43 protein-coding genes, 1 other RNA gene and 2 pseudogenes (1 of these 46 running past the window's edge) are annotated in these 57,671 nt (G+C 64.7%); 27 read left to right on the plus strand and 19 right to left on the minus strand.

Going from position 1 to position 57,671, the window contains the following annotated elements; genetic code table 11:
- Together LN450_RS17460 and LN450_RS17465 are read left to right on the plus strand one after the other, a co-directional pair.
- Positions 1-2,336 (plus strand): MMPL family transporter (locus LN450_RS17460; RefSeq protein WP_228892918.1); only part of this gene is annotated, 2,336 nt, incomplete at its 5' end.
- Positions 2,323-2,754 carry a hotdog family protein gene (locus LN450_RS17465; protein ID WP_011348967.1) on the plus strand — a complete coding sequence of 144 codons (432 nt, stop codon included), beginning with the start codon at positions 2,323-2,325 and terminating at the stop codon, positions 2,752-2,754. The genes LN450_RS17460 and LN450_RS17465, both read left to right, overlap by 14 nt.
- A gap of 9 nt (positions 2,755-2,763) precedes the next feature.
- Here LN450_RS17465 and LN450_RS17470 read toward each other — a convergent pair whose 3' ends face one another.
- Positions 2,764-3,303, minus strand: a complete 540-nt coding sequence (locus LN450_RS17470; RefSeq protein WP_039418991.1) for a hypothetical protein — start codon at positions 3,301-3,303, stop codon at positions 2,764-2,766.
- A 182-nt stretch (positions 3,304-3,485) separates the two neighbouring features.
- On the opposite strand from LN450_RS17470, the gene fabG reads away from it, so the two are divergent.
- Both fabG and LN450_RS17480 read left to right on the plus strand, forming a co-directional pair.
- Positions 3,486-4,217, plus strand: coding sequence for a 3-oxoacyl-ACP reductase FabG (gene fabG, locus LN450_RS17475; RefSeq protein ID WP_011348965.1), 732 nt, complete (start codon positions 3,486-3,488; stop codon positions 4,215-4,217).
- A 61-nt stretch (positions 4,218-4,278) separates the two neighbouring features.
- Positions 4,279-4,354, plus strand: a non-coding RNA gene (locus tag LN450_RS17480) — sX9 sRNA.
- Between the two features lie 3 nt (positions 4,355-4,357).
- On the opposite strand, the gene LN450_RS17485 is transcribed toward LN450_RS17480, so the two are convergent.
- From LN450_RS17485 to LN450_RS17505, 5 genes are read right to left on the minus strand one after another with little or no spacing between them, the layout of a single operon-like run.
- Positions 4,358-4,819 (minus strand): hypothetical protein, encoded by a 462-nt coding sequence (locus LN450_RS17485; RefSeq protein WP_039418995.1) that lies wholly within the window; start codon positions 4,817-4,819, stop codon positions 4,358-4,360.
- Positions 4,820-4,843: 24 nt separating this feature from the next.
- A complete protein-coding gene (locus tag LN450_RS17490; protein WP_011348963.1) occupies positions 4,844-6,466 on the minus strand; it encodes an NAD(P)/FAD-dependent oxidoreductase in 1,623 nt (540 codons plus the stop codon).
- On the minus strand, positions 6,463-7,284 hold the full coding sequence (locus LN450_RS17495) for a glycosyltransferase family 2 protein (RefSeq protein ID WP_008571170.1): 822 nt from the start codon (positions 7,282-7,284) through the stop codon (positions 6,463-6,465). The genes LN450_RS17490 and LN450_RS17495 overlap by 4 nt, the downstream gene beginning before the upstream one ends.
- A complete protein-coding gene (locus tag LN450_RS17500) occupies positions 7,281-8,054 on the minus strand; it encodes a beta-ketoacyl synthase chain length factor (RefSeq protein WP_005914799.1) in 774 nt (257 codons plus the stop codon). The genes LN450_RS17495 and LN450_RS17500 overlap by 4 nt, the downstream gene beginning before the upstream one ends.
- Positions 8,054-9,253: a beta-ketoacyl-[acyl-carrier-protein] synthase family protein gene (locus LN450_RS17505; RefSeq protein WP_008571172.1), complete on the minus strand. Its 1,200-nt coding sequence runs from the start codon at positions 9,251-9,253 to the stop codon at positions 8,054-8,056. Before LN450_RS17505 ends, LN450_RS17500 begins: the two co-directional genes overlap by 1 nt.
- Before the next feature lie 219 nt (positions 9,254-9,472).
- Between LN450_RS17505 and LN450_RS17510 the strand changes: the two genes are divergently transcribed.
- The 7 genes and pseudogenes from LN450_RS17510 to LN450_RS17540 all read left to right on the plus strand — a co-directional run bounded on the left by LN450_RS17510 (position 9,473) and on the right by LN450_RS17540 (position 22,603).
- The gene (locus LN450_RS17510) at positions 9,473-9,733 is read left to right on the plus strand and encodes a YcgL domain-containing protein (RefSeq protein WP_005914803.1); all 261 of its coding nucleotides are present in this window, start codon (positions 9,473-9,475) and stop codon (positions 9,731-9,733) included.
- The gene (locus LN450_RS17515) at positions 9,726-13,046 is read left to right on the plus strand and encodes an ankyrin repeat domain-containing protein (protein WP_011348962.1); all 3,321 of its coding nucleotides are present in this window, start codon (positions 9,726-9,728) and stop codon (positions 13,044-13,046) included. The genes LN450_RS17510 and LN450_RS17515 overlap by 8 nt, the downstream gene beginning before the upstream one ends.
- Before the next feature lie 26 nt (positions 13,047-13,072).
- Positions 13,073-13,371 (plus strand): annotated as a pseudogene (locus LN450_RS17520) (phosphotyrosine protein phosphatase).
- Between the two features lie 63 nt (positions 13,372-13,434).
- Positions 13,435-15,234 (plus strand): glycoside hydrolase family 15 protein, encoded by a 1,800-nt coding sequence (locus LN450_RS17525; RefSeq protein WP_011348961.1) that lies wholly within the window; start codon positions 13,435-13,437, stop codon positions 15,232-15,234.
- Complete coding sequence (gene zwf / locus LN450_RS17530) at positions 15,231-17,060, plus strand: glucose-6-phosphate dehydrogenase (protein WP_011348960.1); 1,830 nt, start codon at positions 15,231-15,233, stop codon at positions 17,058-17,060. Before LN450_RS17525 ends, zwf begins: the two co-directional genes overlap by 4 nt.
- Before the next feature lie 402 nt (positions 17,061-17,462).
- A complete protein-coding gene (locus LN450_RS17535; RefSeq protein WP_046934819.1) occupies positions 17,463-22,136 on the plus strand; it encodes an RHS repeat-associated core domain-containing protein in 4,674 nt (1,557 codons plus the stop codon).
- 92 nt (positions 22,137-22,228) lie between these two features.
- Positions 22,229-22,603, plus strand: a complete 375-nt coding sequence (locus tag LN450_RS17540) for a hypothetical protein (protein ID WP_126955133.1) — start codon at positions 22,229-22,231, stop codon at positions 22,601-22,603.
- A gap of 621 nt (positions 22,604-23,224) precedes the next feature.
- Here the strand turns inward: LN450_RS17540 and LN450_RS17545 are convergent.
- Both LN450_RS17545 and LN450_RS17550 read right to left on the minus strand, forming a co-directional pair.
- Complete coding sequence (locus LN450_RS17545; RefSeq protein ID WP_011348958.1) at positions 23,225-25,042, minus strand: monovalent cation:proton antiporter-2 (CPA2) family protein; 1,818 nt, start codon at positions 25,040-25,042, stop codon at positions 23,225-23,227.
- Positions 25,043-25,258: 216 nt separating this feature from the next.
- Positions 25,259-26,086 (minus strand): carbonic anhydrase, encoded by an 828-nt coding sequence (locus LN450_RS17550; protein ID WP_011348957.1) that lies wholly within the window; start codon positions 26,084-26,086, stop codon positions 25,259-25,261.
- A gap of 626 nt (positions 26,087-26,712) precedes the next feature.
- Between LN450_RS17550 and mgtE the strand changes: the two genes are divergently transcribed.
- The 9 genes from mgtE to LN450_RS17595 all read left to right on the plus strand — a co-directional run bounded on the left by mgtE (position 26,713) and on the right by LN450_RS17595 (position 38,660).
- A complete protein-coding gene (gene mgtE, locus LN450_RS17555; protein WP_008575115.1) occupies positions 26,713-28,080 on the plus strand; it encodes a magnesium transporter in 1,368 nt (455 codons plus the stop codon).
- Positions 28,081-28,195: 115 nt separating this feature from the next.
- Positions 28,196-30,904 (plus strand): bifunctional acetate--CoA ligase family protein/GNAT family N-acetyltransferase, encoded by a 2,709-nt coding sequence (locus LN450_RS17560; protein WP_011348956.1) that lies wholly within the window; start codon positions 28,196-28,198, stop codon positions 30,902-30,904.
- Positions 30,905-31,009: 105 nt separating this feature from the next.
- A complete protein-coding gene (locus LN450_RS17565) occupies positions 31,010-32,053 on the plus strand; it encodes a DUF475 domain-containing protein (RefSeq protein WP_008575120.1) in 1,044 nt (347 codons plus the stop codon).
- A 601-nt stretch (positions 32,054-32,654) separates the two neighbouring features.
- A complete protein-coding gene (locus LN450_RS17570) occupies positions 32,655-35,153 on the plus strand; it encodes a ribonucleoside-diphosphate reductase subunit alpha (RefSeq protein WP_008575121.1) in 2,499 nt (832 codons plus the stop codon).
- Between the two features lie 179 nt (positions 35,154-35,332).
- A complete protein-coding gene (locus LN450_RS17575) occupies positions 35,333-36,376 on the plus strand; it encodes a ribonucleotide-diphosphate reductase subunit beta (RefSeq protein ID WP_011348955.1) in 1,044 nt (347 codons plus the stop codon).
- Positions 36,377-36,947: 571 nt separating this feature from the next.
- The gene (locus LN450_RS17580) at positions 36,948-37,400 is read left to right on the plus strand and encodes a flavodoxin (protein ID WP_008575123.1); all 453 of its coding nucleotides are present in this window, start codon (positions 36,948-36,950) and stop codon (positions 37,398-37,400) included.
- Between the two features lie 4 nt (positions 37,401-37,404).
- Positions 37,405-37,731 carry a thioredoxin family protein gene (locus LN450_RS17585; RefSeq protein WP_008575126.1) on the plus strand — a complete coding sequence of 109 codons (327 nt, stop codon included), beginning with the start codon at positions 37,405-37,407 and terminating at the stop codon, positions 37,729-37,731.
- 37 nt (positions 37,732-37,768) lie between these two features.
- A complete protein-coding gene (locus LN450_RS17590) occupies positions 37,769-38,221 on the plus strand; it encodes a DUF3592 domain-containing protein (RefSeq protein ID WP_008575128.1) in 453 nt (150 codons plus the stop codon).
- 37 nt (positions 38,222-38,258) lie between these two features.
- Positions 38,259-38,660, plus strand: coding sequence for an acyl-CoA thioesterase (locus LN450_RS17595; RefSeq protein ID WP_011348953.1), 402 nt, complete (start codon positions 38,259-38,261; stop codon positions 38,658-38,660).
- 147 nt (positions 38,661-38,807) lie between these two features.
- Here LN450_RS17595 and LN450_RS17600 read toward each other — a convergent pair whose 3' ends face one another.
- The 4 genes from LN450_RS17600 to LN450_RS17615 form a co-directional block, all read right to left on the minus strand.
- Positions 38,808-39,323, minus strand: coding sequence for a hypothetical protein (locus LN450_RS17600; RefSeq protein WP_029820668.1), 516 nt, complete (start codon positions 39,321-39,323; stop codon positions 38,808-38,810).
- Positions 39,324-39,628: 305 nt separating this feature from the next.
- Positions 39,629-40,573, minus strand: a complete 945-nt coding sequence (panE, locus tag LN450_RS17605; RefSeq protein ID WP_011348952.1) for a 2-dehydropantoate 2-reductase — start codon at positions 40,571-40,573, stop codon at positions 39,629-39,631.
- A complete protein-coding gene (locus LN450_RS17610) occupies positions 40,573-41,385 on the minus strand; it encodes an ABC transporter permease (protein ID WP_170808563.1) in 813 nt (270 codons plus the stop codon). Before LN450_RS17610 ends, panE begins: the two co-directional genes overlap by 1 nt.
- Positions 41,382-42,377 carry an ABC transporter ATP-binding protein gene (locus tag LN450_RS17615; RefSeq protein ID WP_011348950.1) on the minus strand — a complete coding sequence of 332 codons (996 nt, stop codon included), beginning with the start codon at positions 42,375-42,377 and terminating at the stop codon, positions 41,382-41,384. Before LN450_RS17615 ends, LN450_RS17610 begins: the two co-directional genes overlap by 4 nt.
- Positions 42,378-42,413: 36 nt before the next feature.
- Here LN450_RS17615 and LN450_RS17620 point away from each other — a divergent pair, with 36 nt between their 5' ends.
- Positions 42,414-43,241, plus strand: a complete 828-nt coding sequence (locus LN450_RS17620) for a ferredoxin--NADP reductase (RefSeq protein WP_011348949.1) — start codon at positions 42,414-42,416, stop codon at positions 43,239-43,241.
- Positions 43,242-43,326: 85 nt separating this feature from the next.
- On the opposite strand, the gene dmeF is transcribed toward LN450_RS17620, so the two are convergent.
- Positions 43,327-44,328: a CDF family Co(II)/Ni(II) efflux transporter DmeF gene (dmeF, locus tag LN450_RS17625; RefSeq protein ID WP_011348948.1), complete on the minus strand. Its 1,002-nt coding sequence runs from the start codon at positions 44,326-44,328 to the stop codon at positions 43,327-43,329.
- A gap of 64 nt (positions 44,329-44,392) precedes the next feature.
- Between dmeF and LN450_RS17630 the strand changes: the two genes are divergently transcribed.
- A complete protein-coding gene (locus tag LN450_RS17630) occupies positions 44,393-44,665 on the plus strand; it encodes a metal/formaldehyde-sensitive transcriptional repressor (RefSeq protein ID WP_008575145.1) in 273 nt (90 codons plus the stop codon).
- A gap of 118 nt (positions 44,666-44,783) precedes the next feature.
- Here LN450_RS17630 and LN450_RS17635 read toward each other — a convergent pair.
- Positions 44,784-45,239 (minus strand): annotated as a pseudogene (locus LN450_RS17635) (GH39 family glycosyl hydrolase); the annotation flags it as partial.
- 429 nt (positions 45,240-45,668) lie between these two features.
- On the opposite strand from LN450_RS17635, the gene LN450_RS17640 reads away from it, so the two are divergent.
- Genes LN450_RS17640 through LN450_RS17660 form a run of 5 tightly spaced genes read left to right on the plus strand, consistent with a single transcriptional unit; the run spans position 45,669 to position 50,077 of the window.
- Positions 45,669-46,256 carry a hypothetical protein gene (locus LN450_RS17640; RefSeq protein ID WP_011348946.1) on the plus strand — a complete coding sequence of 196 codons (588 nt, stop codon included), beginning with the start codon at positions 45,669-45,671 and terminating at the stop codon, positions 46,254-46,256.
- Positions 46,253-46,453, plus strand: a complete 201-nt coding sequence (locus LN450_RS17645; protein WP_008575151.1) for a helix-turn-helix transcriptional regulator — start codon at positions 46,253-46,255, stop codon at positions 46,451-46,453. Before LN450_RS17640 ends, LN450_RS17645 begins: the two co-directional genes overlap by 4 nt.
- 54 nt (positions 46,454-46,507) lie before the next feature.
- Positions 46,508-48,109 carry an alpha/beta hydrolase gene (locus tag LN450_RS17650; protein ID WP_011348945.1) on the plus strand — a complete coding sequence of 534 codons (1,602 nt, stop codon included), beginning with the start codon at positions 46,508-46,510 and terminating at the stop codon, positions 48,107-48,109.
- Positions 48,110-48,140: 31 nt separating this feature from the next.
- The gene (locus LN450_RS17655) at positions 48,141-48,887 is read left to right on the plus strand and encodes an ABC transporter ATP-binding protein (protein ID WP_011348944.1); all 747 of its coding nucleotides are present in this window, start codon (positions 48,141-48,143) and stop codon (positions 48,885-48,887) included.
- On the plus strand, positions 48,884-50,077 hold the full coding sequence (locus LN450_RS17660; RefSeq protein WP_008571232.1) for an ABC transporter permease: 1,194 nt from the start codon (positions 48,884-48,886) through the stop codon (positions 50,075-50,077). Before LN450_RS17655 ends, LN450_RS17660 begins: the two co-directional genes overlap by 4 nt.
- 150 nt (positions 50,078-50,227) lie before the next feature.
- On the opposite strand, the gene LN450_RS17665 is transcribed toward LN450_RS17660, so the two are convergent.
- The 5 genes from LN450_RS17665 to LN450_RS17685 form a co-directional block, all read right to left on the minus strand.
- Complete coding sequence (locus tag LN450_RS17665) at positions 50,228-51,238, minus strand: energy transducer TonB (RefSeq protein ID WP_011348943.1); 1,011 nt, start codon at positions 51,236-51,238, stop codon at positions 50,228-50,230.
- Between the two features lie 139 nt (positions 51,239-51,377).
- Positions 51,378-52,943 carry a tryptophan halogenase family protein gene (locus LN450_RS17670; RefSeq protein ID WP_011348942.1) on the minus strand — a complete coding sequence of 522 codons (1,566 nt, stop codon included), beginning with the start codon at positions 52,941-52,943 and terminating at the stop codon, positions 51,378-51,380.
- Between the two features lie 10 nt (positions 52,944-52,953).
- On the minus strand, positions 52,954-53,967 hold the full coding sequence (locus LN450_RS17675) for a cupin-like domain-containing protein (protein WP_011348941.1): 1,014 nt from the start codon (positions 53,965-53,967) through the stop codon (positions 52,954-52,956).
- Complete coding sequence (locus LN450_RS17680) at positions 53,957-54,658, minus strand: SapC family protein (RefSeq protein ID WP_008576490.1); 702 nt, start codon at positions 54,656-54,658, stop codon at positions 53,957-53,959. The genes LN450_RS17675 and LN450_RS17680 overlap by 11 nt, the downstream gene beginning before the upstream one ends.
- A gap of 188 nt (positions 54,659-54,846) precedes the next feature.
- Positions 54,847-57,671: the 3' portion of a TonB-dependent receptor gene (locus tag LN450_RS17685; RefSeq protein ID WP_011348939.1), read on the minus strand. The gene runs 190 nt beyond the window's last position; 2,825 of the gene's 3,015 nt are visible here — the last part of the coding sequence; its start codon lies beyond the right edge, outside the window; it ends in the stop codon at positions 54,847-54,849.

The following is a 57,671-nucleotide window of genomic DNA, read 5'->3' on the forward strand; positions in this document are numbered from 1 at the left end:
TCGGCCTGGCGCTGTTTTGGCTGGCCTTGCTGGCAGTGGCTGGCTTCTGGTTGAGCGAGACGCTCAAGGTCACTGGGGACTTGCGCAAGTTCATGCCCGCCCCGCGCACGCCGGCGCAAAAACTGCTGATCGAAGAACTCGGCGAAGGCCCTGGATCGCGGTTGCTGCTGATGGCGTTGTCCAACAACGATCCGGTCACCTTGGCCGAGCAGTCGCAGCAACTGCACCAGGCGCTGTCCGCGCAGCCGGCGTTGTTCGAACTGGTCAGCAATGGCGGCAATGCCGGATTGGAGGCGATTCCCAAGCGCTTGCTGCCGTACCGCTATCTGCTCAGCGACAGCTTCGACAAGACCCCGCTCGACGCGCCGACGCTGGAAGCGGCGTTGCAGGCGCGCGTGCAGGATCTGGGCTCGCCGGCAGCGGCCATGGTGGAGCCGTTGTTGCCGCGCGACCCCACGATGGAAATCGTGCATCTGGCCGAAACCCTGCAGCCGGCAGCGATGCCGCGCACGCGCAATGACGTGTGGTTCGATCGCGCCGGCACTTCGGCGCTGTTGATCGTGCAGACCCGCGCGGCCGGCTTCGACCCCACCGGCCAGCAACTGGCCTATGACGCCGTGCAGGCGGCGTTCGCGAAGGTCAGCAAGGGCACTGCCACCCGGCTGACGCTGACCGGGCCGGGCGCATTCGCGGTGGAAATCACCGCGCGCACGCAGGGCGAGGCGCAGTGGATCGGCACGCTGGATACGGTAGGCCTGGTGTTGCTGCTGCTGGTGGCCTACCGCAGCTGGAAGATTCCGGTGCTTGGCGTGTTGCCGCTGGCCAGCGCCGGTCTGGCCGGCCTGGGTGCGGTGGCGCTGCTGTTCGACGGCGTGCATGGCATCACCGTGGCATTCGGCTTCACGCTGATCGGCGTGGTGCAGGATTACCCGATCCACCTGTTCAGTCATCAGCGCCCTGGTCTGGATCCGCGCGAGAACGCACGGCACCTGTGGCCAACACTGGCCACCGGCGTGGTCTCTACCTGCATTGCCTATGTGACCTTCCTGTTTTCCGGCGTGGACGGCCTGCGGCAGTTGGCGGTGTTCACCATCGCCGGCCTTGCCACCGCCGCGGTCACCACGCGCTGGCTGTTGCCGGCCTTGATCGATCCGGCCCCGCGCGACTACGCGGACTCGCGCCTGCTGGCGGTGCTGTGGCGTGGCATTGCGCGCCTGCCGCGGCCACGCATCAGCCTGGCGGTGATGGCCGTGATCGGCATTGCGGTGATCGTGTTCGCGCCCGGGCAATTCTGGCAGAACGATCTGTCGAAGCTGACCCCGGTGCCACCCAAGGCCTTGGCGCAGGACACCCATCTGCGTCAGGAGCTGGGCGCGCCGGATGTGCGTTACGTGCTGGCGCTGCCGGCAGCCAGCGATGAAGCGGCGTTGCAGGCCAGCGAGCAGTTGCGCCCGCGTCTGGATGCGCTGGTGCGCGATGGTGCGTTGCTCGGTTACGACATGGCGGCACGCTATCTGCCCAGTGCCAAGACCCAGCGTGCGCGACAGGCCGCGTTGCCCGATGCTGCCCAGGCGCGCGCGCTGACCGAGCGCGCCGTGGCCACCACGCCATTCCGCAGCGATGCGTTTGCGCCGTTCCTGCAGGATCTGGACGCCGCCAAGCGCGCTGCACCGCTGCTGCCGAAGGATCTGAGCGGCTCGCCGCTGGCCACGTCGGTCGGTGGCCTGCTGCTCGGCCGTGGCGATCGCAGCACCGCATTGGTGTCGTTGACCGGCCTGCGCGATCCGGCGGTGTTGGCGGCCGCCGTGCAGGGCAGCGGCGCGCAATTGCTGGATCTCAAGGACGCCTCCGAATCGCTGGTGGCCGCCTACCGCGGACGCGTGCTCGGTGCGCTGGTCCTTGCCGCATTGCTGCTGGCGGTGACCGTGGCGATTGCACTGCGCAGCCCGCGCCGCATCGTGCGGGTGCTGCTACCGATGGCGCTGACCACGGTGCTGATCCTGGCGATCCTGCGCGGCACCGGGGTGGAGCTCAATCTGTTCCATCTGATCGCGCTGATCCTGGCCGCCGGTCTGGGCCTGGATTACGCGCTGTTCTTCGATCATGCCGGCGACGATCACGCCGACCAGCTGCGTACGCTGCACGCGTTGATCGTCTGCAGCCTGATGACACTGCTGGTGTTTGCGCTGTTGGCCGCTTCCAGTATCCCGGTCTTGCGTGCCATCGGCAGCACGGTGGCGCTGGGCGTGTTGTTCAATTTCATTCTGGCCTTGCTGGTGTCGCGCGAACCGGCGCTGGAACGCACCGCGAACGGAGAGCCGCATGCAGGGACGTGACGCAATCGCTGCGCTGATTCCGCACCAGGGCAGCATGTGCCTGTGGGAAGAAGTGATTGAGTGGGATGCACAGCGCATTGTGCTGCGCAGTCACGCACACCGCAGCGATACGCATCCGCTGCGGTGCAACGGGCGTTTGCGCGCGCTGCATCTGTGCGAGTACGGCGCGCAGGCCATGGCCGTGCATGGCGGATTGCTGGGTCGCCAATCCGGCATGCCGGTACGCCCGGGCATGCTGGTCGCGCTGCGTAGCGTGGAATTGCACCTCGCCTATCTGGACGACCTGCCCGATGCCATCGATTGCGAGGCGCAGGTGCTGATGCAGGGCGAGGACAGCCAGCAATACGGCTTCCGCCTGACCCATCGCGGGGAACTGCTCGCCGAAGGCCGCGCCACGGTCATGCTGGGCGCCGCCTGAGGCCTGCGCTCAGGGATTGACGGGTGTCTTCGCCGCGATGAGCGCGCTCAGATTGCCGACGCCGGGCAGGCGGTGCGCATACAGCCGCGCGATGTCACTGCCGCTGTGCAGATGCTCGAAATGCTCCAGACCGATCGACAGGAATTCCGCACTGCCATCGTGCGGCGTCTTGATCTCGCCGACTTCGAGTGCCTTCAAGGCGCTGATCCAATGGAAGGACTGGCCAGCGTCTTCGCGATTGAAATACGCGTACCAGACCGGAATGCGGAACAGCCGCTCAAACGCCACCGCGCGTCTGAGTTCATCCTCATAGGGCAGGCTGTAACAGGTTTTCTTGTACCTGTTGCGGTTCTTGACGTCGATGGCGATCAAGCCGATCGACTCCAGCAGCAGCAGGAAATCCGGCCGTTTGACCGCTGTGCCGAACAACGGCGCGAAGGTGTCCGGCGCTTGGCAAATGGCCACATAGCTGAAGCCATGCAGCTGCAGCCATGCATTCATCGCGTCCTCGCCTTGGTTGCCAAGGCCCGCCAAGTTCACTGCATTCATCTCGTTTCGTTCATCGCCGCCCGTGTTCGAAAGCTACCAGCCGGATTCGAAAGCGCTCAAGCGGCAGCGATCGGATTTGCGGCATGGTCAGGCAAATACGCGAGAAGTACCAAGAGTCCGTCCTTCAACGGGCAGCTTGATCTACGATAACGCTCCTTCTCTGCTCATATGGTTCGTGGCTTATGAACTCAGCTGCAAGACGCGCACTCGTTACCGGCGGCAGCGGCGATCTTGGCGGTGCGATCTGCCGCCACCTGGCTGCGCAGGGCCTGCATGTCATCGTGCACGCCAATCGCAATCTGGCGCGTGCGGACGAGGTGGTTGCCGCGATCGTGGCCGATGGCGGCAGCGCACAGGCAGTGGCCTTCGATGTGGCCGACGCGCAGGCAAGTTCGGCGGCGCTGGAGAGCTTGCTGGACGCTGGCCCGATCCAGATCGTGGTCAACAACGCGGGCATCCATGACGACGCGCCGATGGCAGGCATGAATGCCGAGCAGTGGCACCGCGTCATCGACGTGTCGCTGCACGGTTTTTTCAATGTCACCCAGCCGTTGCTGCTGCCGATGGCGCGCACGCGTTGGGGCCGCATCGTCAGCGTGTCGTCGGTGGCGGCCGTGCTGGGTAACCGCGGGCAGACCAACTACGCCGCCGCCAAGGCGGCGTTGCACGGCGCCAGCAAGTCGCTCTCGCGCGAAATGGCCAGCCGCGGTATCGCAGTGAATGTGGTCGCGCCGGGCGTGATCGATAGCGACATGGTCGGCGACAGTTTCGCGCCGGAGGTGATCAAGCAATTGGTGCCGGCCGGCCGCGTCGGCAAGCCCGATGAAGTGGCCGCGCTGGTCGCCTTTTTGTGCTCGGACGCGGCCGGTTACATCAATGGCCAGGTGATCGGCGTCAATGGTGGGATGGGCTGAGGGCGACTACCAAAACTACTGCGCAGCCGCCAGGCGGGCGCGGCCGGTGCTCGGAATCCTCATGTACAACTCGTACACTCCGGTTCCTGTGCGCCGTCCACGCCCACCTGGCGACTGCTCGCTACGTTTTGGTAGCCGCCCTAAATTGCATCGAAGTTGATGTAGCGACATTCCCCGTGCATCACGGATGCCTTGGTAATGAGGACCTCATCACCAGCACGACTAAGCGTGTGGATGTATTCCAGCTTTCCTGAGGATGTCTTGAGAAAGGTGTAAACCTCGGCCGTCTTCCCTGGATAAACAACCAGAACGGATAACGAACTGATGCCTCGGCTCAGAAGCATTATCCGTGCTCCTTCCTCACGAGCTGACACTATCTCCTGGCGAACATCTACATAAATCAGATCGTAATCGTCCCCCTGCTTTGAGAGCTTGGTCAGACCGCCTGTGATCCTTTCATCGTTCCAGCCGCTGTCTTTTGCCGTGATGATGCCTGTTTCGGCGTAGTAGCCTTTTCCTGCGGGATTTGAGCATGAGGCAATCTCCGCAGCATAAGTCGGTGTGCTAAGCGCAATCGATATAGCGAAACAGGTAAGTTTCATGGCGCACACCTAATTCTGTAGGCCTCACGCCGCGTCGGCGTACCAGGTTGCGGTAAGAATCGCTTCGCCGTTGGCATCGGCAGTCAACGCCTCCAGACCGTAGTCCGGCAGGTCGGGGTAGCGTTGGCGTGCCTGTTGCAGGATCTCGCGGGCCAGGACCGCCATCTGCGCGACATTGCCGTGGATGCGTGCGACAAACGCATCATCGTCGAGTGTGTCGTTCAAGGCGCCATTGAGTTCGTTGAACCAGCCGATCAGGTATTGGTCCAGCAGCCGTCCGCTGCCGGCGGCGATGCCCTGGGCGGTATTGCGCACGCCCCATGCATGCAGCACCTGCTGCATTGCCAGGTTCATGTCGCGCGCGAACAAAAAGTCGTTCTTCATGCGCGAGAGCAGGCTGAGATGGGCGATGCGACCGCTGCAGAACAGCGGTGCCAGCAACGACCAGTAATAGGTGTAATCCCAGATCACTTTGACCGGCATCACCTGCTCGTCGCCGAACAGCGCGTACTGATCCTGATACAGCGTCAGCGTGTTTTCGTAGAACGAGAAATACAGCTGCTGGTACAGCTCCACGTACGGGCTGAGCGACTTGCCGGCGCGGTCGCGGCCGATCAATTCGCAGATGTAGGTGTTGGAGATGGCGATGAAGTCGCTGCCCGGCGAATAGAACGGGTCCAGGAATACGCCCGCTTCGCCGGTCAGTGCCCAGCGCTGCGACGAGAACACCTGCTTGCAGCCATACGAGAAGTTGCGCAGGAACAGAAAGTCCTGCAGCCGGTAATCGGCCTGGTCGAGCGTGGCGGCCACCTGCGGCTGATGCGTGCGCAGCCAGTTCATCGCCTTCTCGTGGGTGTTCATGCTCTCCAGCGGATGCAGGTCTGCATCGCAGACGATGCCCAGCGAATGCGCACCCGACGACAGTGGGATCAGCCAGAACCAGTAGCCGGGCCCGCACATGTGATTGGTCGAACGCCAGCGGTCCGGCGGCGTGCAGCGTTGCAGCCAGCTGCTGTCCTGCGACCAGCCGTTGGGGTCGATCAGGCCTTCCACGCGCCACCACACTGCATTGGCGTTGTGCGCGTTGTCCTGCGCCAGGCCGAGCTTGCGCTTGAGCAGGCCGGCACGTCCGCTGGCATCCACCACCCAGCGCGCACCCAGCGTGCCTAGCGTGCCGTCGCGTTCGAAGCGCACGGCGTGGTCGCTGTCGTCTTCGGACAGGTCCACGCCCTTGACGCTGCAGCTGTCGATGAAGGCAATGCCCTGTGCACGCGCGCGTTCGCCCAGAAAATTTTCGAAGCGGCCGCGGTCGATCTGCCACGACGGCGTGGGCAGGATTTTGCTCACGCCCAGTTCGGTGCAGCGGTCGATGTCGTGGCGTTGGTCGGAGAAGAAGAACCGGAAACCGAACTTGCGGATCTGCTCGGTCTCCAGATGCTCGCGCAGGCCCAGTACGTCGGCAAAATAATGCGCGCCGATTTCCACCGTGGATTCGCCGACCTTGAACGCGGCCTCGCGGACCGGATGCGCGCGCCGTTCCAGCACGGTGATGGCAAGCTGCGGATCGCGCTGCTTCAGTTGCAGGGCCAGGCTCAGGCCAGCCAGGCCGCCCCCGGTGATCACGACATCGGCGCGCTGTGCATTCATGAGGAGTGATTGCTCTTGGTGACCGCGGGGACAGTAGCAAATTCGCCATCGGGATCGTCAACGATCACCGGGTTGGCGCGCACGCGGCGATATTCGCGCCACACATGGCCGTATGCCCACACCTGTTTGACCACGTGCGAGGTGATATTCCACAGGTCGCGCACCAGCCGGAAATGGCTCTTGCGGAAGGTGCCAGGCGAGGTACCGGCGTAGCGGGTCTCGATCGGCACGGCGACCACGCGCGCGCCAGCCTGGCGCGCGGCCGAAATCAGCAGCTGCGCTTCGAACACGAAGCCCTCGCCGGGCACGTTGGGCAGGGTGAACACCGAGGCCGGATACAAGCGTTGGCCGCTTTGGCTGTCGATCAGGCCGAAGCCGCACCCCCAGGCAATGCCCCAGTCGCCGAAATCATTGCCGATGCGGCGGATGGTGGGCTGGGTGGCGCGCTTGCGCATGCGCGCACCGATGATCACGCAGCCTGGGTGGCGGTTGGCGGCGGCCAGCAGGCGCGGGAAATCGGCCGCCTTGTGCTGGCCATCGCCGTCCATGGTCATCACCGCGCGCATGCCAAGCCGCTGTGCTTCGGCAAAGCCACTGCGCAGTGCCGCGCCCTTGCCCATGCGCTGCGGGTGACGGATCAGCGTGACCGGCATGCCGGCGATGCACTCGGCGGTGCCGTCGTCGGAGCCGTCGTCGATCACGATGACGTGCGCGCAATAGGTCAGCGCGTCGGTGACCACTTCGCGGATGCGCAGCGCCTCGTTCAAGGCCGGCACCAGGATGGCGGTGTCCTCGCGGCTCAGCGGTTGCCGGCTCATTGCCGGACCTCCACGCGCAGCACCCGGCCCGGCGTGGCATACAGCGCCACGCTGCCGCCATTGCCGGCCAACAGGTCCAGCAGCGGCAGCATCGGCGCCATTGCATTGCCGGCGATGTGGCGCGCCAGCGCGCCATCGCCGGGCGAGGGAGCGCCGTCGTCCAGATATGCGTGCAGCTGCGGCTTGCCGGCCTGGCCGGGGGCACCCAGCACCAGCGCGCTACCCAGCAGCCCCTGGCTGGGGGCAACGCGCCCGAGCGGCCCGACCGAGCGGGCGTCGTAGCTGGCCAGCAGCACGGCCTGGGCGCCGGCAGCGCGTTGCACCAGCGCTTCCAGCAGGCCCTGCGCAAAGCTGCCCAGGCTGGCGCTCATCGCCGTGGCCGGGGTCATCGCACCGGCGCCGATGGTCCAGTAGCCGGCGGCGGCGTTGTGCACCGAGTTGTGGAACTTGGTTGGCGAAATCGCCAACGGATCGCTGGCCAGCGTGGTGCACATGTAGTCGGAGATGGCCAGGTCGCCGTAGGTCGAGGTAAAGATCGACGGCAGGCTGGCCGGGTCGCGGCCTGCGGCGTTACAGGCGGCCAGCGCGGCTTCCAGCGACACGGCCACCGTATCCGGCGCACGCCGGCGTTCGTTGGCGGCCAGCAGCTGCGGCGCCGGGCGGGCGGGGGTTTCCTGCAGGGCGCCGCCGCGCGCGAAGGCGCTGGCAGCGTCCCAGTTGGGCAGACCCTGGGTCCAGAAGCCGATCCCTTCGATGGTCGCGGTCAGCATCAGCGGGCCCGCCCGAACAGCAGCGAACAGTTGTTGCCGCCAAAGCCGAAGGAGTTGTTCATGGCGTAATCGATGCGGGCATGGGCGTTGTCGAAGCGGATTTGCGGGCCACAGGCCGGGTCGGGGATGTCGCTGTTGAGCGTGCCGGGCAGCACCTCGTCGCGCAGCGCGAGCAGTGCGATCACCGATTCGACGATGCCGGCCGCGCCCAGGGTGTGGCCGGTCCAGGCCTTGGTCGAACTGGCGTGCAAGGTGCCGGGGAAGATCGCTGCCACTGCGGCGGCTTCCACGCTGTCGTTGGCCGGCGTGGCGGTGCCGTGCAGGTTCAGATAGCCCACTGCGGCCGGCTCCAGACCGGCGCGGTCGAGCGCACCGCGCATCGCCAGCTGCGCGCCCAGCCCTTGCGGATGCGGCGCCGACATATGGTGCGCGTCGCTGGATTCGCCGTAGCCGTACAGCCACAGCGCGGCATCCGGTGCGGCGGCCGGGCGTTCGAGCAGCGCAAAGCCGCCGGCCTCGCCCAGGCTCAGGCCGACCCGGCGCGCGTCGAACGGCTGGCACATCTCCGGCGCCACCACCTGCAGCGAGTTGAAGCCGAACAGCACGCTGCCGCACAAGGTGTCCACGCCGCCGACCAGCGCCGCGTCGATCACATCGGCCTCCATCAGCCGCGCCGCCTGGGCGAACACCTTGGCGCTGGACGAACAGGCCGTGGCCACGGTCACGCACGGGCCACGCAGGCCGGTGGCGTGCTGCACGAAGTCGCCCAGCGAATGCGGGGTGTGCACGATCGGGCGATTCAGATCCTCGGGGAAGCGCGCGCCGTCGGCGTCGTCGACCAGCCGCGTATACGCTTCTTCGCTGGCGCCGATGCTGGAGGTGGAGGTGCCGATGATCACCGCTACCCGCTCAGCGCCGTAGCGCTGCGCGGCGGCCTGCACGGCCTGCGCCATCCCGTCCTGCTGCAGTGCCAGCCAGGCCAGGCGGTTGTTGCGGCAATCCCACGCGTGCAGAGAATCGGGCAGCACAACCTCTTCAACGCCATCGACGCGCCCGACCCAGCAGGGCAGCAGCGGTTGCGGCCCGAAATCGTTGCGACGCAGGCCGCTGCGTCGGGCGGTCAACGCGGCGGCCTGGGCGGCAAGCCCGGCACCGAGTGCGGTGGTGGAAGTGAACGCGGTGACGGCAACCGGGGCCATCTGGGACGAATGCTGCGCTTGGCTCACGATGGTCTGGCTGGCAAAAAGTGCGGTCAGTATATCGATGGCGCGCGTGGGTCCCGTGGACGGCGCAACTGAACGTCACCGTCATGTCGCTGACGCGGCTGGGATTTTTCGCACAGGCCGCGCTTTCGCCGTCGCCGCAATTGCGACACAATCGGCGCGACACATCTCTCTTCCGAGCGCGACCACGCGCGCATGCACGCCTACGTCTATAAAAGCCAACGCAAGCAGGACACCTTCGTCTATCTCGCCACACGTGACGATTTCTCCGGTCTTCCTGCCGCCGTGCAGGCGCAGCTGGCGCCGTTGACGTTCGTGCTGGATGTGGCGTTGACGCCGGAGCGCCGGCTGGCGCAGGCCGACGCGGCCACGGTGCGCGAGGCGCTGGGCAAGCACGGCTTCTATCTGCAATTGCCCAAGACCATCGTGCTCGCAGGCGAGTGCGACCATGACTGAGCCTGTGCGTGGCGCACGGATGCGCGCCGCAACGCTGGCCGGTGCGGCTGGCGTGGTGCTCTGCCTGCTCGGTGGCATTGGCGGCGTGGTTGCCGCGCTGAGCCTGTGGCTGGCGCAGCCGGCGTTCGCGCTGGCGGTGTCGTGGGCACGTGGGACGCGCGCAGTGCCGGGCCAGCCGCGCGCGGTCGCGCAGGCGCTGCCGCCGTTGCTGGCCATCTGGGGCGTGGGCCTGCTGGCACTGGCTGCGCTGATCAGCTGGCCGCTGACCGCCCTGCGCGACAGCGGCAGCCTGGCGGCCGCGCTGGCGCTGAGCGTCGCAGTCAGCGCTGCCTTACTGGGGCTGTGGCGGACCTGGCCGTTGTGGGGCGAGGTGGAACGCGACGGCGGCGCGCTGGCGCCACGCTGGCAGGCATTGGCCGCGCAGGAACTGCATGCCTGGCGCGGCCTGCTGACGGCTGCACTGGTGCTGGCAGTGTGCACCCTGGCCGTGGTGCTGGCCTGGCCGGGCTGGTTGTCCGGCGGCCTGCGCTGGGGCTTGGCGGTGGCTGCCGGTGTGCTGCTGCCGGTGGCCCATCTGCTGCTGCAACGCACCGCCGCACCCATGCGCAGCGATGCGCCGCACACGCGCCAGGCCGCCGATTTCTTCTCCGAAGCCGCCGCCGAACCGCGCCCGCTGGAACCGGTGGCCCGGCATCAGCTGGTGCCCGAACTCTTCGAGGCCGCGCGCAGTGGCCGGGTGGACCGCGCGCTGCAATTGCTCGAGGCCGGTGCCGACCCGCAGGCGTTGCCGCTGCCGGAATGGCGCGATCAACGCAGCCTGCCGGCGCTGGCGGCCGTACTGCCGGATCTGCGCCTGCTGCGTGAGTTGATCGTGCGCCGCGTCGACGTCAATCAACCGCATCGCGGCATGACCCCCTTGCTGGCCGCCACCCGCGACAGCTGGCACGGCCGCCCGGATGCGGTGATGACCTTGCTGGCCAATGGCGCCGACCCGCGCGCCAGCGACAACGACGGCAATACCCCCTTGCATCACGCCGTGCGCAGTTCCGACCCGGGCGTGGCCGCGCTGTTGCGCGATGCCGCCGCCGAGCTCGACGCGCTCAACAACGAAGGCCATTCGCCGTTGGCGATGGCCTGCCAGGTCGGCAACTGGCGGCTGGCCAAATTCCTGCTGGAGCGCGGCGCGCAGTCCGAACCGGAGGGCGGCGCCCCGGTGCTGCTGGCGGCAGCCGGTACCGAAGAAGACGACCCGGCCGGCGTGCAGTTGCTGCTCAAGCACAAGGCGCGTGTGGATGCGCGCGATCGCCAGCGTCGCAGTGCGCTGCACGAAGCCGCGCTGGCCGGCCACGGCGACATCGTCGAGGCGCTGTTGTCGGCCGGAGCAAACCTGGAAGCGCGTGATCTGCTGGGCCGCACGCCGTGGCTGGATGCCGCGCGCCAGGCACGCAGCGCCGTGCTCGAACGCCTGGTCGCGCGCAAGGCCGATGTGCTGGCCATCGATGGCGACGGCCGCAACGCGTTGATGCTGGCCTGCGCCGCCGACAATGTGTCGCCGGCGCTGATCCGCCGCCTGCTGGACCTGCAGGTACCTGCCGACAGCGTGGATGCGCACGGTCGCCGCGCGGTGGATGTGGCCGCCGAGGCCGGACGTTGGGCGATCGTGCAGCTGCTCGATCCCGCTTACCCGTTGCCGGCCGCGGTCAGCGACGCGCAGGGCGAGGCGCCTGGCGTTGCCGTGCTGCCCGATCGCCCGCCGCTGGTGCTGCTGCGCGAGGGCCTGCAGCTCGGGCAGCGCGACGGTCTGGTCGCGCTGGCGCGGCTATGCGCCCCGGAAGAACTAGGCGGCCTGCTGCACGATGCGCATCTGGCCTTGAACGCCGAGGCGGTCGACTGGCTGCTGCGCCATGGCGCCGATGCCGAAGTGCGCGACGCCTGCGGCGATGTCCCGATGTTTGCGCTGCTCTCGCGCGGCGTGGAGGCGGTACCGGCGCTGCAGGCGTTGCTGCGGCATGGCGTCTCGCCGGCAGGCGCCGGTGGCCTGACCCGGCTGCTGAGTGCCTGCGTGCAGCACGATGCGGCATCGCGCGGGCTGGAACAGTTCGCGCTGGAACTGCTCGAACGTGGCGCCGACCCCTTCGCTCCGTCGGCTGCCGGCGATCCGCCGTTGTCGCTGGCGGTGCGGCTGGGCTGGCTGCGCCTGCAGCAGTGGTTGCTGGAACATGGCGTGGACCGCGAAGCGCGCGACAGCCACGGCATGACCGCGCTGCATCTGGCCACCGCGCTGGGCCGCGATGCCTCGCTGAAACTGCTGGTCAAGCAGGGCGCCTCGCCGGAAGCGCGCGCTGCCGACGGGCAGACCCCGCTGGGCGTGGCGCTGTCGATCGGCCGCCGCGATCTGGCCGACTGGCTGGACTGGCGCATCTGGTCGCTGCCGCGCCGCACGCTGCGCGAAGCGGATGTGCCGGCCGCCGCGATGACCGGCGATACCGATGCGGTGCGTCGCCTGATCGATCTCGGCCTCGCCGTCGACGCCGTCGACGCGCAAGGCTGCACCGCGCTGCTGCGTGCCGCCGGTGGTGGCCATCTTGGCGTGGTGACGCATCTGCTCGGCCGCGGCGCCGATCCGCAGCGCGCGGCCAACAGCGGCGCCACGCCGTTGTCGGCGGCCGTGAGCATGCGCCAGACCGAGATCGTGGCCGCCTTGCTGCAGGCCGGTGCGCAGATCGAACACCGCCTGCCGGGCGGGGTGACCGTGCTGATGCTGGCCTGCGCATTGGGCCTGCCGGACATCGTGGCGCGCCTGCTCACCGCCGCGGCCGACGTGCACGCCACCGACAATCAGGGGCTGGCGCCGCTGCATTGCGCGGCGTTGTACGGCTTCACCGCGCGCGACAAGAACCGCCTGTTGGCCCTGCTGGACACCTTGCTGCTGGCCGGTGCCGACCCGGACTACCTGGCCGGTGGCCGGGTCAGCCCGTTGCTGCTGTTGCTGGGCGCGCGTGCCGAACCGGGTACCTCCTGCGACGAGCAGGTGGTGCTGGCCGGCGTCGAACGCCTGCTCGACGAAGATGTCTCGCTGGATGTGGCCGACCAGCGCGGCTTCGGCCCGCTGCATCTGGCTGCACTGCACGGCCTGCCGCTGCTGGTGCAGCGCCTGCTGCGGGCCGGTGCCGATGCCGACCGCCGCGATGCGCTCAACCGTACCCCGCGCGAAATCGCCATCATGCGCGGCTTCATCGACGTGGCCGGCCAGTTCGAACCGGCGCTGCCGGGCGTCTCTTCGATGGCGCGCTTCCTGCGCGAAGGCCGCTGAACCAGCGCGTCGGGTAACCGCTGCGGGTGCCGTTCGTGTGCAGCCGCACCCGCCTGCGCAGCCTCACCGCCGAGCGCGTCTTCGCCGCTGGCCCGGCGTGCGGGCGCAATCGGCCGGCTGGCGGCCGATGCGCAAGTGCAGGTCACCCCAGGGCTATTACAGGAGGCAGAGGTGGTGCTGGTCATGGAGCGTCGCCGCGCACCTACGCCACCGCCGGGTGATCTGCCTGCAGCGTCCCGACGAGGATGCGTCTATGCACCCGGCACTGGTACGCCGCCTGGAACACACGGTGCCACCGCTGCTGGGTTTACCGGCGCAGTCGTAACCTGATCCCGACACGGCCCATGCAAGACTGCGCGTTCTTTCGCCGGAAGGAAGCGCCCAACCAATGAGCGTGCGTATCGAGGACCACGCAATGCTGGGCAACTGCCACAGCGCGGCCCTGGTCGACCATCGCGGCACCATCGACTGGCTGTGCCTGCCACGCTTCGATTCCGATGCGGTGTTCGCTGCGTTGCTGGGTGAGGAACAACACGGGCAATGGGCGTTGTCGCCGGCTGCCGACTTCCGCAGCGAGCGCGCCTACCAGGACGATAGCCTGGTGCTGTGCACGCGCATGATCACCGACAACGGCACGGTGGAACTGATCGACTTCATGGTCGCCAGCGAAAACGGCGAAGTCCATCAGCATCTGGTGCGTATCGTGCGCTGCGTGCAGGGTAGCGTGCCGATGCACATGCGCCTGACCTTCCGCTTCAACTACGGCCGCACGGTGCCATGGGTGACGCGCATCGTCGATGGCATCCGCGCCATCGCCGGCCCCGATCAGCTTGCATTGCGTTCGCCGCAAACACTGCGCGGCCAGGACATGGGCACCGAAACCGACTTCACCCTGCGTGAGGGCGAAAGCACCTGGTTTCTGCTCAGCCACGGCGCCTCGCATCAAGCCACGCCGCCCTTGATCGACGCCGAACAGGCGCTGCAACGCACCACCGCGTTCTGGCACGGCTGGGCGCGCCGCTGTACCGATGTCGGGCCGTGGACCGAGCAGGTGCGCCGCTCGCTGGTGGTGTTGAAGGGGCTGAGTTATCTGCCCACCGGCGGCATTGTCGCCGCGCCCACTGCCTCGTTGCCGGAGCATCTGGGCGGCATGCGCAACTGGGATTACCGTTACTGCTGGCTGCGCGATTCGGTGTTCACGCTGATCGCGTTGTTGCAGGCCGGGTACCGCGACGAAGCGGCAGCCTTCCGCGATTGGGTCCAACGCACCATTGCCGGTTCGCCGGATCAATTGCAGGCGCTGTACGGCATTGCCGGTGAGCGCCGCTTGCAGGAATGGGAAGCGCACTGGCTGCCCGGCTATGAACATTCCGGCCCGGTGCGCATCGGCAACGGCGCGGTGGATCAGTTCCAGCTCGATGTGTATGGCGAGTTGATCGGCGCGTTCCATTACGCCCGCGAAAAGGGCGTGGGCCTGCCGTCCGACGACGACGGATCGTCTGCGTCGCTGCTGGAAAAGATTCTGGAAACGCTGGAAACCCTGTGGCGCGAACCCGATGAGGGCATCTGGGAAATCCGCGACGAGCGCCGCCACTTCGTGCATTCCAAGGTGATGGCCTGGCTGGCCTTCGACTGCGGCGCGCGCGATGGCATCACCAATGCAGACGCAGAAAAACGCGCGCACTGGGGCCGCATTGCCGAAGAGATTCGAGCCGACGTCCTGGAAAAAGGCGTGCATCCGGAAGGTCACTTCGTGCAGAGCTATGGCTCGGACCGGCTGGACGCTTCGCTGCTGCTGATCCCCATCGTGGGTTTTCTGCCGCCGGATGATCCGCGCATCGCCGCCACCGCCGATGCGATCGCACGCGATCTGACCATCGACGGGTTGGTCGAGCGCTATCGCGCCGACGACAGCGCCGACGGTTTGCCGGCCGGCGAGGGCACCTTCCTGGCCTGCAGTTTCTGGCTGGTGGAAAACTATGCATTGCTCGGCCGCACCGACCAGGCGCGTGCGCTGCTCGAACGTCTGCTCGGGCTCTGCAACGACGTCGGTCTGCTCGCCGAAGAATACGACCCGCGCAGCAAACGCATGCTCGGCAACTTCCCGCAAGGGTATTCCCACGTGGCCCTGGTCAATGCGGCATTGCGCCTGCATGGACGCATGGGCGAAAAGGAAACGCATCCATGAGTGAGCAAGCAACCACACCGCCGTGCATCATCGTGGTGTTCGGCGCACGCGGCGATCTGACCAAGCGCCTGGTCATGCCGGCGCTGTACAACCTGCGCCGTTCCGGTGCGCTGGGCGATGAGTTCGCCATTGTCGGCATGGACCATGGCGACATCAGCGAACGCGCGTGGCGGACCAACATGGGGCAGTCGATGACGCAGCTGCTCAGCAGTCGCGATGCCGAATTCCAGACCGACGAATTCGACACCGCCACCTGGGACTGGTTGCGCGAGCGCATGCATTACCTGCGCGGCGACTTCACCGATCAGGGAGCCTACCGATCGCTGGGCGGCGTGCTGGACAAGCTGCACAAGCGCTATGGCACGCAGGGCAACGTGCTGTTCTATCTGGCCACCGCCGCGCGCTTCTTCGAGCCGGTATTGCTTAACCTGGGCGAGGCTGGCCTGGTCAGGCAACGCGAAGGCGAAGGCTGGCGCCGGGTAATCGTGGAAAAACCCTTCGGCCACGATCTGCCCAGCGCCCAGCATCTCAATGCCACGGTCGCCAAGGTGCTGCACGAAGATCAGGTGTTCCGCATCGATCATTTCCTGGGCAAGGAAACCGTGCAGAACATTCTCGCGTTCCGCTTCGCCAATGGCTTGTTCGAGCCGGTGTGGAATCGCGATCGCATCGACCATGTGCAGATCACCGCGGCCGAAACCATCGGCGTGGAAGGGCGCGGGCGGTTCTACGACCCTACCGGCTGCCTGCGCGACATGGTGCCGAACCATCTGTTCCAGTTGCTGGCGATGATTGCGATGGAACCGCCGGCGGCGTTCACTACCGAGGCGATGCATCGCCGTCGCGCCGAAGTGATCGAGGCGGTGCGCCCGATCAGGCCCGAAGATGTGGTGCGCGGGCAATATGCCTCCGGCGCGGTCAATCGCAATGCGGTGCCGGGCTATCGCGAAGAAGACACCGTGCCCGAGGATTCGGACACCGAAACCTATGTGGCGATGAAGCTGCAGGTCGACACCTGGCGCTGGGCCGGCGTGCCGTTCTACCTGCGCACCGGCAAGCGCCTGCGCGAACGCACCACCGAGATCGCGATCCGTTTCAAGCCCGCACCGCTGGCCCCGTTCCGCAGCACCGAAGTGGGCGGCTATGGCCCCGACTGGCTGGTGCTGCATATCCAGCCCGACGAGGGCATCTCGCTGCAGTTCGACGTCAAGCGCCCCGGCGCGCAGGTCGCACTGGCGCCGGTACGCATGGATTTCCGCTATCGCGACTGGTTTCCCAAGGAATACACCGTGGGCTACGAACGCCTGCTGCAGGACTGCATGAACGGCGAAGCCGGCCTGTTCCAGGACGCGGCCATGGTGGAAGGCGCATGGCGCATCGTGCAACCGATCCTGGATGCATGGAAACAACCGCCCAGCGACTTCCCTAACTACGCCGCAGGCAGCGCCGGCCCCTCGGCCGCCGACGCCTTGCTGGCCATGAACGGCGGACACGCCTGGCGCGCCCTCACTCCCGGCCGCAAACCCCCACCACGCCGTCCCCCAGAAGCGCGTGCTGGTGCTGCGACGCCGGTGAAGAAAGCCACCAAGAAGATCGCGAAGAAAGCGAGCAAGGCGACATCCAAGCGTGCCGGTAAACCTGCTGCAAAATCCGCTGAAACCGGAGCCGATTCATCTAGCAAGCCTACGAAAAAATCGGGCGTCAAACGTGCAACGAAGGAGGTCGCAAAAAAGACTGCGAAGACCGTAAGGAAAACCGCGGCCGGCAAAGTTGTCGCGACGAAGTTGGTTAGCAAGAGTGTAGCTGCGCGTAAAGCGCGCCGCTGATTTTGCAAGCGCCGACCATAGCGTGGCGACTGGCGCTTGATTGGAGCAAGCGATGCAGCTTTTGACTTGCGTCATGATGCTCGTTACTCAGCTACAGGCAGGCCATGTCGTGACCAAAAGCGCTCGTGATCATCGGCATGCGTGAATCTTGACGTCAACTTGCGCGACGCAGTAACCGGGCGAGGTTGATAGCTCAGAAAGAAATTGCGGATGTGGCGAGTTGTTGAGGTCGCTGGCTTGGAAGGGGCTATGCGCTGTCATCACCAAGTAAGCCAGCATCAGTTGCACTGATGCTTGACTGGAGCGATTTCGGCAGGTGATAGTGACGCACCTCGCGGCCACGTTGTCCTCGATTGCGTCTATAGCGCTGTCGCGCAGTCAAAAAATAGAGAGAGATAGGACATGGAAGTTCTTGGGCCCTTGCGGCTGCGTTTTTATGTGTTCGTGTTGTTGCTGGCCGTTGTCTGCGGAGTTTCCGCGCAAGAGGCCAAGCCAGAGTGGACGCTTTCTGCCAAGCATCCAGAAATGCCAACGACAACTGTTGGCGTCTTTGGCAATCAGCATCGTGCAATTGAGGCCATGGCGCAGATCGCTGGTCCTAGCGATGCAGAGTATGCGTATCGTTTAGCTACGCACGTAAAAGAAACAAAAACGAACGACGACCAGACGGTTACGCTCACATACTGGCTTGGTAACGATCAACCTTCCGATCCCGAATGGACTTACTCTGCACTAGGTAGCTCTTACGCAACTGAGGTCGAGATGGTTGCAGGTATTGAATCCTTCTATACTCAATTTAACGAATGTGGCAAGATTTTGCTGAAACCAGCAACGGAATGGATGCCATATTCGGCGGAATACGAGGGTCGTATTGATTCAAAACGGTTTGATGTTATATCGAACGTGCTTTATTACGATGGAACGTGCTTACCCGTAGAGCATACTGGGATCGGTGGTCGCCAGCGCAGGCTATTTTGTCCTTTATATACGACCTGGAACGATGATTATCAAGCCTGTGTAAATCTGGAAATATTTGCTTACTTGACCGGGCCTTCTTTAGAGGATACGTGTTCGGTTGGCAATCCGCGCGATGTAAAGACCGGGGAAAAATCACAACCTGAACAGGATTTCGATCTTGGATGGATACGTCTCGTTCGAACGTTCCGGTCCTCGCAGGTTGGACGGCGATCAAACCTTGGGGCGGGCTGGTTTAACTCACATGAAATCAGTGTTTCTTCAAGCGGCTCTCACGCAATACTTGCTGAAGGAAACGGGCTTCAACGTAATTTCAAATCGGTCGGAAATTCTTTTATTGCTTCTGATGGCTCTGGGGATCGGCTTGAGAAAATAGCCAACGGGTGGAGGCTTTTTAGGTCGGAAACGGTTTCGGAATTTGATGCTACAGGCGCGTTGGGCTTGGTGTCGAAAGACGACGGTACTTATCTTCGATACGCGTACGATCGATCCTCGAGGTTGGAATCGATCACGCACTCGACCGGACGCAAGTTGGTTTTTAACTACGCTGATGGCTCCCGTTATGCCCAGCTTATTCGAGTTGCGCTGGACGGAGTTGCGTTGGCTACTTACGCTTACTCTGACACTTTCCCGGACAGCGCGGTGCTGGAGAGCGTGACCTATGCGGACGGTCGGGTCAGGTCGTATCTGTATGAAGACGAAGATTTTTACCGCTTCCTGACCGGTGTGGTCGCGGAGGATGGAATGCGCTACAGCACATTCGCCTACAGCGCTACGGGGCGTGTTGTGTCGAGCCAGCATCACGACGGCGCAGACGGTGTGACGCTTGATTACACCGATGACGCCACCGTTGTAACCGACGCGTTGGGAAAACAGACGACATATACGCTGAGCCAGCGTTCCGCAGGTCCTAGAAAAATAGATGACGTCACCGACAGCGCAGGTACCCTCAGCAGCGACTATCTGGACGCAAGTGTTGATTTTCGTCGGCGCTTGAGAGCATCTACCGATCGTGCCGGGGTGATCACGCAACACGCCTATGCCGAACTTGCGGATGCTGGCGTGCCAATCGATGTGCATACGGTCACCGAGGCGGCTGGTTTACCCAGTCAGCGAATCACAAGTACGCGCACCGCTGTCGACAGCAATCGATTGATGTCAGTTCAATCAAGTGACAAAAAAGTAGGCTATGTCCGAAATGCGCGACTGCAGCCGCAGCAAGTCATCACGACCGACGTCGCAAGTGGTCAGACCAGAGTTCTCAGTATGAACTACTGCGAGGCAGCCGATGTGGCTGCTGGTGGCGACTGTCCCGTGCTTGGCCTCCTGAAGTCCATCGATGGCCCGCGCACGGATATCGACGACCGTACGATCTACAACTATTACCCCATCGATGCTGCCGGGTGCGAGACTGGCACCGGAGCGTGCCTGTATCGCAAGGGTGACCTCAGGCGGACCATCAACGCCCGCGGTCAGATCCGCGAGAATCTGAGCTATGACGCAGCAGGCCGCGTTCTTTCTGCCGTTGACGAAAACGGGGTGCTGACCGATTACAGCTACCACCCGCGTGGTTGGTTGGCATCGACCACGGTGCATGGCGCGACTGCTGCGCAGAACCGCGTCACCACGTTCGAGTACTGGCCCACCGGCTTGGTCAAGCGCATCAACCAGCCCGATGGCAGCTACGCGACGTTTGTCTACGATCAGGCCCAACGCCTCACCGATGTCACCGATACGCTGGGCAACACCCTCCATTACGTGCTTGATAAGGCTGGCAATCGTTTGGAGGAGCAGACCAACGATGCACAAGGTACGCTCAAGCGCAGCTTGAGCCGTATTTACAATCAATTGGGCCAACTGGAAACGCAGGCGGATGCGGCCGCAAATCCTACCGACTACGCCTACGATGCAAATGGCAACCTACGCTTGATCACAGATGCGTTCGGCCGCAGCACCCTGCAAGAGCACGACCCACTTGGCCGGCTTGCGCGTACGTTGCAGGATGTCGATGGCATCAAGGCCGAAACCAACGTGGGTTACGACACGCAGGATCGCCCGTTGCAGATCAAGGACCCCAAACGTCTGGACACGCGCTACACGTACAACGGCTTCGGCGATACCCTGAAGCTAACCAGCCCGGACACCGGCGTCACTAGCTATAGCTACGATAGCGCAGGCAACCGCGCCACGCAGACCGATGCACGCGGCATCACGTCCACCTTTGGCTACGACGCGCTCAACCGTGTCCTGAGCGTCAGCTACCCAACCGCCGCCTTCAGTGTCAGCTATACCTATGACGTTACGCAGAGCGTGTGCGCCAGCGGTGAGACGTTCACCGTCGGGCGGCTGGCCAAGCTCCAGGATGGCAGCGGTACCACCCAGTACTGCTACAACCGTTTCGGCGAAGTGGTGCGCAAGGTGCAGACGGTCAATGGCAAGGTGTTGGTGTTGCGCTACGACTACACACCTGGCGGCCGGCTGCGGTCGATGGTCTACCCGGACGGCACCACGGTCGATTATGTCCGCAACGCGCAAGGCCAGACGACCGAGGTTGGGGTGACTGCACAAGGCGGCAGCCGCCAACGTCTGCTAAGCGGAGCGACCTACCACCCGTTTGGGCCATCCTCCGGCTGGACCTATGGCAACGGCCGCAAGCTGGTGCGCATGTACGATCTTGACTACCGCCCCCGCAGCATCCAAGACACCCGCGCAGGCGGCTTGGAAATCGGCTTCGGCTTCGATGCCGTTGGCGACCTCACTGCTCTGACGCCGGCCGGCAACCCGACACCAGAGCTACGACTGGATTACGACGCCCTCGGTCGGCTTACAGCGCTGAAAGACGGCGCCGCCAATACCGCGATCGATGGCTACAGCTACGATGCCACCGGCAATCGCCTGAGTGCCAAGGTCGGCGGCGCCACCCAAGCCTACACCTATCCAACCACCAACCATCGCCTGAGCGCAGTCGCAGGCGTGGCACGCACCTACGACAAGATGGGCAACACCCTCACCATCGGCGGCAAGGCACGCGAATACCTGTACGACACCACCGGCCGCATGACCCAGGTCAAGCGCGCAGGCGTTGCAGTCATGAACTACCGCTACAACGCTCGCGGCGAGCAGGTACGCCGTTATCTGGGCACTGCCAACACCTATACGCTCTACGACGAGGCCGGCCATTGGCTCGGCGACTACGACACCAACGGTGCACCCAAGCAGCAAGCGATCTGGCTGGACGACCTGCCGGTGGGCCTGCTAGCCAACGGCGCTCAACTGCACTACATCGAACCCGACCACCTCGGCAGCCCGCGTGTGGTCGTCGATGCCGCCCGCGATGTCGCCGTGTGGAACTGGAGTCCGAAGGGCGAAGCCTTCGGTAACACCGCGCCGAACCAGGATCCGGATGGGGATGGCATTGCGATGGTGTTCGACATGCGGTTCCCTGGGCAGCGCTTTGATGCAGCGAGCGAATTCAATCAGAACTACTTTCGTGACTATGATGCTGCTACTGGTCGGTATGGGCAGAGTGATCCCCTGGGCCTAACTGCGGGCTTGGCAACCTATGGATATGCTGCATCCAATCCGTTGAACGCGATGGATTTATATGGCTTACTGGAACTCAACGATCCTGCAACCTGGCCTAACATTCCTCAGCCTATCGTCGACTTTTCTGCCGGAATGGGAGATACCGTAAGCTTCGGTGCGACAAATGTAATCAGGGACTGGGCTGGGACCAACGACCAAGTGGACAAGTGTTCTTCGAGCTACGGTATTGGTGAAGTAGCCGGAGTAGCTAATTCAATAGTCTTGGGTGGAGCTGCTGGATGGCGTTCTGCGGGGAAAAAGGCAGGAACGGAATTTTCGCATTGGATACCAAACAGAATGGGTGGTCCACGATCTCTTTGGAACGGAAATTATGTGCCAACGCGAGTGCATGCGCTCTCCGATCCATATCGTTATAAGTTTATGCCAAGGATTTGGAAAGCAGAAAATCCGATGCCGGGAAGAGTGACGCAGCAATGGATTAGACTGCCTGACGTCTACAAAGGGCTCCTTTCAGGTGCGACATATGGTTCCGCAAGTGAAAGTCTGCGCGACTAGTAATTTTTTGGTAGGAGTTTATGCGAGCGTTCTTACATGAAATTTTGAAAATTTTTAAGAGAAATTCAAGTCTTTCGCGGCTTGAACGATTGGTGCTTGATTCGATAGCGGGAAGATTACCTGTTTCTGAAAGGGAATTATGGAGTTTGCAAGTTTCAAAAATAAATAAAGTTCAACGACTGCCGCAGGGAGTGGAGGTAAACTTTTACCGAATTTCAAGGGGTAGGCCAACCTTTGATGATGAAATTGCATTCAAAAATAGAACCCAGGAGCTCATGGTTGCAAGTTTAGTTATTAAAGCTTGTAATCAAGAGTTGGCAGCTAAAGTGTGGTGTGTCAGGGGATTTATTTTCTCGATTGAGTATGAGGGTGCTCCCGCGTTTTTCGATGAGATTTTATATTCTGACGAAGTAATAACTGATGTCAGGATAAGCCTTCATGAAAATCTAAGCGCATCGATAATTTAAGTGCCGGCTGTCTGTGAGTAAAGCATCCCAGATGCGTCAGATTACGCATTTACATGGGGGATGAATAATGTGACTAAGTTAGGCCATGCTGACGATCTGCAATAATCCAAGTGCCAAGGTTCGCGGCGCCATGCAAAACTACACATATCCAACCACCAACCATTGTCTGAACGCGTTTGCTTGCGTGACGGGTACCTACGAGCGCGCAGCAGGTACTAGCAGTTCTGTTGTATCGCGCAGGCGGCTTATGGTGTGAGTCCACAAAGTTCTGCAAGGCGCTATTGTGCTGGCTATTGTCTGTTGCGCTGTCTTGCTGGGTGCAGGAATCAGCGGTGTGTTGGCTGCCTATGGTGTCAGCGACTTTGCAAATGACCGACGCGGTGAGTGGGCACCAATGACCGCTCCGATTTGCGTAGGCGCGGGCCTTCTGCTGTGCGGGTTCGACGCACAGCGCCTGATTGGCTCTCACGGGTATACGCGTTGGAAGCTCGGCCTTGCCACCGTGATTGTGGTCTGCGTGTCGTGTGTCTGGTGCACTTGGCGATTCAGCGATAGGGTTTGATTGTCACTCGGTCAAACGCGCTCGCAGTGCACATCTGGTTGTGAGTTTGCCACGCGCATTCACGCATCCCGCGTCGCTGCCACCGTCTCTTCATCCCCATCCACATCCGCCTTGACGTCGGCTTCGAACAGGTTCATCAGGTCGGCACGTGCATCGCGCGAGGTCTGGATGACCTTGGCTTCGTCGTCGTAGACCAGGTGCTGGCGGCGTAGCAGGTCTTCGTCGTGCTGGCGGAAGCGTTTGACGTGATCGTGTGCGAGGGCTTCGCCCAGGCCGAGCGAGGTGAGGACGCGTTCGCTCAGCTCCAGGCTGGAGGCGAAGACCTCGCGGAACGGTTCTGCGCCCAGGTCCATCAATTTCCAGGCATGTTGGCGGTTGCGTGCACGCGCCAGCACGGTGGCTTGCGGGTACAGGCGACAGATCAGCCGCACCGTCTTGATGTTGGTGTCCGGGTCGTCCACCGCGATCACGAACACCTTGATGCGCTCGGCACCGGCAGCGCGCAGCAGCTCGGGGCGGGTAGGGTCGCCGTAATACAGCTGGCTGCCGAATCGACGCAGGTCTTCCACCGTGTCCGGGTTGTGTTCCAGTGCCACGAACGGCACATGCCGTGCGGTGAGCAGGCGCGCGACCACCTGGCCGAAGCGGCCCATGCCGGCGACCAGCACCTTGGGGGTCTGTGCATCGATGGTGTCGTACGGGCGATCGGTCTTGGGCGCACGCACGCGCAGCGGCCCGTTGAGGATGCGCTGCATGCCGAGCAGCAACAGCGGGGTCAGTGCCATCGACACGCCGACGATGGCCACCAGCCGGTCGTGATTGGCCGGTTCCAGCAGGCCCACGCGGTCGGCTTCGTTGAACACCACGAAGGCGAATTCGCCGCCCAGCCACAGCACGCTGCCCAGCATCAGGCTGCTGCGCAGCGGCAGCTTGGCCACGCTGCCGATACCCACCAGCAGCGAGAACTTCACCACCAGCAACATCGCCACGCCCGCTGCGATCAACCACGGCTCGGCCGCCACGCGGTGGAGATCGATCCCCATGCCCACCGAGATGAAGAACAGGCCCAGCAGCAAGCCTTCGAACGGTTCGATCTGCGATTCCAGTTCGTGGCGGAATTCCGAATCGGCCAGCAACACGCCGGCGATGAAGGCGCCCAGGCTGGCGCTCAATCCGGCCTCCTGCATGATCCAGGCGGTGCCCAGCACCACCAGCAAGGCGCTGGCGGTGAACACCTCCGGCATGCGCGTGCGCGCCACCACGTTGAACAGGTGACGCAACACAAAGCGCCCGCACACGATCACCAGCGCCAGGGCCACCATCGCCTTGGCCACGTCCTGCCATTGAAGCGTTGCATTCTTGCTGCCGCCGAGCAGCGGGATGGCCGCCAGCAACGGGATCGCAATCAGATCCTGGAACAGCAAAATGGCAAACGCCAGCCGCCCGTAGTCGCTGCTCAGCGCCTTGCGTTCGGCCAGCAATTGCAGCCCCACCGCGGTGGAGGAGAGCGCCAGCGCCACGCCGACGATCAACGCGCTCTTCCAGCCCAGCTGGGCTGCCATCAACAAACCGCCCAGGATCACCGCCGTCACCAGCACCTGGGTGGCGCCAGCGCCGAACACCGAATGGCGCATCACCTTCAGGCGCGCCGGCGACAGTTCCAGCCCGATCACGAACAGCAGCATCACCACGCCGATCTCGGCCGCGCCGCTGATGCGTTCGGCATCCTGCACCACGCCCACGCCATCGGGCCCGAGCACCACGCCGGCGACCAGGTAGGCCAACACCGCACCCAGGCCGAAGCGCTTGAACACCGGCACTGCCACGATGGCGGCCAGCATCAGCACCAAGGCCAGTTCCAGACCACCGCTATGCATGCTTACTCTCCATTGAGGCACGCATTATGACGCGCAGTTCCGTTGGCCTGCGCGCACGCGTGTGCCATCTGCACGGCGACGACGCGCGGCTGCGCGATGCGGCCCGGCACCTATCTGCGGATGCGCGCGCGGATCAGTCCGGCACCGCCTGCGCCTGCACGGTCAGTGCGCATGCAGCGCATGGCACCGCACACGGTCGACACTCCGTGCGAGCAATCAGCGGCTTTTAAGCAGAAAACGCCGATCCAGCGGCTGCAGCGGGCGCGCATTGAACGGGTACACGCGTTCGAACGCGTTGATCTGTGCCTCCGACACCTGCACCGGCTGGCTGAGCACCACCCAGTCCACCGTTTCGCTGCACGGCGGCGTGGTCAGCGAGCCTTCGTAGCGATAGAAGCTGCGTTGATTGCTCGGCGGAAGAAACGCCTCGGCACTCACCGTTGTGTTGGCGACCTGCCGGGTCTGGTCCTTGTCCTTGGGCATGGCGTCGAGCACCCGCTGGAACGCCGGGTTGGCCTTGCCGGTTTCGAAGAAGATCGCCAGCACGCCCAGCGTGCCGTCCGGGCCCTGGTGCACCAGATGCGCCTCCATCGGGAAACGCCGGCCGTTCAACAGGTGCTCGCTGGGGTGATGGAAGTGCAGTTGCAACGCTTGATACTGCTTGCCGCCGGTCGCCATGGTGCCGCCGTCGTGCAGATCCAGCTGGATGGAATGGCCGGTGTTGCGCACGACCAGCGGCACCGCGCTGTAGCTCAACAGCAGCGTGCCCAGGTTGGCGTCGATGGCGCCTTTCAGATCGATCGGGCTGTTCTGCTGGCCATTGCCGCACAGCGCATTTTCCTTGGCCAGCTCGGCCCAATGCTCGGCACCTTCCGGGCCGGTATAGCCCCATTCGTGCCCGCTGTGCGGCGCGGTCTCGTGCGCCTGCACCGGCGTGCTCTCGGGCAGTGCGGTTTGCGCCATGCCCACCGCGCCCCATCCGGCGGCGATGCACAGGCACAGCGGGCTGATGCGACGTAACAGAAGCGACCTTGAAACGGGCATGCACAAACTCCGGAAGGAAAACGCACTGCGTGGATGCGGTGGCCGATGCCATCGCTTAAAAGCAACGCATCGGGCGCTGCGGGAAGCGGACTGTAGCAATGAACTGTGACGTTCAGCACGGCGCGGCGACAGGCGGTTGCGCGGCGCCATCTCGGCGGTGCATCGGCACCTGGCAACCCGCCTGCCCGGCACGCATTGGCGTATCGCCGCGCGAGCGTCCCCAGTCTTTCCGCACCGCTGCGCAACCCCCGTGCGCCGGCACGCCACAGGGCGCTTCCCGGAGGGTTGGCCGCCAGCGGTGCGGAGCGGGTACTACGTGGCCGGCTTGACTGGCGCCAAGGCAAGCCGCGCGGCGCCCGCTCCGTGCCGCTGGCGGCCAACGCATCTCGTCTTAACGTGCATAACGCGCTTTAAGCGGCCTGCGCGCAGGGCATTGACCAAGCCGACTCAGGCGCGCAGACTGCGCCGCGCCATCGCCCGGATCACCGGTCGGTACGCACCTTTGGAGCCCTTACCCATGTCCAGCGACAGTCACCCTAGACCCGGGTCGATGACCCAGCTGGCGCGCGCCTGAGGCCCAGGTTCGCCGGCTGTCATCGACGACGGTCGTCACCAGGCGAACCACCATGTACGATCAAACCCTGCGCCTTGCCGAAGGCGTCGATGCACTGACCGCACCCCTGGCCGAACTCAACACGGCCGACGCGGTGGAATATCTCAACACCCTCGACCGCGACGACGCGGCGCAGGTGCTGGCCGCATTGCCTTTGCTGCGCGCGGTGAAATTGCTCGAACAGCCGGAGTTGCGCGATGCCAGCATGCTGGTGGCGTCGCTGCCGGCCGAGCAGGCCGCCACGCTGCTTGGCCAGATGGCCGACGACCGCGCCACCGATATCTTCCATGGCCTGGATGCCGAGCAGCGCCAGCCGCTGCTGTGGCTGCTCAGTGCCGAGGCGCGGTTGTCGATTCAGGCGCTGATGCGCTACCCGCCCAACACCGCCGGCGCGCTGATGACCACCGAGTTCGTGGCCGTGCCGTCGGACTGGACGGTGGGCCGCACCCTGCAGCACATCCGCGAAGTGGAGCGCAGCCGCGAGACCGTCTACGCGATTTATCTGCTCGACCCGCACACCCGCGTGCTGCAGCAGGTGGTGACCATGCGCCGCCTGATCACCGGCGCGTCGGAGGCGCCGATCCTGGACGTGGCGCAGGTCAATCCCCCGGTCACCGTGGACCCCGCACTGGACCAGGAAGAAGTGGCACGGCTGATCCGTCGCCACGACCTGCTGGCGATCCCGGTGGTGGATGCGCGCGGCCACGTGCTCGGCATCGTCACCGTGGACGATGTGCTCGATGCGCTCATCGCCGAATCCACCGAAGACGTGCACAAGTTCGGCGGCATGGAAGCGCTGGACAAGCCGTACATGCAGATTGGCTTCGGCCAGATGATCAAGAAGCGCGCCGGCTGGCTGAGCGTGCTGTTTCTGGGCGAAATGCTCACCGCCAGCGCGATGCAGCACTTCGAGGACGAGCTGTCCAAGGCGGTGGTGCTGACCTTGTTCATCCCGCTGATCATGAGCTCGGGCGGCAATTCCGGCTCGCAGGCCACCTCGCTGCTGATCCGCTCGCTGGCGCTGCGCGAAATCCGCCTGCGCGACTGGTGGAAAGTGGCGCTGCGCGAACTGCCCACCGGCCTGACCCTGGGCGCGATCCTGGGCGTGCTGGCGATCGTGCGCATCACCATCTGGCAGACCGCCGGCCTGTACGACTACGGCCCGCACTGGCAGATGGTGGCGCTGACCATCGGCGCGGCGCTGATCGGCATCGTCACCTTCGGTTCGCTGTCCGGCTCGATGCTGCCGTTCGTGCTGCAACGCTTCGGCTTCGACCCGGCCAGCGCCTCGGCGCCCTTCGTCGCCACGCTGGTGGATGTCACAGGCCTGGTGATCTATTTCAGCATCGCCGCGCTGATCTTGAGCGGCACGCTGTTGTAGAGGCCTCGCGCTCGGGTAATCACGGATGCATGCACGTGCGCATGCATCCGTCACCCCATGCCCTGAAACGCCAGTGCGTGTACCGTAGCGCGATGGCATTCGCGTCCCCCGTCCGATGAGTACGTACCACCTGCAGCAGGTCTTTCGTCCCAGCACCGTCGCGGTGGTGGGCGGCAGCCCGCGCGAGCGCTCGGCCGGGCGAGCGGTGGTGCGCAACCTGCGCGCGGCCGGGTTTCCCGGCCGGATCGGTTGGGTGAGCCCGCGCTATAGCGAGATCGATGGCGTGCGCACGGTGGCGCGGTTGACCGATCTGCCGTGGGTACCGGACCTGGTGGTGATCACTGCGCCGGCGCGCATCGTGCCGCGCATCGTCTCCATCGCCGCGCGGCGTGGTGTGGCGGCCGCCATCATCCTCACCGCCGGCCTGGGCAGCGGCCCCGGCTCGCCGGCCGCGCGCATGGAGTCGGCCGCGCGCGCCAAGGGCATGCGCATCCTCGGCCCACACTGCCTGGGCGTGATCGCCCCGCATGCGCGGCTCAATGCCAGCATCGCCGCGCATTGCCCGCAGGCCGGCGACCTGGCGTTGATTTCCGAATCCAGCGCCATTGCCGCCGCGCTGGTGGAGTGGGGTGTGGCGCGTTCGGTCGGGTTTTCGGCGGTGGTGTCGCTGGGCGATACGCTGGACGTGGATTTCAGCGATCTGCTCGACTACTTCGCCACCGACTACCGTACTCGCGCGATCCTGCTGTACGTCGAACGCATCGGCGATGCGCGCAAGTTCATGTCGGCCGCACGTGCCGCCGCGCGCGCCAAGCCCGTCGTGGTGGTCAAATCCGGCCGCCAGTACCGCATCAATCCCAATGCCGACACCCACGCGCAGGCGCTGGCCGGTTCGGACGCGGTGTACGGCGCGGCGTTCGCACGCGCCGGGTTGTTGCGGGTGGGCGCGCTGGACGAGCTGTTCGCCGCCGCCGAAACGCTGGGCCGGCTCGGCAGTTTCCCGGGCCGGCGCCTGGCCATTTTGAGCAACGGCGGCGGGGTGGGGCAGCTGGCGGTGGACCAGCTGGTGCTGCGCGGCGGCACCCTGGCCGAGTTGTCGCCCAAGACGCTGGAAAAACTCGATCAATCGCTGCCGGAAGGCTGGTCGCGCAGCAACCCGGTCGACATCATTGTCGACGCCGACGGCGCGCGCTATGCCGCAGCGATCGAAGCGCTGCTGGACGATCCGGAAAACGACGCGCTGCTGGTGGTCAATGTGCCCACCGCGTTCACCTCCTCGGCCGATGCGGCCAAGGCGTTGACCCGCGCGCTGGACCAGCGCAACCGCTACCAGCGCGACAAACCGGTGTTTGCGGTGTGGCTGGGCCAGGACGATGCGGCGATCGCCGCGCTCAACGCCGCACGCGTGCCCACCTATGCCACCGAATCGGATGCGGTGCGTGGCTTCACCCACCTGGTGCGCTACCGCGAGGCGCAGGCGGCGCTGATGGAAACCCCGCCCAGCCTGCCGGAAGACTTCGTCGTGGATGCCGGCATCGCGCGCACGCTGGTGGAAGAGGCGCTGGCGGCCGGCCGGCGCTGGCTGGATCCGGTCGCCACCAACCGCCTGCTGGCCGCCTACGGCATCCCGGTCGTACCGCTGCAGGTGGCCGCCAGCGCCAACGAGGCCGCATTGCTGGCCGACCCGTTGCTGGCCGTCGGCCGCACCGTGACATTGAAAGTGTTGTCCAGCGAGATCGCGCATAAGTCCGACGTGGATGGCGTGCGCCTGAACCTGTCCAGTGTGGCGGCGGTGCGCGAAGCGGCCACCGGCATCCTGGCGCGTGCGCGCGCCGCGCATCCCCATGCAGTGATCGAAGGGGTGATCGTGCAGCCCACGGTGCTGCGGCCCAAGGCGCGCGAACTGATCGCCGGCATCGCCGACGACCCGGTGTTCGGCCCGGCGATCGTGTTCGGGCGCGGCGGCACCGCAGTGGAAGTCATCAACGACCGCGAGCTGGCCCTGCCGCCGCTGGATCTGCGCCTGGCCCACGAACTGATCGGCCGCACCCGCGTCTCGCGCATCCTCAAGGCCTACCGCGACGTGCCGGCCGCCGACGAGCGTGCGGTGGCGCTGGTGCTGGTCAAGCTGGCGCAGCTGGCCGCCGACATCCCCGAAATCACCGAGCTGGACATCAACCCGCTGCTGGCCGACCGCGATGGGGTGATTGCGCTGGACGCCCGCGTGGCGGTGGCGCCGGCGCGCAAGCTGCACAAGGGCCGCGGCCATCCGCGCTTTGCGATCTTCCCGTACCCCAAGGAATGGGAGCGCCAGATCGGCCTGGGCGATGGCACCCATGCGCTGGTGCGCCCGGTGCGCCCGGAAGACGACGCGCTGTTCCGCGCCTTCTTCGCCCGCGTCACCGACGAAGACCTGCGCCTGCGCTTCTTCCAGTCGGTCAAGCATTTCAGCCATGAATTCATTGCCCGGCTGACCCAGCTTGATTACGCCCGCTCCATCGCGCTGGTGGCCATCGACCCCAAGACCGGCGACATGCTCGGCGCGGTGCGCCTGCACGCCGATGCCGATTACCAGCGCGGCGAGTACGGCATCCTGATCCGCTCGGACCTCAAGGGCCACGGCATCGGCTGGCAGCTGATGCGCATCATGATCGAGTACGCGCGCTGGCTGGGCCTCAAACAGATCGAAGGCCAGGTGCTGCGCGAGAACCGCACCATGCTGGCGATGTGCCAGAGCCTGGGCTTTGGCGTGCGCCCGGATCCGGACGATGCGACCCTGATGGCGGTGACACTCCCTATAATGGGCGAGCCGCGCCCGGCCTGACGTTGCGTCACGCCGCGGTCCCCCATCCTCCACTGCACGCCGGGCTGCCAGGCCTCGATCTGGCCCATTGCTCCGGCTGTCGTCTCGGCCCGCCTGGGAGTGTCAATGTTTCGCGATTTCAGAATGTCGTTCGTGGTCACCGCCATCTGCCTGGGCCTGGCTGCGTGGTGGGGCCATACCTCATCGATGGGGATCTGGCAGGCGCTGTGGCTGTGCCTGGTGCTGAGCGTGCTGGAAGTGTCGTTGTCGTTCGACAACGCGGTGGTCAACGCCGGCGTGCTCAAGCACATGAACGCGTTCTGGCAGAAATTGTTTCTGACCGTGGGCATCCTGATCGCCGTGTTCGGCATGCGCCTGGTGTTCCCGATCGTGATCGTGTCGGTGGCCACCGGCATGGGCTTGGTGCCGGTGATGCAGATGGCATTGAAGGAGCCGGACCGCTACAGCCAGGTGCTGACCGATAACTACCCCTCCATCGCCGCCTTCGGTGGCATGTTCCTGCTGCTGGTGTTCCTGAATTTCCTGTTCGACCAGGAGCGCAAGCTGCACTGGCTGGGCCCGGTGGAGCGGCTGGTCGGCAAGCTGGGCAAGGCCGATGCGATGTCGGTGATCGTGGCGGTGTCGGTGCTGCTGGGCACCAAGCTGTTCCTGCCGGAGGCCATCTTCCAGAGCGTGCTGTTCGCAGGCCTGGGCGGCATCCTGCTGTATCTGCTGGTCGGCAGCGTGGATGCGTTGTTCGAGGCCGAAGAGAGCGAAGACGGCAGCATGGGCCCGGCCAAGCGTTCGGGCATCGCCGCGTTCCTGTATCTGGAAGTGCTGGATGCCTCGTTCTCGTTCGACGGCGTGATCGGCGCCTTCGCCATCACCCGCGACGTGGTGATCATCATGCTGGGCCTGGCGATCGGCGCGATGTTCGTGCGCTCGATGACCGTCTACCTGGTGCACAAGGGCACCCTGGACGAGTTCGTGTTCCTGGAGCATGGCGCCCATTACGCCATCGGCGTGCTGGCGATCATCATGCTGGTGGGCACCGTCTACCACGTGCCGGAGGTGCTGACCGGCCTGATCGGCGTGGCCTTCATCGCCGCCTCGGTGTGGTCGTCGATCCGCTACCGCAAGCGCCACCATCTCGGGCCGACCGAGATCTGAGCGATCACCGGCGAGCTTGCGCGGTCGCTGATCGGCTGGCGGGCACGTGGTCGCCCGGCGGGTAAAAAACGCGACCGATAGCACGCCTGGTGTCGACGGCGGGTGAGTGCGGCGAGCGAATCAGGACCCTCCCGACTTGACCTGCGCAGTCGGATTCGTCCTCCCGCCGCGCGAGGCGACCACTCGTCAGCGCAGCCCGTTGTGCCGCAAGGCTCGGCGCAATTTGGGCACATTTGGTGTTGACCCCCTGGGGGTACCCCACTATCTTGGGGTTCGGTGGTGACCGCCCCCAAGTGGCACCGATCAGACGAAGGCGATGCGCAAGTGCGACATTGCCTGCGGCTCCCATCTCAGCGACCTGTACGCGCCCCGGCATTGCCGCGGTCGCTTCCGGCCCGATGACGGCAGCGCGTTGCCACCGAACACCATCATGCGACAGCACACCGCGTGATGGCGGCCGTGGGAGTTCAGGGAAATTGGTGGGTGATGCCGCCGCAGGCCATGGCCTGCGCGCTGTGCGTCCTGTGTCGCCAACGCACCCTGGACGCCGCTCGGTCGTTGCCTGCTCCGGCAGGTTCGTGTGCCTACGCATGGAGGACGCATGACCACCAACGACACCCTTTCCGCGATCGCCGCCGGTACCGCAACACCCACCAGCGTTCCCGCCAGCGTTGCCGCGCCCGCCTGCGGCGCGCCGGAATTGACCGACCCGTCGGACATCGTGCCGCCTCCCCGCCAAGCCATTGCAATGCACGCACAGACCATCGAAGAACAAAACGTCTCCACCTGGATCACGAAAGAAGCGGGCAATCGCAAGATTCCGTTCGAGCCGGAGCGCCTGAATCGCGCCATCGACCAGATCCATGCCGAGTTCCCGCAGCTGGACGTGGCCGATTACAAGCGCTCGGTGTTCGGGTTTGTCGAGCGCAAGGACAGCGTCAACGCCGACGACCTGGTCGACCACCTGATCCGTGAGGCCGAAGCGCGCGTCGACCTGACCACCCCGGAGTGGGAGCACTTCGCTGCGCGTCTGTATTTGCGCCGCCTGTACAAGCGCGCCAGCCGCAACCGTTTCTACGACGCCAGCCAGAAGTACGGCTCGTTCGTCGGCCTGCAGGAGAGCCTGGCCGACCGCAATGTCTATTCCAACGACATCCTGCGCCGCTATTCCAAGGACGAGCTGATCGAAGCCGGCAAGATGATCGAGCCCGAGCGCGACAAGCTGTTCGCCTACAACGGCCTGTACCTGCTGGCCACGCGTTACCTGGCCACCGATAGCTCGCGCGGTGTGTTCGAACTGCCGCAGGAGCGTTGGCTGACGATCGCGCTGTACCTGATGCAGGACGAGATCGGCACCGGCAAGGGCAGCCGCGAGCGCCGCATGCAGCTGGTGGGCGAGGCCTACTGGGCGCTGTCCAACCTGTACATGACGGTGGCCACGCCGACGCTGGCCAATGCCGGCAAGGTCGGCGGCCAGCTGTCGAGCTGCTTCATCGACACCGTCGACGACAGCCTGCAGGGCATCTACGACTCCAATACCGACGTGGCGCGCGTGTCCAAGCACGGCGGCGGCGTGGGCGCCTACCTGGGCTATGTGCGTTCGTCGGGTTCGGCGATCCGCGGCGTGTCCAACTCGTCCGGCGGCGTGGTGCCGTGGATCAAGCAGCTCAACAACACCGCCGTGTCGGTGGACCAGCTGGGCCAGCGCAAGGGCGCCATCGCGGTCTACCTGGACATCTTCCACCGCGACATCGAAGCGTTCCTGGACCTGCGCCTGAACAACGGCGACCAGCGCCTGCGCGCGCACGACGTGTTCACCTCGGTGTGCATCCCCGACCTGTTCATGGAAGCGGTCGAGCGCCGCGGCGACTGGTACCTGTTCGACCCGCACGAAGTGAAGCGGATCAAGGGTTGGTACCTGCAGGACTTCTATGACGAGAAGAAGGGCGACGCCAACGGCAGCTTCCGTCGCAAGTACGAAGAAGTCGTCGCCGACGAGCGCATCACGCGCAAGACCGTCAAGGCGATCGAGATCTTCAAGCGCATCATGGTCAGCCAGCTGGAAACCGGCAACCCGTTCATGTTCTATCGCGATGAAGTCAATCGCAAGAACCCGAACAAGCACGAGGGCATGGTCTATTCGTCCAACCTGTGCACCGAGATCCTGCAGAACATGAGCCCGACGCGGATGATGCAGGAGATCATCAGCGGCAATCAGATCGTCACCACCAAGAAGGCGGGCGATTTCGTCGTGTGTAACCTGTCCTCGATCAACCTGGGCCGCGCGATCACCGTGCAGGCCGACCAGGCCGATCTGCTGGGCGCCGACGTGCTGGAGCGCCTGATCCCGATCCAGGTGCGCATGCTCGACAACGTGATCGATCTGAACCAGTTGCCGGTGCCGCAGGCCACCATCACCAACCAGAAGTACCGCGCGATCGGTCTTGGCACCTTCGGTTGGCATCATCTGCTGGCGCAGAAGTCCATCCACTGGAATGCCAAGGAAGCCGAGGACTACAGCGACGAGCTGTACGAGCGCATCAACTACCTGACCATCCAGGCGAGCATGGAGCTGGCCAAGGAAAAGGGCACCTACAGCGTGTTCCGCGGCAGCGACTGGCACAACGGCGAGTACTTCCGTGCACGCGACTACAATAGCCCGCAGTGGCTGGAGCTGTCGGCGCAGGTGGCGGTCAATGGTGTGCGCAATGCGTGGATGCTGGCGGTGGCGCCGAACATGAGCACCGCGCAGATCGCCGGTTCCACCGCCTCGATCGACCCGATCTACAGCGCGTTCTACTACGAAGAAAAGAAGGACTTCCGTCGCCCGGTTGCCGCGCCCGGCCTGTCGCTGGAGACCTGGCCGTACTACGAAAAGGGCGCCTACAAGGTCGATCAGTTCGCCAGCGTGCGCCAGAACGCGCGCCGCCAGCGGCATGTGGACCAGTCGATCAGCTTCAACTTCTACGTGCCCAGCACCATTCGTGCGAGCACGCTGCTGGACCTGCACATGACCGCCTGGCGCGAAGGGTTGAAGACCACGTATTACGTGCGTTCCAACGATATCGACATCAGTGAGTGCGAGTGGTGTTCGAGCTAAAGCGCAATCGCGCTTTAGCTCCCCACGGTTCGCCTTGCGAACCGTGGGCCCCGGCTCATTAGCTCCCACACCCCGCGCCTTCGGCGCGCCCCCTGACTCAGGGGGCTTTCCTCCAGATTGATTTGTTGCGCCGCCGTTTTTGTTTGTACGCGCGGCGCCTGAAACACGAGTAGAAACCCATGTCCGCAACACCGCTCGACCGCATCAAGATCCTTGAGCCGCGCAACCCGAACCGTTCGACCGGCATCATCAACGGCCAGACCTCGGGCATCCTCAACTGGAACGATATTCCGTACCCGTCCTTCTATCGGGCCTACAAGGAACTGTCGACCAACTTCTGGATCCCCGACGAGGTGGACATGAAGGGCGATGCGCGCCAGTACAACGAGCTGTCGGCGCGCGAAAAGAATGCCTACGATTCGATCATCGGCTTGCTGGCCACGCTGGATTCGCCGCAGACGCGCTTCATCTACAACGTGGCCGAATACATCACCGACCCGGCCGCGCATGCCAATGCGGCGATCATCGGCCAGCAGGAAGTGATTCATAACGAGAGCTACAGCTACGTGCTGGCTTCGATCACCGGCCTGGCCGACCAGAACCGCGTATTCGAAATCGCGCGCACGCACCCGACCATCATCAAGCGCAACGCGCCGATCATGGGCGCCTACGAAGACTTCATGCGCGAGAAGACGGCCGAAACGCTGATCCGTTCGCTGATCCAGTCCTCGATCCTGGAAGGCATCAACTTCTATTCCGGCTTTGCGTATTTCTACAATCTGGTCCGCCAGAACCGCATGACCGGCACCGGCAAGATCATCAGCTTCATCAACCGCGACGAACTGGCGCATACGAAGTTCATCAGCGAATTGATTCGCGCCATCATCGGCGAGAACCAGGCGCTGCAGGGCGACGAGCTCACCGACTACGTGCACAAGGCCTTCGAGCACGCGATCGACCTGGAAACCCAGTGGACCGCCGAAGTGCTGGACGGCATCGACGGCATCGACGTGGATGAGATGATCCGCTACGTGAAGTACCGCGCCAACAAGATGGCCGGCATGCTCGGCATCGAGAAGCTGTACGAAGGCGCCAACGACAACGTGATGCCGTGGATCAAGGCCTACGCCGACAACTTCACCGAGACCAAGACCGACTTCTTCGAGATGCGCAATGCCTCGTACAAGAAGACCAATTCGGATAACGGCTTCGACGACTTGTAAAGCGCTGCAAAAAAGAACCCGCCACTGTGGGCGGGTTCTAGATTGATCTTTTACAACTTAGTTGATTCAGATCAAACGAGTGGCTACTGTGCGCGCTAACGCACAGTAGCCACTCGATGCCCGGGATAGACGGATGCTAGAGGCGATCCGCACTACACCAGATTTGGAGCTTCGTCAACAATTGCACTCGCTGACAACGAGCATCCTACAGAGAGTTGGCCGCTAGGCCTAGTGCCGCCGGTCGCATTCCGTAGGATAGCCAGATCCATTTCCACCGGTTCATTGCGCCTCTTTTGATCAAGAGGTCAACATGAAAACTCTCTTCAAGAGTGTGTTCGTGCATTCGTACACCAGGTTCCGAAATGGACGCCTGGAGAATGTGTGTCAACACTTTCGTTCACTGCCTAGCCATTAATTTGCAGGCGTGATCTCTGGGGAAATGGGAAGGGCGCCGGTGTGCCGGCGCCCTAACTGAGTGAAATGTTGGCATGGAACTAAGATGCTACTTATAGATATCAATCAGGGCTCTGCGACGTTCAAGACGCGAGCTGCAATCTCATGAATACGTCACATGAAAATCCTTCTTGCGGTTGCATCGCTTAGCGGCAACACGCGCGATGTTGCGCGGATGATTCGTGCTCGCTGTGTAGAGCATGGCTTGTCATTGGATTGGATTGAAACCGATATGCAGACTCTGGCGAACGCATCGCTGACGCTAGATCAGTATGACTTGTTCATGCTTGGCACTTGGACGGCCAACGGAGGGCGTACGCCTGCCGAAATGAAACGTTTCATCGTCGATTTGGTGGAGATGATCGGGAAGCCACCACGCGTAGCCGTGTTCGGCACCGGCGAAACACAGTGGGGTGAGGAGTACTATTGCGGTGCCGTACACCGCATCGCACAGTTCTTCTCCAGTCCCTTTGCGCGCTTGACCATCGAGCAGATGCCCCACGGTGCAACGGATGCGCAGATCATCTCTACCTGGACCGATCAAGTCCTGGCCCAATGCCAACACAATTGACACGATGCAGACCATTACAGTCACCTCGCCTGAACACTACATTGCCGCGCTGGCCGAGCACCCGCGCGCGCTCGTGGATTTTTATAAGGACGACTGTCCTGGATGTCGGATGCTCGATATGTCTCTGGAGAGGTTCGCGAAGAGCGATGCCGCAGGCGGCTTAGCGTTGTTAAAGGTCAAGCTTGAAGTATTAGGGCATGATTTTTTCCGCGAGCTGGGCCTGCGCCAGACGCCGACCCTGGCGCTCTACCGCGACGGCAGTGAAGTGGCGCGTCTGCCCGGCTTCCAGTCGCCGGCGCAGGTGGAAGCGGCGGTCCGCAGCGGCCTGTGATGGCGACGGGCGCCCGGTCGATGCGAGGCGCCCTGCAATGAACACCACGGTCACCATCGTCGCCTGGAGCTTCCTGTTGGCGGGGTTGGGCTTGTTGACCGGTGTGGCGCTGCTGCCGGATCAGGCGCGCTGGATCTTGTTGCTGCTGGGCGTGACGTTCGGCGGCGTGGGTGGTGGCATCCTCGGTTATCGCGTCTGGCATGCGCGCCGTGCTGCGTGGTTGCGCCGGCATGGCACGGTGGTGGAGGCGCGTTTTGTGTGCGTTGAACGCAATGCGTCTTTGCAGGTTAACGGCGTGCACCCGTTCCGTATCCTGGCCCATCGCCACGACCGCACGCACGACACCTTGACCGAGTATCGCAGCGATAATCTGTGGACCGATCCGCAGCCGTTCCTGCGCGAGGGGCAGTCGCTGCGGGTGTTCGTCGATCCGCAGCGGCCAGTGCGCTACCACCTGGACCTGAGCTTCCTGCCGCCGCTGCGCAGATGATCGGGCTGGCTATCCTTCCTTCTTACGGCACTTCTTCATGACCAGTTCCACGCCCGTTGCACCGACCGAAGCCCGCATGGCCGAGATCGTGTTTCCCAATCACACCAACCATCTGGGCACGCTGTTCGGTGGGCAGGCGCTGGCGTGGATGGACAAGGCCGCGTTCCTGGCCGCCTCGCGCTATGCGCGCCGCACCGTGGTGACGGCGCGTTCGGATCAGGTGGATTTCAAGCTGCCGATCCGCCAGGGCCAGATGGTGGAAACCATCGCCCGCGTGGTGTTGGTGGGGCGTAGCTCGATCACGGTGGAAGTGGAACTGATCGCCGAAGACCTGCTCAGCGGCGCACGCGAGCTGTGCACGCGCGGGCAGTTCGTGATGATTGCGCTCGATGCCGATGGCAAGCCGACGGCGGTGCCGCCGCTGCCGGCAGCCGGCTAAGAGCAGCGAATAAGACGACTGCGCTGCCGCCATGTGAGCGCAGCCAGTGCTCGGTGCGGTATGTATCACGTGCACTGCGGTTGCTGCGCTTCATCCACACCCGCCTGACGACCGCTCGCGACGTGGTGCTCGCCGCCGTGAGCGCGCTTACTCCTGCACTTCGCGGTCTTCGCGCTTGGTTTCTTCCATCGCCTCCGGTTCCAGCTCTTCGGCGCTGCGATTGAGTTTGACGAACACACCCCAGGCGATCAGCAGCAGTGCCGCGCAGGAGCCGACGGCAGCCGCGTAAGGCAGCTTGGCCGGGTCGGCATGCATCAGTTCGAAGATCGACACCAGCGTTTCGATCGCCAGCGCGATCACAATGACCACGAAAAAGCGCGACAGATACCGCCGCACGCGCGTCGGGCCGCTGACCTTGACGTCGCGCAGGATCTCTTCTTCGAAGATGGTCTGGCCCAATTCGAGCGTGACCAGCGCCACCGTCAGCAGGCCGATGGCTTCGAGCACGACGTTGAAACGGTCGCGTACCACCATGTCGCCGCCGGGTGTGAAGCCGTGCCACAGCTCCAGCCCGGCCATCGTCACCAGGCCCGCCGCGCACAGCACGAAGAACGCCAGGATCACGAAATGACCGGCACGGAATAGGTGGCTGAGCGCTTTCATCAGGGGCGAGGCGGACGATGGGAAGCAGAGCATCGTGTGCACTGCGTCGTTGCAGCGCGAAGGCTGCGCCAACCCGGCGCGCTCTCATCCGGCGCGTTGCGCCACCTTCTCCCGCGAGCAGGAGAAGTGACGTCCCAGAGCAACGCGGTGGAATGGATATGCAGGCCTTTGGCCCATTGCCGTGTAGCGACCCGCATCCTTTGTCCCGCGCTCTTCCCCGCCTGCGGGGAAGGTGCCCGAAGAGCGAATGGCGGAGACGGCTCACACGGCTCACACGCGCAGGCGGCCCTAGTTGCCCGCCATGATCAACTATGCCGCAACACCTGATACGCCTGCAGATGCACATTGGCCGCCATCAGCAGAGGCGCGTTGCGCCCGGTTTCGCGCACGCGCGCCAGCATGTCGCCGACGATCTGCGCCGCTTCCACGTCCTGGCCGGCTTCCAGGTCGCGCAGCATCGAGGCCTTGAGTGGCGAATCCACCTGTAGCAGCGTTTGCAACGCTTTGGCGCGTGCCGGCTCGGGAATCGATTGCCCGGCCGCATCGGCAGCCCACAGGCATTCGTTGTACAGACCGTTGATCAACGCGCGGCCGTCGTCGGTGGCCACGATCGCGCCGACCGGCGCACGCATCAGGCACGTGGCCGCGGCCAGTGCGGTGAGGAAGCTGTACTTGTTCCACTGCTCCTGGGCGATCTGGGTGCTGGCCACGTGGTCGATGCCGGCCTGCGTGCAGGCCGCGGCGAAGGCCTGCACCCGCGCAGACGCCGCACTGCCATCCCGCTCGCCGAAGGTGATTGCCGCCGGCTTGCCAAGGTGCAGAATCTCGCCGTGCTCGCCCTTGGTCGCGCTGATGAAGCACAGCCCGCCCAACACACGCGCGGCACCGAAGCGCTCGTCCAGGGCCGCGTAATGGCGCAGCCCGTTGAGGATGGGCAACACCGTGGTGTGCTCGCCCACCGCCGGCGCAATCGCCTCGATCGCGCTGTCCAGGTCGTAGGCCTTGCAGCTCAAGATCACCAGATCGAACGGCCGCTGCGCTACCAATGCCGGCAAGTCCTGCGCGGTGACATGCGCCACCTGCAGATCGGCATCGCCCAGTGGGCTGCGGATGCGCAAGCCGTCGGCCTGCAGCTGCGCCGCACGCGCTTCGCGCACCAGGAAGGTGGCATCCACGCCGGCCTGCGCCAGACGTCCGCCAAAATACCCGCCGGTGCCGCCGGCGCCCAGGATCAGGATGCGCATGGCCATCAGCTCCGCAGCCCCACACCCCGCCGCAGCAACCACAGCGCCAACGCGCTGAGCACGGCGACAAAGCTCAGCATCAATGCGTAGGCGACCCAGATCGGCACGTCCGAGCTACCGAGCAGGCCGTAGCGGAACGCGTTGACCATGTAGAAGATCGGGTTGGCGTGGGTGGCCGCTTCGGCCCAGCCGGGCAGCAGTTTCACCGAGTAGAACACGCCACCCAGGTAGGTCAGCGGGGTCAGGATGAAGGTGGGCACGATCGCCACGTCGTCGAACTTCTTGGCGTAGACCGCATTGACGAAGCCGGCCAGCGAGAAGATGGTCGCGCCCAGCAGCACCGTGGTCAGCGTGACCAATGGATGCGGGATCCGCACCGGGGTGAAGAACATCGCGATGATCAGCACGATCGCCCCGACCATCACCCCGCGCAGCACCGCGCCGGACACGTAGCCCCACAGGATCACCCAATTGGGCATCGGGCTGACCAGCAGTTCTTCGACATGGCGGCCGAACTTGGCGCCGAAGAAACTCGAAGAGATGTTGCCGTAGCTGTTCTGGATCACGCTCATCATCACCAGGCCCGGCACGATGAATTGCATGTAGCTGTAGCCGCCCATCTCGCCCACGCGCGAGCCGATCAGCCCGCCGAAGATCAAAAAGTACAGCGTCATGGTGATGGCCGGCGGCACCAGGGTCTGACCCCAGATGCGCAGGATGCGCTGCACTTCGCGGCGCACGATGGTGCCCAGCGCAATCCAGTTGCGTTGGCGGGGTGTGGCGGGCGTGGCGGACATCGACGGCTCCGAAGGACTCATGGGTGGCCTGCCGGGCGCACGGGCGCCGTTGCGGCAGGAGCCGGGGCGGCGACGGTCTCGCCAGGCCCGGTCAGACGAACGAACAATTCTTCCAGCCGGTTGCTCTTGGTACGCATCGAGCGCACGCGGATACCGGCGTCGCCCAGCGCGGCGAACACGCGGTTGAGGTCCATCGCGCGCGGCATGTCCAGATCCAACGTGTGGCCGTCGATGGCGGTGAGCGTGGTGCCTTCGATCACCGGCAACTGCGTGGGCAGCTCACCGTCGATATCGAACAGGAAGCCTTCCACGTCGAGCTTGGCCAGCAGTTCGCGCATCGGCCCCTGGGTGACGATCTGGCCGTGATTGATGATGGCCAGGTTGCGGCACAGGTGCTCGGCCTCTTCCAGGTAATGCGTGGTCAGGATGATCGTGGTGCCGGCGGCGTTGATGTCCTTGAGCACGCGCCACATGTCGCGGCGGATTTCGATATCCACACCGGCGGTGGGTTCATCCAGGATCAGCAGGCGCGGCTGGGTCATCATGGCGCGGGCAATCATCAGCCGGCGCTTCATGCCGCCGGAGAGCGTGCGGCTCATCACCTGGGCCTTCTCCCACAGGTGGGCGCGGCGTAGTTCCACTTCGGCCAGTGCTTGCGCCTGGCTGCGCGGCATGCCGTAAAAGCCGGCGTAATTGACCAGGATGTCGAACGGCTTTTCGAACAGGTTGAAGTTGATTTCCTGCGGCACCAGGCCGATCAGGCGCATCGCATCGCTGCGGTGGGCGACCAGGTCGGTGCCGAACACTTCCACCTGGCCGCCGGACAGGTTCACCAGCGAGCTGATGATGCCGATCAAGGTGGACTTGCCCGCTCCGTTGGGGCCGAGCAGGGCGAAGAAATCGCCTGGCGCCACGTCCAGCGAGACGCCCTTGAGCGCCTGGGTGCCGTTGTCGTAGGTCTTGCGCAGATCGCACACGCGCAGGGCGGGCGCACGGGGAGATGGGGAATTCAAGCCGGGTCCTTCGCGCCAGGGTGACGGCGCAGCGAGTTGCAGCCCGTTATTATAGAAGCCCGTTGGGGCTTGCCCCGATCACAGACTGTCCCAAATACGTTCGTGCCCGTTCAATTCCCCCTCAAGCTTGTCGACCGGCGCATGATTGCGCCCACCGTGGCCCACTGCCAGTTCGTCCGTGACGACGGCCAGCCGCTGGATTTCCAGCCCGGCCAGTTCATCCAGATCCATTTCGACTATGCCGATGGCACGCCGACCAAGCGCAGCTATTCGCTGGCGACCATCCACGATCATGCGCTGGGACCGGGCGAGGCAGTGGAGATTGCGGTGAGCTTCGTGCCCGGCGGCTCGGCCACGGCCTTGTTCGAAGGCCTGGAGATTGGCGACCAGTTGCAGGCAAGCGGCCCCTACGGGCGCTTTTGCCTGCAGCCGGGCGATCACAACCAGCGTTACGTGCTGATCGCCACCGGCACTGGCGTCACCCCGTACCGCTCGATGCTGCCGCTGCTGGCCGAGGCAATCGCCACCCGCGGTGTGCAGGTGGTGTTGCTGCAGGGCGCACGCACCCCGACCGAGCTGCTGTACGGCGACGACTTCCGCGCGTTTGCCGATGCGCACCCGCAGTTCCGCTACGTGCCGTGCTTCTCGCGCGAAGTGCCCGAGCAGCCGCATGCCGATGTGCGGCACGGCTACGTGCAGCAGCACCTGGCCGAGTTCGCGCCCGATGCCGCGCACGACATCGCCTACCTGTGCGGCAACCCGGACATGGTGGACACCTGCCTGGACGCGCTCAAAGCCGCCGGCCTGCCGAGTGCGCAGATTCGCCGCGAGAAGTACGTCAGCTCCACGCCGCCCAAGGTCTGAGGTGGCATGCAGGCGGCGCGTCGATGCCGCCTGTGTCTGCAGGCGTGCTGTGGCCTGCAGCGTGTGACGCCAAGTTGCTGCGGTTTTAGCCGGCAGCGTCCAGAAGCGCCGGGCGCTGCAGCTCCACCGTGACATGCACCAGTTCTTCATGGATCTGCAGTGCGCGGCGCACCAGCTCCGCATCGATATCGGCTGCAGTGACCAGGCTGACGACGCAGGCATAACGCTCGCTGCCGACCCGCCAGACATGCAGGTCGGCGATGTCGATCGCATGCCCAAGCTCGGCGATGACCTGTTTCACTTCGGCCACCACCGGCGCGTCCATCTCCGCATCCAGCAACACGCTGCCGGTGCTGCGCAGCAGCCCCCAGGCCCAGGCGGTGACCAGCACCGCGCCGACGATGCCCATGAGCGGGTCCAGCCAGGTCACGCCCCAGTGCATGCCGGCCACCAGTGCGACGATGGCGAGCACCGAGGTCGCGGCATCGGCCACCACGTGCAGATACGCCGCGCGCAGATTCAGATCGCTGTGCGCCTCCTGGCCATGACCATGACCCTCGTGCGTGTGCGCATGTCCGTGACTGTCATGCGCGTGCACGTGACCATGGTGGTGACCGCGCGCATGCCCATGCGAGTCGCGCAACCACCATGCGCAGATCAGATTGACCAGCAGGCCGATCAGCGCAATCACGGTGGCCTCCTGATACTGGATGGGCTTGGGCGTGAACAAGCGTTCCACCGACTGGAATGCCATCAGCGCGGCAACCCCCAGCAACAGGACCGCGCTGGTGTAACCGCCCAGCACCTCCACCTTCCAGGTGCCGAAGGTGAAGCGCACATCGCCGGCATGCTGCCGCGCAAAGCGGTAGGCGAACAACGCCAGTCCCAGCGCCAACGCGTGCGAGCTCATGTGCCAGCCGTCGGCGAGCAGGGCCATGGAATTGAGCGTCCAACCGCCTACGATCTCCACCGCCATCATGAGCACGGTCAGGATCACCGCCTTGCGGGTGCTGCGCTCGGCGAGCGGGTTGGCGCTGGCAAAGGTATGCGACTGCGCGCAATGCGGCGCAGCGTGCGTGGTCGACATCGGCGGTAGCTCTGGCTAAGGTACCCCCAGAGGGTATCCTAAATACCCCCAGGGGGTATATGGCGTGGCACATCTCAATCAGGACAAATCGAAACTGCTCGCGCGCGTGCGCAGGATCCGCGGGCAGGTGGAAGGGCTGGAAAAAGCCCTGGCGCAAGACGTGGACTGCACCGCGTTGCTGACCCAGGTGGCCGCATTTCGCGGCGCGGCGCAGGGCTTGATGGTCGAGTTGCTCAGCGAGCACCTGAAGCATCACGTGGCCGCGCCGGATGCATTGGGTGAGCGTGAGCTGGCAGTGGATGACATCACGGCCATCCTCAAGACCTATCTGAAGTAAGCGCGGCCGATACACCATTGCGCTCACTCTCGGCCGGTTATGGTCCAGGCGCGCGGGACGGCCTGCATGGGCGTGTCGCGCCGCGTCGTCCTGATGCGCGGCACCCTGGCGCTTGCAGTCAGTGCGCCGCCGGCTCCAGCGTCAGCAGCACCACATCGTTGCTGCGCATCGGTACCGCGATGGCAACCACGCCATCGGCGCCCACACGCACACGACGGTCCTGTTCGGGCGCATCGCGCGTGGCCTGTTGCAACTGCGTCAACTGACGCGGCGCAAGCGCCTTGGGCATGCCCATGTCGATATACAGCGATAAGGGGTCGTTGCGCCGATAGCCGGTCCTGCGCACCTGCAACTGGTAGGTGCCGGCAGGCACGTGGGTCATGCGCATCTGCAACGGTGCGCTATCGGTGGCGGGCACCTGTTTGGTGTAGAACGGCGTATTGCTCACCGCCTGCACGGGCTGCTGCCAATCCCACACCAGCGCGGCGACACGCGTGCCGTCCACTGCGGCGAGGGAGTGTGCGTCGCTCAGCGGCACATCGCGGCCCTTGAGTGCATTCAAATATTTGTAGGCGCAGACCACTGCCGACATGCGGAGTGATGTCGCGGGGCCAACAGCATCGCTAGGCAGCGGCCATGCGAACGCGGCCGCGGCCGCGGCTTGGCATCGGACGTGCCGTGCGTACGCTGCGGCGGCTGTGTGTCGTCTGTCTTACCTGCCGACATCCCGCGACGGGTGTTCGCCGCTTGGACCAGGCAATGACGGCGGACGCAAAAAAAAACCGCATTCGAATGTGTAAAGGGTGCTTGACAGCAAGCGCCAGTGGGCGCATCTTGCCTGTCAAGCGTACTTGACAGGCGACTGAGATGCGGCGGCAGCATAGGCACATGGAATGCAGGCATCACCGCGCAACGCGATGCGCTGTGCGCACGGTCGCCGGGCGTGCGCGCAGCGATCGGGCAGCGATCGGGCAGCGCGTCATGGCTTCGCCGAGGCCGTGCGATGACTAGCTGCAAGCGCAAGGCGCTGCTGGTGTTCTGCGTGGGGCTGGTCTTCCTCGGCATTGGGCTGCTGGGTCTGTGGCACGTGCTGCCGTTGAACAACTACCTAGCCGGGGTCAGTGCCGGTATTGGTGGCTCATGCATGCTGCTGTCGGTGCCGATGTGGCTGGCGCGCGGCAATCCGCGCGATAGCACCCGTCCGGCGTTGGCGCGGCGGTACTACCGCGAATTCGGCATCCCGATGCTGTTGTACGTGCTGGTGATGCTGTTCTGGCGCTATCTGCTCGGGCATGTCGGGCCGCACTGGGCGCGCGTATTGATCGCCCTGCTGCCGGCGGTGCTGGTGGTACTGGTTATTCGTGCGGTGGCGCGTTACGTGCGCGATTCGGACGAGATGCAACGACGGATCGAGCTGGAAGCGATCGCCATTGCCGCCGGCCTGGTCAGCGGTGCGTACATGACGGCCGGATTTCTGCAGGCCGCCGCGCTGATCGATGTTCCGGCGAGCGCGGCGATGCTGTGGGTGTTTCCGTTGCTGTGCGCCATCTACGGCATCACCAAAAGCATCCACGCGCGTCGTTTTGAATGAATAGCCGCGTGCGCGAATTGCGCGAGGCCAATGGGTGGTCGCAAGGGGAACTCGGCGAACGGCTGGGTGTGTCGCGGCAGACGATCAACGCGCTGGAAACCGGCAAGTACGATCCCAGCCTGCCGTTGGCGTTTCGGATCGCACGCCTGTTTGGGGAATCGATCGAGCACGTTTTTCTTTACGAAGACGGGCAGTAACGGTCACGTGTGGCCGCATGCAGCGTCAGGGGACAGGCAATGCCAGGAGACGGGATGACGATGGTCAAGCAATCCACGATGGTGGCGGCAGTGCTGATGGCGATGCTGGCTGCCGGATGCCAGCGCGCCGCAGCGCCGGCCGCAGCAAACGACGTTGCAGCAAAATCCACCGCGACAGCGCCGGGTACGACTGCGCAGCAGTCCGCCTCAAAAATGCCGCCCGGCACTGCCGCGGGCAATCGTTACGGCACGCTGCTTTTCACCCCGTGCACGCTGAGCGCTGGTGGTGCTGCCGGCAACATCGAAGCGCAATGCGCGAGCCTGCGCGTGCCGGAAAATCCGGCCGCGCCGAGCGGGCGCAGCATCGCGTTGAAGATCGCCTGGCTGGAAAGCGAGGCCGGCGGCGGAAGTGCACCGGACCCGGTGTTCTTCATCGCCGGTGGACCGGGGCAATCGGCCACTGAGGTCGCGGCGATCGTGGACATGGGCCTGCACGAAGTGCGCAAGCAGCGCGACATCTTTCTGGTCGATCAGCGCGGCACCGGCGGTTCGCATCCACTGGAGTGTCGCGACGCGGCGGGCAAGCCGCTGGCGCTGGAGAACAGCAGCCAGGCCTCCGCCGAGCAATTGACTGCGTATGCGGCCCGATGTGCCGACGGTTTGCGCAACCACGCCGACCCGCGCTACTACACCACCAGCGAAGCCATCGGCGATCTGGATGCGGTCCGCGCAGCGCTGGGCGTGCAGACGCTGAATCTGATCGGTGCCTCGTACGGCACGCGCGTGGCGCAGCACTATGCCGCGCGTTATCCGCAGCACACGCGCAGCGTGGTGATCGATGGCGTGGCGCCGAACGATCTGGTGATCGGCGGCGAGTTCGCGCGCACCTTCGAAGATGCGATCGCGCTGCAGTCTGCGCAATGTCGCCAGCAGCCTGCATGCGCCAAGCGTTTTCCAGTGGATACCGCCACGCAGTTGCGCCAAGTGGTCGAGCGGCTGCGGCAGGCGCCGGTGGCGGTGGACTACCGCGACCCGCGCACCGGTGGCTTACGCCACGAACAGGTCACTGCCGACACCGTGGCCGGCCTGGCGTTCGGTTTCTCGTATGCGCCGGAAACCGCGTCGTTGCTGCCGTTGGTGCTGGACGAAGCTGCCGCAGGCCGTTACGCCTCGTTGATGGCCTTGGCGCAGATGAGCGCATCGGGCATGTCCGATCAGATGAATCGCCTGATGCAATGGTCGGTGTTGTGCAGCGAAGATGCCGGGCGTTATCACCCACCCGCACACCAGGACACCACGTTGCTGGGCAACGAGGTCGCCGAGATGTTCTTCGCACCGTGCAAGGTGTGGCCGTCCAAGCCGGCGCCGGCCGCCGCAAGCGCGCCGTTCCGCTCCACCTTGCCGGTGTTGCTGCTCTCCGGCGCGCTCGACCCGGTCACGCCGCCACGCTACGCCGAGCGCGTGCTGCAGGGGCTGCCCAACGGCCGGCATGTGATCGCGCCCGGGCAGGGGCATGGCGTGTTCCGGCTGGGCTGCATGCCCAAGGTGCTGAGCCAGTTCATGCAGACCGCCGATGCCAAGGCGCTGGATACCACCTGCGTTGCCAGCCTCAACACCGTGCCTGCCTTCACCTCGTTCAACGGATGGGAACCATGAGTCGCATCGACCACGCCACGGAGGCGCTCGCATGATTGTCGTCGATACCCTGCATAAGTCGTTCAAGACCAAGACCGGTCTGGTGAAAGCCGTCGACGGGGTCAGCTTCAGCGCTGCCGACGGCCAGATCACCGGGCTGCTCGGCCCCAATGGCGCCGGCAAGACCACCACTTTGCGCATGCTCTACACGTTGATGACGCCCGACCAGGGCAGCGTCACGGTCGATGGCGTGGATGCCGCCCGCGACCCGGTGACGGTACGCCGCGCACTCGGGGTGTTGCCGGACGCACGCGGCGTCTACAAGCGCCTGACCGCACGCGAGAACATCGCCTACTTCGGCCAGTTGCATGGCCTGTCGCACAGCCAGATCGCACAGCGCACGCACCTGCTGGCCAGCGCGTTGGACATGGACGATATTCTCGACCGCCAGACCGAAGGCTTCAGCCAGGGCCAGCGCACCAAGACTGCGATTGCGCGGGCATTGGTGCACGATCCACGCAACGTGATCCTGGACGAGCCCACCAACGGACTGGACGTGATGACCACCCGCGCCATGCGCGGCTTCCTGCAACAACTGCGTGCAGAGGGGCGCTGCGTGATTTTTTCCAGCCACATCATGCAAGAGGTCGCCGCACTGTGCGACCGCATCGTCATCATCGCCAAGGGCAAGGTGGTGGCGTCCGGCAGCGCCGACGAACTGCGCGCTGCCACCGGTGAACACAACCTGGAAGACGCCTTCGTCAAGGCGATCGGCTCGGACGAGGGACTGCACGCATGAGCACCACATCGTTGTTGTCCACGCTGTGGACCGTGCTGCGCAAGGAATTGCGCGACATCTCGCGCGACCGGCGCACCCTGGCATTGGCGTTGCTGTTGTCGCCGTTGCTGTACCCGATCCTGATCCTGGGCATGGGCGCCTTGAGCGAAAGCCGCGTGCGCACGCAGATCGACAAGCCGCTGGAGATCCCCACGCTCGGCCGCAGCAACGCACCGAATCTGGTGCGATTCCTGGCCGCGCAGGGGCTCAATGCCGTGGATGCGCCAGCCGATCTGACCGCGGCCATTCGCAACCAGGATGTGGATGTGGCACTGCGCATCAGCGACAGCTACGCCGAGGATTGGCGCGAAGGCCGGCCGGCGCTGGTGGAGATCATCAAGGACAGCACCCGCCGCGAGGCCGATGTGCCGAGCATGCGCTTGCAGGCCGCGCTCACCGGCTACAGCCAGCAGGTCGGCGCATTGCGGCTGCTGGCGCGCGGTATCGATGCGCAGGTGTCCAGGCCCCTGGAAGTGGCCGCGCAGGACCTGGCCACTGCCGAAGCCAAGCGCGGCCAGATGATGGCGATGCTGCTGCCGGTGTTGCTGGTGATCACCTCGTTTCTGGGCGGCGCCTCGTTGATTCTGGACGCCACCGCCGGCGAGCGCGAACGCCAGTCGCTGGAGCCCTTGCTGGCCACGCCGGCGCCGCGTAGCGCCATCGTCAGCGGCAAGATCGCCGCGGCCTGCGTGATCGGCATGGTGTCGCTGTTGCTCACCTTGCTGGCCTTCAAGCTGAGCGCGCAGCTGTCCACATCCAACCTGGGCCGCCAGCTCAATGTCGGTTTCGTGCCGATGCTGCAGATGCTCTTCATCCTGGTCCCGATGCTGTTTGTCGGCACCTCGCTGCTGACCTATCTGGCCGCCGCGGCCAAGAGCATGAAGGAAGCGCAGGCGCACATGACCTGGTTGCTGCTGCTGCCGATGCTGCCGGGCTACGCGTTGATGGCCTATCCGCTGAAGACGCAGCTGTGGCATTTCGCGGTGCCGTTTCTGGCGCAGAACCAGATGCTGTTGAAGGTGATCCGCCACGAGACCATCAACCTGCAGACCTGGGCGGTGTATCTGCTGGCCGGTTTCGGGGTGGCGGCATTGCTGTGGTATGCCGCAGTGCGCCGGTATCACCAGGAGCGTCTGGCGATTTCGGGCTGAGGGTGTTGTGGTGGGTGTTTGCGGCAAGTCCCGGCGGCACCCTGCAACGCGCGACACCGGCGTTGCATTGCGGCCACAACGCACCGCCACAACGCAAAAGCCCGCATCGCTGCGGGCTTTTGCGTTTCCATGTCATCAACGACCCAGCGATCAATCGCCCGGATTGAACGACAGCGTACGCCGCGTGGTCACCGGTGCGGCCACCGGTTCGAAGCGCCAACGCTTGACCGCGTTGAGGGCTTCGCGGTCGAACACGCGCGGCGGGTTGGCGCGCAGCACGCGCGAGGCGGTGATCGAGCCGTCGGTGCCGACCGTTAGTTCCACCAGCACCTCGCCCGAGGTACCCGAGCGCAGTGCTTCGGCGGGGTAGCGCGGGGCCGGGGTGCTGATCGGACGCAGCGACTGCGCGGCCGGCGCGGCTGCAGCAGCGGCTGCCGGCGCCGGACGCGGTGCCGCCGGAGTGGGAGCCGGCGCTTCGGCCTGGCGCCGTGCAGCGGCCTGGCGCTCGGCCTCGGCGGTCTGCTGGCGCGCCGCTTCCTGCTGGGCGGCAATCTGCTGGGCAGCGGCCGCCTCGCGGCTCTGCTGCTCGGCCAGACGCTTCTGCTCGGCCGCCTGCTTGGCCTTGTCCTCGACCTGCTTCTTGGCCTGCTCGGCATCCTGCTCGGAGCGGTTGGCAGCGGTCTTCATGCCCGTTTCCAGGCCGCTCTTCAGGCGCGGCAATGCCGGTGCCTGCGGGTCGACCTTCTCGATCAACGCGATCAAGCGCTGCGCTTCGGGAAATTCTTCGCGGCTGATGCCTTGTTCGGCGGCGATCAGGGTATAGGGAAGCAGATCGGTCAGCGCGCTGTTGACGGTGGCATCCTGCGGCTGCTTCTCGCGCAAGGCCAGGTAGTACTCCACCGCGTTGTCGCCGGCCGGGGCGTACATGCGGTTGTCCTGCAGCGCTTTGGTGGCCGATTCGCGCAATTGTTCGGCAGCCATCGACTGCACCTGCGGCGAGACCGCCGTGGCCGGCGTGGGTGCCGTTGCCGCCGGTGTGGTGCCGGTCGCCGGCGTGGTGGTGGCGGCCTTGTCTTCCTGCTTGGAGCAGGCGGCCAGGCCCACCAGCAAAATGACCGGCGCGATCCGGCGTGCCATACGGCCCTGTGTCAGATCCAACATGCGTCCCCCTTACCCCGAGTGCGAAAGATAACGTTGCTGCGGCGAGCGCCGGCCATTGTTCCCGCAATGGACGGCAATGCCGCAATCTAGCATTGCTGGGGCGGTCTAAGCCAAGGGTTGCGCTGCAGATCGCCGAAATTTATCCCGCCGGGGTCGCCATGACCGGCGGGGCCGGCACGCGAGCGGCCGGTTCGGGCAGCGGCGGGGCAGGGCAGTAGCGCTGCAGGAAGTCCGCGTGCGCAGGCAACCGCACCAGCGCGGCCTCCACCCGGGCGCGGATGGTCTCCAGAAAGCGGCCCAGCTCCGCATCGCCCATCAGGTCGGCCACCGGGTGGTGCTGCTGCGGCACCACGCCCTGGCCCAGCATCACCTGCACCCACGAGTTCTCGGCGAACAGCTCGTTGGCCTGATGGAAGACCCGCCCGCTCTGGCGGAACAACTCCACCCGGTGGCGCAGCGAATCGGGGATGTCCATGGCCGCGCAGTCGCGCCAGAACGGCGTGTCGCGGCGATCGGTGGCGTGGTAGTGCAGGATCACGAAATCCCGGATGTGGGTGATCTCCTGGGCCGCCTGACGGTTGTACTCGGCGATGTCGGCAACGTTGATGACCTGCGGAAAGGTCTGCAGCAGGCGGATGATGCCGCGCTGGATCAGATGGATGTTGGTCGATTCCAGCGGCTCCAGGAATCCGCTTGCCAGGCCCAGCGCCACGCAGTTCTTCTCCCACACGCGGTGGCGCTGGTTGGGCGTGAAGCGCAGCGGCCGCGGTTCGGTCAGCGCGCGCCCGGTGAGGTTGCGTTCCAGCACCGCGCGGGCGCCATCCTGGTCCATGTAGCGGCTGGAATACACGATGCCGTTCCCCACCCGGTGCTGCAGCGGAATGCGCCACATCCAGCCGGCCTGGTCGGCGCGCGAACGGGTGTAGGTCACCGGCGGACCCACCGATTCGGTCTGCACCGCCAGCGCGCTGTCGGCGAACAACCAGCGCGACCAATCGTCGCTGCCCACGCCCAGCGTCTTGCCGATCAGCAGGCCGGCAAAGCCGGTGCAATCCAGGAACAGGTCGCCTTCCACCCGCGTGCCGTCCTGCAGCGTCAGTGCGGTGAGAAAGCCGCTTTGCGCATCGGTCTCCACCTGGCCGATGCGGCCTTCGATGCGGGTGACGCCGAAGCCTTCGCTGAAGCGGCGCAGGAAGCGCGCGTACAGCCCGGCATCCAGATGGTAGGCGTAATTCATGCCGCCATTGGGCAGGTGCGCGAAGCGGCCTTCCTGCGCCGCACGCAGTTCCAGGCAGTAGTCGCCGAAGTCGCGCGCCACTCCGCGCTGGCGCCCCTTCAACCAGAAATGCTGGAACCCGGCGCTCCAGTGGTCGGTTCCGGCATGTCCGAAGGAATGGATGTAATGCTGGTCCACATCGCGCCAGTGTTCGAAGGCGATGCCGAGCTTGATGGTGGCCTGGGTGGCGGCCATGAAGGCGGCTTCGTCGATTTCCAGCAAGCGGTGGAAGGTGACCAGGCTGGGGATGGTGGCTTCGCCCACCCCCACCGTGCCGATCTCGTCGGACTCCACCAGGGTGATCTGCAGGTGCCGGCCCAGCAATTTCGACAGCGCTGCAGCCGCCATCCAGCCGGCCGTGCCGCCACCGGCGATGACGACGCGGCGTACCGGGCGCTGTTGCGGGTCCGAAGGCGTGGTGTCGGGCATGGTCAAATCCTCAGCGATTCAAGCGTTGCAGCAGCCGCGCACGCAGGCTGCGCGCGCTGGCGTCGTCCATCGGAGCCAGCACGCCGCGTGCGGCATCAGGCAGATGCGCGGCGGTGCTGTCGTCGGACTCGAAGACATAGTGGCGGAACACTTCCTGCCAGGTGGCGCGTTGTTCGGCCGGCAGGTCGCGGATGGTCAGCAGCGCCAGCATCAGCGCGTTCATCGGCGAATCCATGTAGGCCGGGCTCTGCCGCCACCAGAAATTCACCAACACGTTGAAGCTCTCCAGTGCCTCGACGTGGTGCCACCACATGCTGGGAATGAACAGCGCATCGCCCGGCGCCAGCTCGGCGACCAGGGCGTGGTCCAGCGCCTGCGCATAGCGTGGAAAACGCTGCAGGTCCGGTGCGGCGATATCCACCAGGCTGACCGGCTGCCCGGCCGGGGTGAGATCCAGCGGGCCGATGTAGAGATTGGCCAGCTGATCGGGCGGGAACAGCGTAAAACGGCGGCGCCCGGCAACCACGCAGGCCAGGTTGTCGGGCAGATCCTGATGGGCGGCGATCCGGGTGCGGTTGCCGATCCAGATGCTGGCCAGCGGCTCGCCCTGTGGCAGCGCGATCGGGTTGTGCGCGCGCAAGCCGGGCAGGTAGGTGTCCAGCGTGGTGGAGCCGACATAGATCGCCGGCGGCTGCGCGTTATCCAGGTCGCTCAGCAAGGTGTCCAGCACCACGCCCAACGGCACGCGTTCGGGGCGGAAATTGAAGCCGCTCATGTCCGCGTTGTAGAAAAAGCGCCCACCGATCTCCGGTGGCCCAACCTGCGCCACCACCGCCTCGCCGCGGTCGAAACCACGCAGGTAGGCGGCAGCAGACTGCGCAGAACTGGCACCGGCGCGGGCCAGCGGCCAGTCGCGCACCAGCCCGCGCAGCACCAGCGGGCTGGTGGAGCGAAGGATGGCCGGGTCCAGCTGTTGCCGGTCCAGGCCGTGACGCTCTTGGATGGGCCGTGGCTCAGCCGGCATGACGGCGGTTCATGCGTTCGAGCAGATGGCGCAATTGCGCAATCGAGGCCACCGCCATGTACAGCGGTTCCAGATCGCCATGCCGGTGCAGTTCGAGCAGCGCCGCCTCATCGAGTGCGCGCAGGCGTTCTTCGTGCACGACATAGAGCCCGGCCAGGCGGCATTCCAGGCCGTTGTTCAAGGTGGCTTCGAACACGAAGGGTTCGAGCAGGTCGTAACGCAGCGCACGTTCGACAAATGCCGTGCTGGCCGCCAGGCCATCGTGCAGCGTGCGCAGCACCTGGCTGATGTGGTCGAGAAATTCGGTGGTGCCGCCGTGTTCGCGAAACAGCAACTGGCCCTCGGTGGTGCTGACGCGTGGGCTGTCCAGGTCCACATGCACCATCGGCCCATCGGGCTGTTCGCCGATCAGGAACGGCTGGCGTTGAATCGCCAACGGAACATAGGGCGCATCCCAACGCGCGCCATCCAGGAACAGGTTCTCGCCCAGGCGTAATCCCAGCAATGCCAGCGGCTGGAAACTGCGCTCGCCGCTGCGATGGAACACGATGGGGTATTGCGCCTGCAACTGGCGAAATTCCTGCGGAAAGGTCGCAGCCGACATCACGTCATCGCCATAGGCGGCGCCGTGCGCGGTGATCACCCGCAGATCGCGGTGATCGAGATTGTTCAACAACACGGCATTGGTCATGGGGATTGGCACTGCACGCGGGGGCGCGTGGCCCATGCTTCAACGAATCGCCATTGCACGGCAAGCCCCGGATGCCTTTACGTCCCCGGGCGGGTGCAACGGCCGTGTACGTTTCCCGGCAGCCAGGCTGCCGGGAAACGTGTGGGTTGCTGTAGCGATGCAGTCAGTCCTGCATCGCCCAAGCGGCATCACCAGAACTTGTAGCGCAGGCCCAGCATGTAGCGCGGGCCGGTCTGGGTGGCATAGATGATCTCGTTCTTCTGCCGGCCGTGCTGGCGCTGTATTTCGTTGGTGAGGTTGATCGCCTCCAGGCTCAGCGACAGGTTCTCGGTCCACTGGTAGCCGATGCTCAGATCCAGCTGGCCATAGGCTTCGGTGTAGACCGGGTTGGGCAGGCCACTGCCGTCAAAACGCGCGGCCAGGAACTCGTCGCGCCAGTTGTAGGCCGCACGGACCTGCCATTGTCCCTTGTCGTAGAAACCGACCAGGTTGGCCGAATCGCTCAAGCCTTCCAGCGCGAACTGCTCGCCGATCACGTAGTTGTTGTAGGTCAACCCGGAGTCGACCTTGGTGTAGTTGGCCGACACGCCGAAGCCGCTCTGGCCGAACATGTGCTGCACGTTGAATTCCCAACCATCCAGCGAGGCCGAGCGCTGGTTGGCCGGCGCGGTGATGGAGAAGTTGGCGACCGGGTCGCCCGGCTGACCGCTGATCGTACCGGTGGCATTGCCATTGGTGTCGTCGGTTCCGCGGACCACGCCCGGCTGGCCGGCGAAGTTGCGGAAGATGTAGTTGCGGATGCAGGTCAGGTCGGCAGTGGCGCAGCCATTGGCCAGCGCCTGGTTCCAGTAGGCGCCGCCCACCGGCGTGTGCAGGCCGAGCGAGGTGTCGTTGCGGGTGGTGACGCCGACATAGTTGTCGATGTTCTTGCGGAAGAACCCCACCGAGGCGTAGCTCGCTTCGCCGTAATACCACTCCAGCGACAGGTCGATGTTGTGCGACAGCAATGGCTTCAGGCCCGGATTGCCTTCCTGGCCCGAGCCGCCTTCGATGCGGCCGATCTGGTTGAGCGTCTGCCCGCCCTGGATGTCGCCCCAGCCGGGCCGGCCGATGGTTTCGCCGTAGCTGCCGCGCAGCACCAGGTCTTCGCGCAGCTTGAAGCTCAGGTCCAGACTGGGCAGCCAGTATTCGTACTTGCCGCTGCCGCCGGAAAACGCCGAGTCGGCCAGCCGGATCGGCAGCTCGTTGTTGGCGACCCAGTCGATGCCCACGGCCACCGGCACCAGCGCCCGCGCTTCCACTTTGGTTTCTTCGTAACGCACACCGGCCGCCAGGCTGATCGGCACGCGCAGATCGTCCCAGCTATTGCCCCACTGCAGGTAGGCGTTCTTGGATTTTTCGGTGACGCGGCGGTCGGTGGTGAACACCGGCGAGATGCGGTACAGCGACTCGTCGCCAGCGGCTTGCGCAGCGGCCTGGCGCGCGCGCTCGAAATCGAACAGGAACAGCTGGTTGAACTGCGCCGGATTGCCGCTGCCGTCGATCGCATCGAAGTACTGCGCGAACGAGCTGGGAATCCACAGGTCGTCCGGATAATCGGCCGCAGTGCCGTTGCCGCCCCAGGTGTCGCGCTGCACGTTGGAAAACGCCGAGCGGTTCTTGACCTCGGTGCTGCCGATGCCGAACTTCAACTGCGAATAGTTTTCGAAGGTGAAATCGCCGTTGACCTGCGCCTGATCGATTTCCGACTTCATGTAGCTGTTGCGGAACGCCGAGCCGGTGACCAGCGTGCGCGACGGGTCCAGGCCGTTCAGCCCGAAGCCCAGCTGCTGCTGCAGCACCGGGAAATCCTTGCTGAAATCCACCACCGAGGTGCCGCGGTAGAAGCCGGACACGCCCAGCGAGTTGCTCGACCCGTACGGGCTGTCCGCGCCGGCTTCGGCGGTGGAGCGGTGGATGTCGAAGTTGAGCTTGAACTGGTCGTTCACCGCCCAATCCACGTTGAAACCCAGCGACTTGTTCTGGTTGCGCGTGGCCGCATTGGACCCGGCGGTGGCCAGATCGCTGGTGGGCGGATTGACGATTTCCGAATAGGTGATCGGACCGGCGACCGGTCCTTTGGTCCAGGAGCTGGCGGACGGCCCGTAGTTGAACCACACCGACATCTCGTTGCGCTGCTGCTGGATCTTGTTTTCCGAGTACGTGTAATCCAGCGTGGTGGTGATGTTGTCCAGCGGCTTGTACTGCAGCACCAGCTGGCCGTTGGTGCGCTGGCGTTCGACGCCGACCACGCGGTAGTTGAGGTTCTGCGGCACCGAATAGATATCGTTCGGACCGGGGCGGTTGACGATGTTTTCCGAACCCGGTGCGCCCGGCTGCGGAATGGTGCCGTAGGCGGTGGAATCGCCGCGGAATGCGCGCCAGCCATTGGGGACGCCGACCTGGCTGTAGCCGAAGTCGCGTTCCTGGTAGCTGCCGCTCAGCGACACGCCGAAGCGTCCGTCGGCCGAGGTGTTGCTGAAGATGCCGGAGATTTCCGGCGTCAGCGAATCGCCCTGCAAGCGGCCGGGCAGGTTCTCGTTGGACGAGTCGTGCACACCCTTGAGGCCCACGTTGGCATGCATGCCGGGATTATCCAGCGGCCGGGCAGTCTTGATGTTGATGGTCGCGCCGATACCGCCGGTGGGCGTGCTGGCACGGCTGGTCTTGAACACCTCGATACCGGAGATCGACTCGGACGCCAGGTTGGCGAAGTCGAACGCACGCGAGTTGGAGGCATTGGATTCTTCGATGCTGGCGCCCGGCATCTGGCGGCCGTTCAACAGCACCAGGTTGAAGTCCGGGCCGACGCCGCGCACGGTGACGCGCGAGCCTTCGCCCAGCGAGCGGTCGATCGACACACCGCTGATGCGCTGCAACGACTCGGCCAGGTTGGTATCGGGGAATTTGCCGATGTCCTCGGCCACGATGCCGTCGACGATGCCTTGCGCATCGCGCTTGACGTTCATCGACG

This window comes from Xanthomonas euvesicatoria pv. euvesicatoria (assembly GCF_020880415.1).
Classification (GTDB): Bacteria; Pseudomonadota; Gammaproteobacteria; order Xanthomonadales; family Xanthomonadaceae; genus Xanthomonas; species Xanthomonas euvesicatoria.

Coding starts and splice junctions, on each gene's coding strand:
- LN450_RS17465 (WP_011348967.1), top strand. CDS start 2,323: ATGCAGGGACGTGACGCAATCGCTGCGCTGATTCCGCACCAGGGCAGC.
- LN450_RS17470 (WP_039418991.1), bottom strand. CDS start 3,303: ATGAATGCAGTGAACTTGGCGGGCCTTGGCAACCAAGGCGAGGACGCG.
- fabG (WP_011348965.1), top strand. CDS start 3,486: ATGAACTCAGCTGCAAGACGCGCACTCGTTACCGGCGGCAGCGGCGAT.
- LN450_RS17485 (WP_039418995.1), bottom strand. CDS start 4,819: ATGAAACTTACCTGTTTCGCTATATCGATTGCGCTTAGCACACCGACT.
- LN450_RS17490 (WP_011348963.1), bottom strand. CDS start 6,466: ATGAATGCACAGCGCGCCGATGTCGTGATCACCGGGGGCGGCCTGGCT.
- LN450_RS17495 (WP_008571170.1), bottom strand. CDS start 7,284: ATGAGCCGGCAACCGCTGAGCCGCGAGGACACCGCCATCCTGGTGCCG.
- LN450_RS17500 (WP_005914799.1), bottom strand. CDS start 8,054: ATGCTGACCGCGACCATCGAAGGGATCGGCTTCTGGACCCAGGGTCTG.
- LN450_RS17505 (WP_008571172.1), bottom strand. CDS start 9,253: ATGGCCCCGGTTGCCGTCACCGCGTTCACTTCCACCACCGCACTCGGT.
- LN450_RS17510 (WP_005914803.1), top strand. CDS start 9,473: ATGCACGCCTACGTCTATAAAAGCCAACGCAAGCAGGACACCTTCGTC.
- LN450_RS17515 (WP_011348962.1), top strand. CDS start 9,726: ATGACTGAGCCTGTGCGTGGCGCACGGATGCGCGCCGCAACGCTGGCC.
- LN450_RS17525 (WP_011348961.1), top strand. CDS start 13,435: ATGAGCGTGCGTATCGAGGACCACGCAATGCTGGGCAACTGCCACAGC.
- zwf (WP_011348960.1), top strand. CDS start 15,231: ATGAGTGAGCAAGCAACCACACCGCCGTGCATCATCGTGGTGTTCGGC.
- LN450_RS17535 (WP_046934819.1), top strand. CDS start 17,463: ATGGAAGTTCTTGGGCCCTTGCGGCTGCGTTTTTATGTGTTCGTGTTG.
- LN450_RS17545 (WP_011348958.1), bottom strand. CDS start 25,042: ATGCATAGCGGTGGTCTGGAACTGGCCTTGGTGCTGATGCTGGCCGCC.
- LN450_RS17550 (WP_011348957.1), bottom strand. CDS start 26,086: ATGCCCGTTTCAAGGTCGCTTCTGTTACGTCGCATCAGCCCGCTGTGC.
- mgtE (WP_008575115.1), top strand. CDS start 26,713: ATGTACGATCAAACCCTGCGCCTTGCCGAAGGCGTCGATGCACTGACC.
- LN450_RS17560 (WP_011348956.1), top strand. CDS start 28,196: ATGAGTACGTACCACCTGCAGCAGGTCTTTCGTCCCAGCACCGTCGCG.
- LN450_RS17565 (WP_008575120.1), top strand. CDS start 31,010: ATGTTTCGCGATTTCAGAATGTCGTTCGTGGTCACCGCCATCTGCCTG.
- LN450_RS17570 (WP_008575121.1), top strand. CDS start 32,655: ATGACCACCAACGACACCCTTTCCGCGATCGCCGCCGGTACCGCAACA.
- LN450_RS17575 (WP_011348955.1), top strand. CDS start 35,333: ATGTCCGCAACACCGCTCGACCGCATCAAGATCCTTGAGCCGCGCAAC.
- LN450_RS17580 (WP_008575123.1), top strand. CDS start 36,948: ATGAAAATCCTTCTTGCGGTTGCATCGCTTAGCGGCAACACGCGCGAT.
- LN450_RS17585 (WP_008575126.1), top strand. CDS start 37,405: ATGCAGACCATTACAGTCACCTCGCCTGAACACTACATTGCCGCGCTG.
- LN450_RS17590 (WP_008575128.1), top strand. CDS start 37,769: ATGAACACCACGGTCACCATCGTCGCCTGGAGCTTCCTGTTGGCGGGG.
- LN450_RS17595 (WP_011348953.1), top strand. CDS start 38,259: ATGACCAGTTCCACGCCCGTTGCACCGACCGAAGCCCGCATGGCCGAG.
- LN450_RS17600 (WP_029820668.1), bottom strand. CDS start 39,323: ATGAAAGCGCTCAGCCACCTATTCCGTGCCGGTCATTTCGTGATCCTG.
- panE (WP_011348952.1), bottom strand. CDS start 40,573: ATGGCCATGCGCATCCTGATCCTGGGCGCCGGCGGCACCGGCGGGTAT.
- LN450_RS17610 (WP_170808563.1), bottom strand. CDS start 41,385: ATGAGTCCTTCGGAGCCGTCGATGTCCGCCACGCCCGCCACACCCCGC.
- dmeF (WP_011348948.1), bottom strand. CDS start 44,328: ATGTCGACCACGCACGCTGCGCCGCATTGCGCGCAGTCGCATACCTTT.
- LN450_RS17640 (WP_011348946.1), top strand. CDS start 45,669: ATGACTAGCTGCAAGCGCAAGGCGCTGCTGGTGTTCTGCGTGGGGCTG.
- LN450_RS17645 (WP_008575151.1), top strand. CDS start 46,253: ATGAATAGCCGCGTGCGCGAATTGCGCGAGGCCAATGGGTGGTCGCAA.
- LN450_RS17650 (WP_011348945.1), top strand. CDS start 46,508: ATGACGATGGTCAAGCAATCCACGATGGTGGCGGCAGTGCTGATGGCG.
- LN450_RS17655 (WP_011348944.1), top strand. CDS start 48,141: ATGATTGTCGTCGATACCCTGCATAAGTCGTTCAAGACCAAGACCGGT.
- LN450_RS17660 (WP_008571232.1), top strand. CDS start 48,884: ATGAGCACCACATCGTTGTTGTCCACGCTGTGGACCGTGCTGCGCAAG.
- LN450_RS17665 (WP_011348943.1), bottom strand. CDS start 51,238: ATGTTGGATCTGACACAGGGCCGTATGGCACGCCGGATCGCGCCGGTC.
- LN450_RS17670 (WP_011348942.1), bottom strand. CDS start 52,943: ATGCCCGACACCACGCCTTCGGACCCGCAACAGCGCCCGGTACGCCGC.
- LN450_RS17675 (WP_011348941.1), bottom strand. CDS start 53,967: ATGCCGGCTGAGCCACGGCCCATCCAAGAGCGTCACGGCCTGGACCGG.
- LN450_RS17680 (WP_008576490.1), bottom strand. CDS start 54,658: ATGACCAATGCCGTGTTGTTGAACAATCTCGATCACCGCGATCTGCGG.